This window comes from uncultured Albimonas sp., assembly GCF_963977235.1.
Taxonomy (GTDB): Bacteria; Pseudomonadota; Alphaproteobacteria; order Rhodobacterales; family Rhodobacteraceae; genus Albimonas.
Genome location: NZ_CAXBOD010000023.1, coordinates 1 through 55,475, shown reverse-complemented (window position 1 = coordinate 55,475; position 55,475 = coordinate 1). Strand labels below are relative to the sequence as shown.

Annotated in this window: 50 protein-coding genes and 1 riboswitch (1 of these 51 running past the window's edge); of the genes, 21 read left to right on the top strand and 29 right to left on the bottom strand. The window is 74.6% G+C overall.

The genetic code is table 11. From position 1 onward, the window contains the following. A protein-coding gene (locus tag AAC134_RS12625) for a hypothetical protein (RefSeq protein WP_339949448.1) crosses the window boundary here: on the bottom strand, positions 1–274 show its beginning. 539 nt of this gene lie to the left of the window's left edge; only the first 274 of its 813 coding nucleotides appear in the window; it begins with the start codon at positions 272–274; its stop codon lies off the left edge, out of view. A 121-nt stretch (positions 275–395) separates the two neighbouring features. Here AAC134_RS12625 and AAC134_RS12620 point away from each other — a divergent pair, with 121 nt between their 5' ends. After that, positions 396–1,712 carry a hypothetical protein gene (locus AAC134_RS12620; protein WP_339949447.1) on the top strand — a complete coding sequence of 439 codons (1,317 nt, stop codon included), beginning with the start codon at positions 396–398 and terminating at the stop codon, positions 1,710–1,712. A 7-nt stretch (positions 1,713–1,719) separates the two neighbouring features. On the opposite strand, the gene AAC134_RS12615 is transcribed toward AAC134_RS12620, so the two are convergent. The 5 genes from AAC134_RS12615 to AAC134_RS12595 all read right to left on the bottom strand — a co-directional run bounded on the left by AAC134_RS12615 (position 1,720) and on the right by AAC134_RS12595 (position 7,188). Beyond that, on the bottom strand, positions 1,720–3,078 hold the full coding sequence (locus AAC134_RS12615) for a hypothetical protein (RefSeq protein ID WP_339949446.1): 1,359 nt from the start codon (positions 3,076–3,078) through the stop codon (positions 1,720–1,722). A 151-nt stretch (positions 3,079–3,229) separates the two neighbouring features. Then, the gene (locus AAC134_RS12610; protein ID WP_339949445.1) at positions 3,230–3,436 is read right to left on the bottom strand and encodes a hypothetical protein; all 207 of its coding nucleotides are present in this window, start codon (positions 3,434–3,436) and stop codon (positions 3,230–3,232) included. Positions 3,437–3,612: 176 nt separating this feature from the next. Next, positions 3,613–4,680, bottom strand: a complete 1,068-nt coding sequence (gene gmd / locus AAC134_RS12605) for a GDP-mannose 4,6-dehydratase (protein WP_339949444.1) — start codon at positions 4,678–4,680, stop codon at positions 3,613–3,615. A gap of 122 nt (positions 4,681–4,802) precedes the next feature. Continuing rightward, positions 4,803–6,254: a WcaI family glycosyltransferase gene (locus AAC134_RS12600; RefSeq protein WP_339949443.1), complete on the bottom strand. Its 1,452-nt coding sequence runs from the start codon at positions 6,252–6,254 to the stop codon at positions 4,803–4,805. 88 nt (positions 6,255–6,342) lie between these two features. Then, positions 6,343–7,188: a sugar transferase gene (locus AAC134_RS12595; RefSeq protein ID WP_339949442.1), complete on the bottom strand. Its 846-nt coding sequence runs from the start codon at positions 7,186–7,188 to the stop codon at positions 6,343–6,345. A gap of 448 nt (positions 7,189–7,636) precedes the next feature. Between AAC134_RS12595 and AAC134_RS12590 the strand changes: the two genes are divergently transcribed. The 5 genes from AAC134_RS12590 to AAC134_RS12570 all read left to right on the top strand — a co-directional run bounded on the left by AAC134_RS12590 (position 7,637) and on the right by AAC134_RS12570 (position 14,556). Continuing rightward, entirely contained in the window at positions 7,637–9,919 is a 2,283-nt protein-coding gene (locus AAC134_RS12590) for a polysaccharide biosynthesis tyrosine autokinase (RefSeq protein WP_339949441.1), read from the top strand. A gap of 190 nt (positions 9,920–10,109) precedes the next feature. Next, positions 10,110–11,252, top strand: coding sequence for a glycosyltransferase (locus AAC134_RS12585; RefSeq protein ID WP_339949440.1), 1,143 nt, complete (start codon positions 10,110–10,112; stop codon positions 11,250–11,252). After that, positions 11,249–12,265 (top strand): GDP-L-fucose synthase, encoded by a 1,017-nt coding sequence (locus AAC134_RS12580; RefSeq protein WP_339949439.1) that lies wholly within the window; start codon positions 11,249–11,251, stop codon positions 12,263–12,265. Before AAC134_RS12585 ends, AAC134_RS12580 begins: the two co-directional genes overlap by 4 nt. A 237-nt stretch (positions 12,266–12,502) precedes the next feature. After that, positions 12,503–13,486, top strand: coding sequence for a CoA ester lyase (locus tag AAC134_RS12575; protein WP_339949438.1), 984 nt, complete (start codon positions 12,503–12,505; stop codon positions 13,484–13,486). Positions 13,487–13,581: 95 nt separating this feature from the next. Then, complete coding sequence (locus AAC134_RS12570) at positions 13,582–14,556, top strand: phosphoribosylaminoimidazolesuccinocarboxamide synthase (protein WP_339949437.1); 975 nt, start codon at positions 13,582–13,584, stop codon at positions 14,554–14,556. Positions 14,557–14,591: 35 nt separating this feature from the next. Here AAC134_RS12570 and AAC134_RS12565 read toward each other — a convergent pair whose 3' ends face one another. From AAC134_RS12565 to cobA, 3 genes are all read right to left on the bottom strand, one after another. Further along, entirely contained in the window at positions 14,592–15,575 is a 984-nt protein-coding gene (locus tag AAC134_RS12565; protein ID WP_339949436.1) for a calcium-binding protein, read from the bottom strand. Between the two features lie 126 nt (positions 15,576–15,701). Next, positions 15,702–16,202, bottom strand: a complete 501-nt coding sequence (locus tag AAC134_RS12560; RefSeq protein WP_339949435.1) for a 6,7-dimethyl-8-ribityllumazine synthase — start codon at positions 16,200–16,202, stop codon at positions 15,702–15,704. An 88-nt stretch (positions 16,203–16,290) separates the two neighbouring features. Continuing rightward, positions 16,291–16,442: riboswitch (FMN riboswitch) on the bottom strand. A gap of 71 nt (positions 16,443–16,513) precedes the next feature. Next, entirely contained in the window at positions 16,514–17,377 is an 864-nt protein-coding gene (gene cobA / locus AAC134_RS12555; RefSeq protein ID WP_339949434.1) for a uroporphyrinogen-III C-methyltransferase, read from the bottom strand. Positions 17,378–17,493: 116 nt separating this feature from the next. Here cobA and AAC134_RS12550 point away from each other — a divergent pair, with 116 nt between their 5' ends. Continuing rightward, entirely contained in the window at positions 17,494–18,285 is a 792-nt protein-coding gene (locus tag AAC134_RS12550; RefSeq protein WP_339949433.1) for a hypothetical protein, read from the top strand. A 104-nt stretch (positions 18,286–18,389) separates the two neighbouring features. Here AAC134_RS12550 and AAC134_RS12545 read toward each other — a convergent pair whose 3' ends face one another. Genes AAC134_RS12545 through AAC134_RS12530 form a run of 4 tightly spaced genes read right to left on the bottom strand, consistent with a single transcriptional unit; the run spans position 18,390 to position 23,383 of the window. Beyond that, a complete protein-coding gene (locus AAC134_RS12545) occupies positions 18,390–18,890 on the bottom strand; it encodes a hypothetical protein (RefSeq protein ID WP_339949432.1) in 501 nt (166 codons plus the stop codon). Further along, the gene (locus AAC134_RS12540; RefSeq protein ID WP_339949431.1) at positions 18,883–21,831 is read right to left on the bottom strand and encodes a 2Fe-2S iron-sulfur cluster-binding protein; all 2,949 of its coding nucleotides are present in this window, start codon (positions 21,829–21,831) and stop codon (positions 18,883–18,885) included. Before AAC134_RS12540 ends, AAC134_RS12545 begins: the two co-directional genes overlap by 8 nt. Next, a complete protein-coding gene (locus AAC134_RS12535; RefSeq protein ID WP_339949430.1) occupies positions 21,828–22,121 on the bottom strand; it encodes a sarcosine oxidase subunit delta in 294 nt (97 codons plus the stop codon). The genes AAC134_RS12540 and AAC134_RS12535 overlap by 4 nt, the downstream gene beginning before the upstream one ends. Beyond that, on the bottom strand, positions 22,121–23,383 hold the full coding sequence (locus AAC134_RS12530) for a sarcosine oxidase subunit beta family protein (protein WP_339949429.1): 1,263 nt from the start codon (positions 23,381–23,383) through the stop codon (positions 22,121–22,123). The genes AAC134_RS12535 and AAC134_RS12530 overlap by 1 nt, the downstream gene beginning before the upstream one ends. A gap of 165 nt (positions 23,384–23,548) precedes the next feature. On the opposite strand from AAC134_RS12530, the gene AAC134_RS12525 reads away from it, so the two are divergent. Continuing rightward, positions 23,549–24,328 carry an alpha/beta fold hydrolase gene (locus AAC134_RS12525; protein ID WP_339949428.1) on the top strand — a complete coding sequence of 260 codons (780 nt, stop codon included), beginning with the start codon at positions 23,549–23,551 and terminating at the stop codon, positions 24,326–24,328. Between the two features lie 316 nt (positions 24,329–24,644). Here the strand turns inward: AAC134_RS12525 and AAC134_RS12520 are convergent, their stop codons facing one another. Beyond that, complete coding sequence (locus tag AAC134_RS12520; RefSeq protein WP_339949427.1) at positions 24,645–25,289, bottom strand: VOC family protein; 645 nt, start codon at positions 25,287–25,289, stop codon at positions 24,645–24,647. A gap of 93 nt (positions 25,290–25,382) precedes the next feature. On the opposite strand from AAC134_RS12520, the gene AAC134_RS12515 reads away from it, so the two are divergent. Continuing rightward, positions 25,383–25,922 (top strand): GNAT family N-acetyltransferase, encoded by a 540-nt coding sequence (locus tag AAC134_RS12515; RefSeq protein ID WP_339949426.1) that lies wholly within the window; start codon positions 25,383–25,385, stop codon positions 25,920–25,922. Here the strand turns inward: AAC134_RS12515 and AAC134_RS12510 are convergent. Both AAC134_RS12510 and AAC134_RS12505 read right to left on the bottom strand, forming a co-directional pair. After that, positions 25,898–26,749 (bottom strand): MBL fold metallo-hydrolase, encoded by an 852-nt coding sequence (locus AAC134_RS12510; RefSeq protein WP_339949425.1) that lies wholly within the window; start codon positions 26,747–26,749, stop codon positions 25,898–25,900. The two genes, AAC134_RS12515 and AAC134_RS12510, sit on opposite strands and share 25 nt — an antisense overlap. 237 nt (positions 26,750–26,986) lie before the next feature. Beyond that, a complete protein-coding gene (locus AAC134_RS12505) occupies positions 26,987–28,474 on the bottom strand; it encodes an adenylate/guanylate cyclase domain-containing protein (protein ID WP_339949424.1) in 1,488 nt (495 codons plus the stop codon). Positions 28,475–28,820: 346 nt separating this feature from the next. On the opposite strand from AAC134_RS12505, the gene AAC134_RS12500 reads away from it, so the two are divergent. The 3 genes from AAC134_RS12500 (at position 28,821) to AAC134_RS12490 (ending at position 32,155) form a co-directional block, all read left to right on the top strand. Continuing rightward, complete coding sequence (locus AAC134_RS12500; RefSeq protein WP_339949423.1) at positions 28,821–29,600, top strand: enoyl-CoA hydratase-related protein; 780 nt, start codon at positions 28,821–28,823, stop codon at positions 29,598–29,600. 227 nt (positions 29,601–29,827) lie between these two features. Continuing rightward, positions 29,828–31,021 (top strand): FAD-dependent monooxygenase, encoded by a 1,194-nt coding sequence (locus AAC134_RS12495; RefSeq protein WP_339949422.1) that lies wholly within the window; start codon positions 29,828–29,830, stop codon positions 31,019–31,021. 252 nt (positions 31,022–31,273) lie between these two features. Further along, the gene (locus tag AAC134_RS12490) at positions 31,274–32,155 is read left to right on the top strand and encodes an N-formylglutamate amidohydrolase (protein ID WP_339949421.1); all 882 of its coding nucleotides are present in this window, start codon (positions 31,274–31,276) and stop codon (positions 32,153–32,155) included. Between the two features lie 744 nt (positions 32,156–32,899). Here AAC134_RS12490 and AAC134_RS12485 read toward each other — a convergent pair. After that, a complete protein-coding gene (locus AAC134_RS12485; RefSeq protein WP_339949454.1) occupies positions 32,900–34,165 on the bottom strand; it encodes a DNA polymerase IV in 1,266 nt (421 codons plus the stop codon). A 153-nt stretch (positions 34,166–34,318) separates the two neighbouring features. Then, positions 34,319–34,960, bottom strand: a complete 642-nt coding sequence (locus AAC134_RS12480) for a zinc-ribbon domain-containing protein (protein WP_339949420.1) — start codon at positions 34,958–34,960, stop codon at positions 34,319–34,321. 287 nt (positions 34,961–35,247) lie between these two features. On the opposite strand from AAC134_RS12480, the gene AAC134_RS12475 reads away from it, so the two are divergent. The 3 genes from AAC134_RS12475 (at position 35,248) to AAC134_RS12465 (ending at position 37,941) form a co-directional block, all read left to right on the top strand. Continuing rightward, entirely contained in the window at positions 35,248–35,928 is a 681-nt protein-coding gene (locus AAC134_RS12475; protein WP_339949419.1) for an ATP-binding cassette domain-containing protein, read from the top strand. A 97-nt stretch (positions 35,929–36,025) separates the two neighbouring features. Further along, positions 36,026–37,138 carry a hypothetical protein gene (locus AAC134_RS12470; RefSeq protein WP_339949418.1) on the top strand — a complete coding sequence of 371 codons (1,113 nt, stop codon included), beginning with the start codon at positions 36,026–36,028 and terminating at the stop codon, positions 37,136–37,138. 29 nt (positions 37,139–37,167) lie between these two features. Beyond that, positions 37,168–37,941, top strand: a complete 774-nt coding sequence (locus tag AAC134_RS12465) for a 1-acyl-sn-glycerol-3-phosphate acyltransferase (protein WP_339949417.1) — start codon at positions 37,168–37,170, stop codon at positions 37,939–37,941. 146 nt (positions 37,942–38,087) lie between these two features. Here AAC134_RS12465 and xseA read toward each other — a convergent pair whose 3' ends face one another. Further along, positions 38,088–39,695, bottom strand: coding sequence for an exodeoxyribonuclease VII large subunit (gene xseA, locus AAC134_RS12460; RefSeq protein WP_339949416.1), 1,608 nt, complete (start codon positions 39,693–39,695; stop codon positions 38,088–38,090). Between the two features lie 157 nt (positions 39,696–39,852). On the opposite strand from xseA, the gene AAC134_RS12455 reads away from it, so the two are divergent. The 5 genes from AAC134_RS12455 (at position 39,853) to AAC134_RS12435 (ending at position 45,154) form a co-directional block, all read left to right on the top strand. Then, a complete protein-coding gene (locus AAC134_RS12455) occupies positions 39,853–40,353 on the top strand; it encodes a hypothetical protein (RefSeq protein WP_339949415.1) in 501 nt (166 codons plus the stop codon). Positions 40,354–40,530: 177 nt separating this feature from the next. Then, a complete protein-coding gene (locus tag AAC134_RS12450) occupies positions 40,531–41,019 on the top strand; it encodes a hypothetical protein (protein ID WP_339949414.1) in 489 nt (162 codons plus the stop codon). A gap of 317 nt (positions 41,020–41,336) precedes the next feature. Then, positions 41,337–42,359 carry an aspartate-semialdehyde dehydrogenase gene (locus AAC134_RS12445; RefSeq protein ID WP_339949413.1) on the top strand — a complete coding sequence of 341 codons (1,023 nt, stop codon included), beginning with the start codon at positions 41,337–41,339 and terminating at the stop codon, positions 42,357–42,359. A gap of 287 nt (positions 42,360–42,646) precedes the next feature. Then, positions 42,647–44,020 (top strand): hypothetical protein, encoded by a 1,374-nt coding sequence (locus AAC134_RS12440; RefSeq protein WP_339949412.1) that lies wholly within the window; start codon positions 42,647–42,649, stop codon positions 44,018–44,020. Positions 44,021–44,179: 159 nt separating this feature from the next. Continuing rightward, entirely contained in the window at positions 44,180–45,154 is a 975-nt protein-coding gene (locus tag AAC134_RS12435) for a hypothetical protein (protein WP_339949411.1), read from the top strand. Positions 45,155–45,635: 481 nt separating this feature from the next. On the opposite strand, the gene AAC134_RS12430 is transcribed toward AAC134_RS12435, so the two are convergent. The 9 genes from AAC134_RS12430 to AAC134_RS12390 all read right to left on the bottom strand — a co-directional run bounded on the left by AAC134_RS12430 (position 45,636) and on the right by AAC134_RS12390 (position 52,914). Further along, positions 45,636–46,046 (bottom strand): hypothetical protein, encoded by a 411-nt coding sequence (locus AAC134_RS12430; protein WP_339949410.1) that lies wholly within the window; start codon positions 46,044–46,046, stop codon positions 45,636–45,638. A 4-nt stretch (positions 46,047–46,050) separates the two neighbouring features. Continuing rightward, positions 46,051–47,145 (bottom strand): flagellar type III secretion system protein FlhB, encoded by a 1,095-nt coding sequence (locus tag AAC134_RS12425; protein WP_339949409.1) that lies wholly within the window; start codon positions 47,143–47,145, stop codon positions 46,051–46,053. Position 47,146: 1 nt separating this feature from the next. Continuing rightward, positions 47,147–47,980, bottom strand: a complete 834-nt coding sequence (locus tag AAC134_RS12420; RefSeq protein WP_339949408.1) for a flagellar biosynthetic protein FliR — start codon at positions 47,978–47,980, stop codon at positions 47,147–47,149. Positions 47,981–47,998: 18 nt separating this feature from the next. After that, positions 47,999–50,083: a flagellar biosynthesis protein FlhA gene (gene flhA, locus AAC134_RS12415; RefSeq protein ID WP_339949407.1), complete on the bottom strand. Its 2,085-nt coding sequence runs from the start codon at positions 50,081–50,083 to the stop codon at positions 47,999–48,001. Further along, on the bottom strand, positions 50,083–51,117 hold the full coding sequence (locus AAC134_RS12410; RefSeq protein WP_339949406.1) for a hypothetical protein: 1,035 nt from the start codon (positions 51,115–51,117) through the stop codon (positions 50,083–50,085). The genes flhA and AAC134_RS12410 overlap by 1 nt, the downstream gene beginning before the upstream one ends. A gap of 10 nt (positions 51,118–51,127) precedes the next feature. After that, entirely contained in the window at positions 51,128–51,397 is a 270-nt protein-coding gene (locus tag AAC134_RS12405; protein ID WP_339949405.1) for a flagellar biosynthetic protein FliQ, read from the bottom strand. 258 nt (positions 51,398–51,655) lie between these two features. Then, on the bottom strand, positions 51,656–51,949 hold the full coding sequence (locus AAC134_RS12400; RefSeq protein ID WP_339949404.1) for a flagellar hook-basal body complex protein FliE: 294 nt from the start codon (positions 51,947–51,949) through the stop codon (positions 51,656–51,658). A gap of 113 nt (positions 51,950–52,062) precedes the next feature. Continuing rightward, positions 52,063–52,455, bottom strand: coding sequence for a flagellar basal body rod protein FlgC (gene flgC / locus AAC134_RS12395; protein WP_339949403.1), 393 nt, complete (start codon positions 52,453–52,455; stop codon positions 52,063–52,065). Positions 52,456–52,500: 45 nt separating this feature from the next. After that, on the bottom strand, positions 52,501–52,914 hold the full coding sequence (locus AAC134_RS12390; RefSeq protein WP_339949402.1) for a FlgB family protein: 414 nt from the start codon (positions 52,912–52,914) through the stop codon (positions 52,501–52,503). 131 nt (positions 52,915–53,045) lie between these two features. On the opposite strand from AAC134_RS12390, the gene AAC134_RS12385 reads away from it, so the two are divergent. Beyond that, a complete protein-coding gene (locus AAC134_RS12385; protein WP_339949401.1) occupies positions 53,046–54,596 on the top strand; it encodes a FliI/YscN family ATPase in 1,551 nt (516 codons plus the stop codon). 170 nt (positions 54,597–54,766) lie between these two features. Here the strand turns inward: AAC134_RS12385 and AAC134_RS12380 are convergent, their stop codons facing one another. Continuing rightward, positions 54,767–55,255: a peroxiredoxin gene (locus AAC134_RS12380; RefSeq protein WP_339949400.1), complete on the bottom strand. Its 489-nt coding sequence runs from the start codon at positions 55,253–55,255 to the stop codon at positions 54,767–54,769. Positions 55,256–55,475: the final 220 nt, after the last annotated feature.

Below are 55,475 nucleotides of genomic sequence, written 5' to 3'. Positions count from 1 at the left end.
GCGAGGCGGCGGCGTGCAGGTGCTGGGCGACGCGCAGACCGGGCCAGGCCTCGCGCACGCAGCCCTCGATCCAGGAGTTGGCGGACCGGGGAAAACCCTCGACCACCAGCTGCGTGTCCGGCCCTACCGCATGCGCCGGCCGCGCCAGACGGGCGAGCGGCAGATACAGCCGGTCGGCCTCGGCGAGCTGGTTGCGCAGGCGGCGGCGCAGGCGTGGCCAGGCGCGGAGCGCGCGCGGCGGCGCAGGGCGGTCGAGGGCGGAGCACGAAGGCATGGGCGCCTCCCGGACGGGGCCGCGGAGCGGCGGGCGAAAAGGGTTACAGAACGTTTTGTTTACCAGTCTCGTTAAGATTGAGTTTCGCCGGGCACGATTCCCGCAAGAGGGAGCCTAACGCATGCGCCAGACCGCGACCGAGACCCTGCGCGGCCGCCTGCGCGCGCGCCTTCGGGGCCGGTTCCTGCGCGCGCTGGGCGGCGCGGCGCTGGCGACGCTCGCCGCGCGCGGGGCGCAGTTCGGCATGGCGCTGGCGCTGGGGACGCAGCTGGGCCCGGCGGGCTTCGGCCAGGTGGCCTTCGCGCTGGGAACCGGGACGCTGGCCGGCCAGCTCGGCGCCGGGGGCTGGCCCGCGCTCGCGGTCCGGCGGACCGAGGGGCTGGCCGCGCGGCCCCAGCGCCTGCGCCGGCTGATGGCGATGTCGTCGCGCGCGGCGCTGCGCGGGGGGGGGCTGGCCGCGCTGCTGCTGGGGCTCGCTGCGCTGATCTGCCTGCGGGCGGGGCCCGAGGGGCTGGCCGAGGGGCTGGCCCTCGCCGCGCTGGTCGCGCCGGGGGCGGCGTTGCGGCGGCTGGGGCGCCAGCAGCTCTCGGCGCTGTTCCGGCCGGCGACGGGCGTGGTTCTCGAGGATCTGGCGGCCCCCGCGGCGACGCTCGCCGTCGCGCTTGCGGCGATCCCGCTGGGCGGGCTCGGGGGCGCCGGAGTCGCGACGGGGGTCTTTGCGGCGGTCGGGGGCGCGGCCGGGTGGGCGGCGCTCGCGCTGGCGCGGCGCGGCCTGCCCGAGACCGCCGCGCACGACCCGGCCGAGGCCGGGGAGCCCGCGCTCTGGACCGCCGAGGCGCGCGCGTTGCTGCCCTCGCTGGCCCCGCGAATGCTGCTGGCGCGCGCGGACATGCTGCTGATCGCCCCGATCCTGGGGTTCGAGGCCGCCGGCCTCTATGCGGCGGCCCAGCGTCTGGCCTTCCTGGTCAGCGCGCCGCCGCTGTTGCTGGCGCAGGTGCTGCAACCCTGGGTCAGCCGCGCGCTGCATGCCGGCGACCGGCGGCGGCTGCTGCAGGTGCTGGGCGGCGGCACGGGCGCGGTGCTCGCCTGGGCGGCGCCGGCGGTGGCGCTGGTCCTGGTCTTCCCCGAGGCGCCCGTGGCGCTGTTCGGCGAGGCCTTCGCCGCCGCCGGCCGGGCGCTGGCGCCGCTGGCGCTGGCCGAAATGGCGGCCTCGATCGCGGCGCCGCTGATGGCGGTGGCGATCTCGGGGCCCTGGATGCGGGCGCTGGGGCGCGCGGGACTGGCGCTCGCGGCCGGCCAGGCGCTGGTCATCGCGATGGTCGCGCCGACGGCCGGCGTCACGGGGGCGGCGTGGACGGTCTGCGCCACCTCGGGCGCGCTGGCCACGGTCACCGCGCTCGCCGCGCTGGGCGCCCTGCCGCGACGGGCCGGCCGCTGAGGCGGGGTCAGGCGAGGGCGACCTGCCGCTCGCGCGCCGCCGATCGCTTGCGCCACTGCACGCTCAACCACGAGATCACCGTGATCGCCACCACGATCCGCAACGAGGCGCGGATCGGGTAGGTCTGCAGCTTCAGCAGGCAGACCAGATACATCGGAAACAGCGCCGCGCTCAGCGCGTCCCCGTCGCGGAAGAAGGCGAGGGTCAGCTGCCGGGTCGCCGCAAGGCAGGCCGCGAACAGCATCGGCGCCGCCAGCGGGTGGAAATGCACCGCCTCGCCGAAGGCCGAAAAGGGGACGTAGATGTTGATCCGCTGCTCCATGTCGTTCACGTCGAACCCGTCGAGGAACGAGGGCAGCGGGCTGAAGCTGAGCGCCTGATAGCCCGGATCGTAGACCGGCGCGTGGCGCAGCGCGTTGGCGAAGCTCATGCCCGCATCGAAGGAGGTGACGCCGAGCTTCGCGGCCAGCCAGCCCAGATGGCCGACGTCGAGCGCCTCGAGCACCGGCAGCACCGAGCCGAGCCCCTGGGTCACGTGCCCGCGCCCGGCCAGCGCCAGCACGAAGCAGGCGAGGATCAGCAGCGTGTAGAGCGCGAAGGCGACCATGGCGCCGGGCCCTCCGCGCCGCAGCGAGAACACGCGCCCCATGAAGAACACGAAGACATAGACCATGAGGTAGCGCGAATAGACCGCCAGGCTGAAGGCGAAGGCGTAGGCGCAGATCAGGAACAGAAGCGTGGTCTGCAGGTCGGTTCCCCGCCGCCGGGGCGCGCCCTCGCGGTCGCAGGCCGCGCCGCGGATCGCCAGCAGCAGGAAGGCGGGCAGCGCCAGCGGCCGGAGGATGTTGTTGACGAAGGCGCCCACGCCCAGCCCGACGCCGTTGCGGGTGGGGTCGGCCAGCGAGAGATACTCGCTGTTGAGGTAGAAGGCGCCGCGGTCGATCATGCTCAGGTGCAGCGCGCAGACGGCGACGGCGAGCAGCGTGTAGATCCGCGCGGCCCCGCTGGCGCGCGCCCTGGTCAGCGCCTCATGCAGGGCGCGACCGGCGCCGCTGGCTGCGGCCGTCTCCGGCGTGGGGCGCCAGCCCAGCACCGACAGCGGCCCGATCAGCGCCTGGACCGAGAAGAACAGGGCGGTGGGCGCGAACTGCTCCCCCAGCCGGATGGTGGGCATCGGCGAGAGGCCGAGCGCGGGCAGGTGCACGCCAAGCGCGATCACCGCCCACAGGGCGAGGATCCCGGCGAAGCAGAACCCGCTCCACATCACTGCGGGCGCGTACCAGGCGGTGCGGCGCCAGCAGACAAAAACGCATAGTCCGGTAAAGCCCGCGGCGGCGAGGCCGACAGGCAGCAGGTCGGGCGGCATGGTCAGCTCCCGGCGCCATTCTGGTCCGGGACAGGGTGACGCGAGGAGGTAAAGGCTGCGTTAACCCTGGACGGACGGATCAGGCCGAGGGCCGCCGGACCGAGAGGCGGGCCACCCCCCGCTCGTCACAGAAGCGGCGCTTCGCCCGGCGTCATCCGGTCTCGGCGCCCGCGGTCTGCTCGGCGGAGGCGCCCTGCCAGGCGACGACCGCCTGGGCGCGCACCACGGCGAAGACCAGCGTCATCGCGATCCCCCCCGCCGACTGCGCGAGGAACGCCGATGCGATGGAGAGCTCCATCAGCAATGCCGCCAGGAAGAACACGCCGCTCGAGGCCATGCCCAGAACCAGGGACCCCATACGCACCTCTTCACCGTCAAGCGCCCGTCGGTTCGCCACACGGGCCATCACGCAAGCCGCGAACGCTCCAACACCTAGACCTGACGATATGAACCGGGCGTGAGAGACCCTCTGCGGCCGGTGTTCCAGGCCGCCTTCGCCGGCCCTGGCCTGACGCGGACCGCTCCCCTGCCGGGTCAGGCCATGCGCTCGGCCCGCGGCAGGCCCTCGCGTCCCAGGAGTTCGAGGTCGGCGGCCACCATCTCGCTGACCAGCGAGTCGATGCCCCGGCTGTGGCTCCAGCCCAGGCGTTCGCGGGCCTTCGCGGGGTCGCCCATCAGCAGGTCGACCTCGGCCGGACGGAAATAGCGCGGATCGATCTCGACCCGGATCTCGCCCGAGGCGGCGTCGACGCCTTTCTCGGCCAGCCCCTCGCCCTTCCAGTCCAGCGCGATCCCCGCCGCGGCGAAGGCGCGGGAGGCGAAGCCGCGCACCGAATGCGTCTCGCCGGTGGCCAGCACGTAGTCGTCGGGGGTCTCCTGCTGCAGGATCCGCCACATCCCCTCGACATAGTCCTGCGCGTGCCCCCAGTCGCGCCGCGCATCGAGGTTGCCCAGATACAGCCGGTCCTGCAGCCCCAGCGCGATGGCCGCGACCGCGCGGGTGATCTTGCGGGTCACGAAGGTCTCGCCGCGCAGCGGGCTCTCGTGGTTGAACAGGATCCCGTTGGAGGCGTGGACGCCCCATGCCTCCCGGTAGTTCACCGTGATCCAGTAGGCGTAGAGTTTGGCGCAGGCGTAGGGGCTGCGGGGGCGGAAGGGGGTCGTCTCGCGCTGAGGCGTCTCGGCGACCTGGCCGTAGAGCTCTGAGGTCGAGGCCTGGTAGAAGCGCGAATGCCCCTCCAGCCCCAGGATGCGGATCGCCTCCAGCAGGCGCAGGGTCCCGATGCCGTCGGCGTTGGCGGTGTATTCGGGCGTCTCGAAACTGACCTGCACATGCGACTGGGCGGCGAGGTTGTAGACCTCGTGCGGGCGCACCTCCTGCATGATCCGGATCAGGTTCGAGCCGTCGGTCATGTCGCCGTGGTGCAGGCGGAAGTTGACGTTGCCCTCGTGCGGGTCGCGGTAGAGGTGGTCGACGCGGCCGGTGTTGAACGACGAGGCGCGGCGCTTCAGGCCGTGCACCTCGTAGCCTTTCTCAAGCAGCAGCTCGGCGAGATAGGCGCCGTCCTGGCCAGTGACGCCGGTGATCAGGGCGCGTTTCATGGGGCGGCTCCGTACGCGGTTGGGGTCGGGAACGCCCTGGGGAAGGGCGCGGATCGGGCGAGGCCGCCCGCGGGCGGCCGACGGCGAGGGGCGGCCTCGGCCCGGCGGCGAATCGCGCGGGGTCATCCGCGCCTCGCGACGCGATGGCTGACCGCGGCGTGGATCGTCGGCAGGGCCTCCTCCTCCCGGGCGGGGGAGCGGAGGGGCGCGGGCGCGGGCTCGCCGCGCCCGGCGGCGGCCATGGCGCGCAGTTCGATCTCGGCCGAGGCGATGGCCGAGGCGCGGTCCCATCGGGCCCGCGACCGGGCGCGCGCGGCCTCGCCCAGCGCGAGGCGCATCCGGGGGGCGGCGGCGAGCGCGGCGATCGATTCGGCGAAGGCCTCGGCGTCGCCCGGCGGGCTGACGAGGCCGCAGCCCGAGACCTCGGCCGCCAGTTGCGTGCCCTCGGCCGCGGTGGCCACCACCGGGCGGCCGGAGGCGAGCATGTTGGCGAGCTTGGAGGGCAGCACCAGGTCCGCGGCGCCGGCGACCTGCGGCAGCAGGTGCAGGTCCGCCAGGCCCAGCAGCTCCCCCAGACGCGCCATCGGCTGCAACGGGCGCAGCACCAGATTGGGCAAGTCGGCGCCCTCCGTTCGCAGGCGGGTCATCGCCGGCCCCTCGCCGCAGATCACGAAGACCAGATCCTCGAGCCCCGGACGCCCGGCGAGGCGGCGAGCCGCCTCCACCACCAGGCCAAGCCCCTGTTTGGCCCCGAGATTGCCCGAGTAGAGCGCCACGCGCCGCCCCTCGAGCCCCCACTCGCGCCGGTAGGGCGAGGGGGCCTCGAGCGGGCGGATCGAATCCTCGGCCCAGTTGCGAAGCTCGCGGATGCGGCCGGGGGCGACGCCTTTCTCGGCGAGCTTCGCGCGCATCGCGGGCGAAATCGCCGAGACCCGGTCGAAGCGGCGCAGCAGCCCGGCCTCGAAGCCCAGGGCGCTGCGGGCGGCGAGGCGCCCGAAGCGCCCCCGCGAATCGAGCAGGCCGGCGCCGAACACCGCCTCGGCCTCGAAGTCCTGGACATGCAGCCAGGCCGGAACGCCGGCGAGGCGCGCGGTCGCCAGAGCCACCGGCGCCGCGAGCGCGGCCGGCGCCACCGCCAGCACCGCGTCGATGCCGCGCAGGCTGCGGGCCAGCATCGCCGGGGCCGCCGAGGCCGCCCAGCTCGCCTGCTGCAGGATGCGCCGGGCGGCGGTGGGGCGCGCCGGGATCGGGTGCGGACAACGGATCACGCGCACCCCGTTCTCGCGCCGCTCGGACCAGCCGCGGCCATGGCCGGCCATCGGCGCCCAGGCGGGATACCAGGGCGTGGCCGAGATCACCGAGACCTCGTGCCCGCAGGCGACCAGCCCCTCGGCGAGGCCGGTGGTGTAGATCGCCACGCCCACCGGCTCGGGGGCGTAGTTCATGCCCAGGATCAGCAGGCGCAGCCCCTCGGACCGGGCGCGGACGTCGGGATCGGGCGGCGAAGCCGCCTCTGGCCGCGGCGGGGCGCTGAGCAGGGGCGTCGGGTCCGGGAATGTCGGTCGTCGGGTCATGGCTTCGCCTGAAATGCGGGAGGGGACGAAGGAATCGGAGATCGCGCCGGCGGGGGGGCGGCCGGCTCGCGGGAGGGGAGGGGCGGGCTCACCGGCCGTCTCCCTTCAGGACGATCGCTGCGGTGCGCAGGATCACCTTCAGGTCGACCGCCAGCGACAGCTCGCGCCAGTAGCGGGCGTCCTCGACCGCGCGCAGGGCGAAATCCCCGCCCTCTCCGCGCGGACCGATCTGCCAGTAGCCGGTGAGGCCGGGGCGCAGGCTTTCGTAGAGCTCGGGCAGCGCGTGCATCCGGCGTTGCGAGGGGGTGAAGGGGCGTGGACCGACGAGGCTCATGTCCCCCGCCAGGATGTTCCAGAGCTGGGGCAGCTCATCGAGCGAGGAGCGTCGCAGCAGGCGCCCGGCGGGGATCACCCGCGGGTCGCGCTCGAGCTTCTGGCGACGCTCCCACTCCGCCGCCGAGGCGGGATCGGAGGCCAACAGGCGGTCCAGCTCCGCTTCGGCGTCCGGGGCCATGGTGCGGATCTTCCAGCAGGTGAAGCGCCGTCCGCCGCGGCCCACGCGCGGCTGCCCGTAGAAGGCCGGCGCACGACCCGAGCGGGGGTCGAGCCGCACCCAGGCCGCCAGCAGCGCCACCAGCGGCGCCGCGATCGGGGCCGCCAGCAGCACCAGCGCCAGGTCCAGCCAGCGCTTGGCGTAGACGGCGTAGAAGCCGCGCGGCGGCGCGAACACCGGCGGTCGCCGACGGCAGGGGTCGCTGGATGTCTCCCCCTCGTGGCGCCGCGCGGCGTCGGCCACCAGCCGAAGGTTCGGCCAGGAGGGAGTCGCGCGGAAATCCAGGGCGCGCCGTCGGCGCAGGGAGGCGCGGTCCTCCGCGGCCAGGGAGGCGTCGTCTGGCGCGCCGGCGGCGGCGCGCTCGGCGTGCGGGGTCGACATCGGCCGCGCCGGCGTGTCGGCCCTGGCCTCGAAAGACGTCGGGACCGGCGTTGCGTGCGTCCGCGATGCGGCGCGAGGCGGCGTGATCGCCATTCGGCTCTCCGTCCGTCAACCCGTCGGGCGGGCCGTCGGCGCCGGGGTGTCCCCCCGATTCCGTGCGGTCGCCTGTCAGGTCCCCCATCGCTCCCTTCCTCGAGCAGGAGATTTCCCCGAATTGGTTAACTCGCCCTTAAGTTTGGCGGCGAAAGGTGAACGGGCCGGCGGAACAGCCGGTCGGCGCCGCGCCGCGGCGTCGCCTGCGTCCTGACGAAGGGACCTGATCCGAGATGTGGCGCGACCGAACCCTCTTTCGGCCGAGGCTCGTTTCAGCCCTGCGGGCCGCCCCCGCCGGCGGGAAGAATTCCGCCGGCCGGCCGCCCTGCCTTTTCCCCGATTCCGGAGCCGCTCGATGAACGACCAGACTCCGCTCCCGCAGACGCGCGATTCGCGACCCGCCGTCGCCTCGCCGCGGGCGCTGCCTCACCGTCGCCTGCCGGCGCCCGCCCCCGACCTGTTCGAGCCCAAGGCCCTGCTGCGCCTGCTGCGGCGGGAGGCCTGGCGCATTGCGCTGGTCCTCGCGCTGGCCCTGGCGCTGGCGGCCTGGCGGCTGCTGGCCGCGACCCCGATGTGGCAGGCCGAGGCGACCGTGGTCCTCGACACGCGCGAGGCGCAGGTGGTGGACATCGAATCGGTGATGTCGGGCCTCTCGGCCGACAGTTCGGTGGTGAACACCGAGGTCGAGGTCCTGCGCTCGCGCAACCTGTTGGACCGCGTGGTCGCCCGGCTGGACCTCGAGGCGGACCCCGAGTTCAACCCCGATCTCGCCGCGCCGGGCCTCGGCGAGCGCGCCCTTGCGGGCCTCCGCCGGACCGTGGAGAGCACGCTGGGCGAGACGCTGGGTCCCGCATTCGATCTGCTCGGCGCGGGCGAGACGCCCGCCGTCGAGGATCCCGCCTTCCGCCGCCGCCAGACTGCGATCGATCGGCTGCTCGAGCGGCTGCGGGTGCAGAACGTGCCGCTCTCCTACGTCTTCGTGATCCGGGTCGAGAGCCAGAGCGCCAACAAGTCCGCCCTCATCGCCAATACGATAGCGGACCTCTACATCCTCGATCAGCTCGAAGCGAAATTCGAGGCGACCCGCCGCGCCACCTCCTGGCTGAGCGAGCGCGTGGCCGATCTCCAGATCGACCTCGAGACCGCCGAGGAGCAGGTGAAGAACTATTCCGCCTCCACCTCGCTGATCTCGGAGGCGTCCCTCGAAGCCTCGAACCGGCAGATGAAGGAGCTGCGCGAGCGTCGGGCCGAACTGGACGCGCGCGCGGGAGAGGCCGGCCTGCTGATCGAGCGGATCGCCGCCCTTGCCGCCCGCGTCGCCGCCGCAGCCCCCGAGGCGCCCGAGGCCGACGCCGCCCGGGCCGAGGCCGCCGCGCTGCTGGGCGACCGCCGGCTGGAGGCGCTGGCCGTGGACCTCGCCCGACCCGGCGGCGCCGGGCGCGAGGCGGCGCTGGCCCCGCGCTTCGACGCGATGCTCGCCGTCGCACTCGAGCGGCTGGAGCGCGAGCGCACGCGCCACATCGCCCAGGCCCAGGGAATCGAGACCTCGATCGGCGAGCTGGAGGGGCGGATCTCCGAACAATCCGAGGATCTTGTCCGTCTCCGCCAGCTCCAGCGCGAGGCCGAGGCGAGCCGCCTGCTCTACGAATACTTCCTCGGCCGCATGAAGGAGACCTCGGTCCAGCAGGGCATCCAGGAGGCCGACAGCCGGATCCTGTCGCCGGGCGTGGCGCCGCTGGACCCCGCCTCGCCGCGCAAGGGACTGACGCTTGCGGTGGCCGTGGCGCTGGGCCTGGCGGTCGGCGTCGGCTGGGCGCTGGCGCGCGAGACGCTCGACGACCGGGTGCGCGGGCCCGAGCCGCTGGAGGCCGCAACCGGTCTGAAGGTGATGGGGGTGATCCCCGACGCGCCCTCGCGACGGCGGGGGGCGGCGCTGAAGCTGCTGGTCGAGAAACCCTCCTCGGCGCTGGCCGAGGCGGTGCGCAACCTGCGGACCTCGGTGCTGCTGTCGAACGTCGACCGGCGCCCGCAGGTGGTGATGGTCACCTCCTCGGTGCCGGGCGAGGGCAAGACGACGACCACGCTGATGCTCGCCCAGAACGCCGCGGCGCTGGGCAAGCGGGTGCTGGTGATGGAGTGCGACCTTCGCCGGCGGGTGTTCCAGGCCTATTTCGGCCTGGACGAGAGCACCGGCCTGCTCTCGGTCCTTTCGGGCCAGGCGACGGCCGATCAGGCGATCCGCCACGATCCGACCACCGGGCTCGACGTGCTCACCGGCCAGCGCAGCCGCGCCAACGCGGCCGACGTGTTCAGCTCCGATCGGTTCGAGGAACTCATGGAGGAGCTGCGCGAGCGCTACGACTTCATCTTCATCGACACGCCCCCGGTGCTGGCGGTCCCCGACGCGCGGGTGATCGCGGGGCGGGCGGATGCGGTGCTCTACGCCGTGCGCTGGAACGCGACGGGCAAGGAGATGGTGAAGGCCGGTCTCGACCTGTTCGACCAGATCGGGCTGCGGGTGACCGGGCTGACCCTGACCCAGGCCGACCCCAAGGGCCTCGCCCGCTACGGCTATGCCGGCTACGGCTACGGCTATGGCTACGGGGCGGCGGCGGCCAAGCGGTACTACACGACATGAGCGGCGAGGCAGCCCGTCAGCCCCGGCGGAGGCTCCGGGGGCGCTCCGTCCGGCCCGGCGGCGTCTCGGCGGCGCTCCGCGGCGCGCCCGCCGAGGCGGAGGCGCGCGGTATCCGGCCGACCGACCGCCCGGCGCCGCGGGGCCGCGCGATCGGGAGCCGCGGGGGGCCGCGCTCCCCGGAGACGCCGGGATGAAGCCCGCGGCATATCTGCCCGCCTCCCCTGCCGCCCTGCCGGAGACGCGGCGCGTCGCGCCGCTGCCGGTGATCGGCAACCTGCCGCCGCCGGTGACCGGGCAGGCGACGATCACGCTCGCCGCCGCCGGCTGGCTGGCGACGACGGGCCCGGCGCCTTGCCGCTCGCTCTCGCCGGGGGCCGCGCGGGGCGCGCTGCGCCATCCGGTGCGCCTGGCGCGGACCCTGCGCGCGGCCGCCTCGCTGGCGCGCGCGCGGCTGCTGGGCGGCCGCCGCGCCTACCTCGCCTGCGACGGCGGCTGGGGGCGGCTGCACCAGCTGGCCCTGATCGCGCTGGCCCGCGCGCTGGGGATGCGGCTGCGGCTGCACCACCACTCCTTCGCCTATCTCGACCGGCCCGACGGGCGGATGCGCCTGATGCTGGCGGCCGGCGGGCCGGCGCTCGACCACGTGTTCCTGTCCGAGGGCATGCGCGCGCGGTTTCGCGAGGCCTATGGCGGGCAAGGCGCCCGCGACCTCGTGATCCCCAACGCCGCCTTCCTGCGGCCCGACCCGTGGCGCCTGCCCCCCCGCGGCCCCCGCTCCCCGGGTCCGCTGCGCGTCGGGCTGCTCGCCAACCTGACCTCGGAGAAGGGCCTGCACGAGATGATCGCGCTCGCCGAGGCGGCCGAGGCCCGGGCCCTGCCGCTCGAGGTGCGTCTTGCCGGTCCGGTCGAGGCCGCGGCGGACCGCGAGGCGCTGCTCGCCGCCCTCCTGCGGCTGCCCGAGCGGCTCTCCTGGACGGGCGGCGCCGTGTCGGGAGAGGCCAAGGCCGCCTTTTACGCCGGGATCGACGTCTTCGCGCTGCCCACGACCCACACCGACGAGGCGGAGCCCGCGGTGATCTGGGAGGCCGCCTTCGCCGGCGTGCCGAGCCTCGCCTGGGGCCGCGGCGCGATCCCCGAGCAGACGCCGCCCGGCTTCCACCTCGACCCTGCGCGCCCCTTCGGCCCCTGGGCGCTCGACCGACTCGTCGCCCTGCAGGCCGACCCCGAGGCCCTGGCCGAGGCCGGCCGCGCCGCCCGCGCCCGGGCGGATGCGGCGGCAGAGGCCGGGGCCCGGGCGCTGGCCGTCCTCGTCACCGAGAGATCCCTGCCATGACCCCACCTGCCTCCGCCGCCGCGCTTGCCGCGCCCAGCTCCCGGCGCGCGCCCGCGATCTACCCTCTCGCCGGCCGCCGGGTCTTCGTGGCGGGACACGCCGGCATGGTCGGCGCCGCCCTCGTCCGGCGCCTGGCGCAGGCGGAGTGCGAGGTGATCACCGCCTCGCGCGCCGAGCTCGACCTCGCCGACCCCGCCGCCGTCGCCGCCCGTTTCGCCGCCACCCGGCCGCAGGCGGTGTTCCTCGCCGCCGCCCGCGTCGGGGGCATCGAGGCCAACCGCACCCGACCCGCGGACTTCCTGCGCGACAACCTCGCCATCCAGCTCGCCGTGATCCATGAGGCCTGGCGGGCGGGCGTCGAGAAGCTGATGGTTCTGGGCTCCTCGTGCATCTACCCCCGCGACGCCCCCCAGCCGATCCCCGAGGAGGCGCTGCTCACCGGCCCGCTCGAGGCCACCAACGAGGCCTATGCGGTCGCCAAGATCGCCGGTCTGAAGATGGCCCAGGCCTATCGCCGCCAGCACGGCGCCGACTTCATCGCCGCCCAGCCCACGAACCTTTACGGGCCGGGCGACAATTACGACCCCACCGGCTCCCACGTCCTGCCGGCCCTGATCCGCCGCGCCGCCGAGGCCGCGGACGCCGGCCGCCCCCTGCATGTCTGGGGCAGCGGCGCGCCGCTGCGCGAGTTCCTGCACGCCGACGACCTCGCCGACGCGCTGGTCTTCCTGATGGAGCGGTATTCCGACGACCTCCCGATCAACGTCGGCTCGGGGGAGGAGGTCTCGATCCGCCGCCTCGCCGGCCTCTGCGCGCAAGCCGCCGCCCTTCCCGACAGGCCCGCCCCGCCGCTGGTCTTCGATCCCTCGAAACCCGACGGCACGCCGCGAAAGCTGGTCGACCGCTCGCGCCTGCTGGCGCTGGGCTGGGACGGGGCCCGTCCGCTGGCCGAGGGCGTCGCCCAGGCGATGGCGGACTGGCGGGCCGGCCGGGAGAGCCGCCGCGGCGGCTAGCCCCCGCCCTCGTCCGACAGGAGACCCCCGCCACCGGCGCCGCGCCCGACCCGCCGCGGCGGGCGTGCGCGCGCCACGGGCGGGACCGTCGCGCCGCGGCTTCCCCGGCCGCCGCCGGCGCCGGCGGCGACTCTTTGCGCCGCCCCCTCGGGCCGCCGCGTCGCGTTGACGAGGGGCGCGACATAATCTAGCCCTCCCGCGACCCTCCAGGACTTTTTCTGTCGCGAAGGAACCGCCATGAGCTTCAAGGTCCAGCCCACGCCCCCGGCGCGCCCCAACCGCTGCCAGCTCTTCGGCCCGGGCTCGAACACCAAGCTGTTTCCCAAGATGGCCGCCTCGGCCGCCGATGTGATCAACCTGGACCTCGAGGACGCCGTCGCCCCCGCCGACAAGCCCCAGGCCCGCAAGAACATCATCGAGGCGATCAACACCATCGACTGGGGCAAGAAGACCGTCTGCGTGCGGATCAACGGCCTCGACACCCCGTTCTGGTATCGCGACGTGGTCGAGGTGCTCGAGGAGACCAACGGCCGCCTCGACATGTTCATGATCCCCAAGGTGGGCTGCGCGGCCGACGTCTACGCCGTCGACGCCCTGGTCAGCGCCATCGAGGCCGCCAAGGGCGCCGAGAAGCGCGTCGCCCTCGAGGTGATCATCGAGACCGCCGCCGGCCTCGCCCATGTCGAGGAGATCGCCGCCTCCTCCCCCCGCCTGCAGGCGATGAGCCTGGGCGCGGCCGACTTCGCCGCCTCGATGGGCATGTCGACCACCGGCATCGGCGGGACGCAGAAGAATTACTACATGCTGGCCGACGCCTCCGGGACCGGCGAGGGCGAGCGCGCGATCTCCTACCCCGACCCCTGGCACCATGTGACCTCGTCCATCGTCTCGGCCTGCCGGACCCACGGGATCCTGCCGGTCGACGGGCCCTACGGCGACTTCTCCGACCCCGAGGGCTACCGCGCCCAGGCCCGCCGCTCGGCGACCATGGGCATGGTGGGCAAGTGGGCGATCCACCCCAACCAGATCGCGCTCGCCAACGAGGTCTTCACCCCCTCCGAGGAAGCCGTGACCGAGGCGCGAGAGATCCTTGCGGCGATGGAGGAGGCGACCCGCTCGGGCGCCGGCGCCGTCACCTACAAGGGCCGGCTGGTGGACCTCGCCTCGGTGCGCCAGGCGCAGGTGATCGTGAAGCAGGCCGACATGATCGCCGCGGGCTGAGCCGCGCCCGCCCTTGCCAGGTCCGTGCGCCGGCCGTCTCCTGACGGCCGGCGCATGCCTTTCTCGCCCCCGTCCCCAGACCCGAGCCCCTGCCCATGTCCCCGTCCGAGCGCATCCTGGCCGAAGCCCGCATCCCCGAGCTTCCCGATCCCTATTTCGGCAAGGTGCGGGACTGCTACGACCTGCCCGCCGACGCGGAGCATGGGGCGCGGAGGATCCTGATCGCCTCGGACCGGATCTCGGCCTTCGACCGGATCCTGGCCTGCATCCCCTTCAAGGGCCAGGCGCTGACCCAGATCGCGCGCCACTGGTTCGAGCGCACCGCCGACATCTGCCCCAACCATGTGCTGGCCTACCCCGACCCCAACGTGGTGATCGGCAAGCGGCTGACGATCCTGCCGGTCGAGGTGGTGGTGCGCGGCTATCTGGCGGGCTCGACCTCGACCTCGATCCTCACCCGCTACCGCAAGGGCCAGCGCGAGATGTACGGCCACCGCTTCCCCGACGGCCTGCGCGCCAACCAGGCCCTGCCCGAGGCGATCATAACCCCCACCTCGAAAGCCTTCGACGGCGGCCATGACGAGCCGCTGACCGGGGCCGAGATCCTCTCGCAGGGGCTGCTGACCGCGGCGCAGTGGGACAAGGTGCAGGACTATGCGCTGGCGCTGTTCGCCCGCGGCCAGGCCGAGGCGGCCGAGCGCGGCCTGATCCTGGTCGACACCAAGTACGAGTTCGGCGTGGACGAGACCGGCGCGATCCTGCTGGCCGACGAGATCCACACCCCCGACAGCTCCCGCTACTGGATCGCGCGGGGCTATGCGGCGGCGCTCGAGACCGGGGGCCGCCCGCCCTCCTTCGACAAGGACGTGATCCGCTCGTGGGTCGAGGCGCGCTGCGACCCCTACTCGGACCCGTTGCCCGAGATCCCCGCCGACCTGATCGCCACGACCGCCAAGGTCTACGCCGACGCCTTCCAGGCGATCACCGGCGCGCCCTTCGCGCCCGACCTGTCGGGCGAGACGCCGCTCGCCCGGGTGCGCGCCAACCTCGCGCCCTTCTTCGCCGTCTGAGGCGGGACCGCGCGGGCCCCGCCCCGACGCGCGCCTCAGAGCAGGAAGTCGCCCTTGTCGAGGTCCTGCGCCTCGACGTCGACCAGCACGATCGCGTCGTCGCCGACGCCGATCTTCACGCCGGCCTTCACATCGGCGAAGTCCTTCTTCAGGGCGCGGAAGCCGCCGGCCTCGTCGTGGCCGCGCAGGTCGATGCGGTCGCGGCCGGCGAAGTCCATGACCTTGTCGCGGCCGTCGCCGCTCTCGAACACGAAGCGGTCGGCCTTGGCGCCGCCCCACAGCTTGTCGTTGCCGGCGCCGCCGTCGATCTCGTCCTTGCCGCCGCCGCCCCAGAGCTTGTCGCGCCCCCCGTCGCCCGAGAGCGCGTCGCGCCCCTTGCCGCCCGAGAGCTTGTCCTTGCCGGCGCCGCCGTCGACATGGTCGTCGCCGCCGCGCCCGTCGAAGACGTCGTCGCCGCCCTGCAGGTCCACGACGTCGTCCGCGCCGCTGCCCTCGAGGTCGTTGTCCTCGCTCAGGTCGACGCCCGATCCCTCGCCGACCACGCGCACGTTGACCACGTCGAAGCCCGGCGAGCCGCCGTTGGCGTCCAGCCCGACGATCTTCACCGCGGTCACGATGCCCTTGAAGCCGATGTCGGCGAGATCGAACGAGGCCGTCGTCCCGCCTCCCGCCTCGCCCAGCAGCACGAAGTCGACGCCGTTGGAGGAGACGAAGACCTCCGCCGCCTCGGAGTTGTTGGCGACCTCGGTCACGAAGATGTCGTCGCCCGCCCCGTCGATCACCACCTCGTCGAGGAAGCCGACCGTGATGTGGGAGCCGGTGGGCAGCGAGACGAAATCGACCACGGGGCCCGGGTCGGCGCCCAGCGCTGCGGTCAGCTCGATCGGGACCGGGTAGGTTCCCGAAAAGCCGTCGTAGTCGCCGCCGTAGGGCTCGTCGTCGATCGGCCCCGCGCCTGAGTTGTGGAAATCGAGCACCGTGTCGGCGTAGCCGAAGATCGGCGCAATGCTGGCGAGCATGACCGCTCCCCCCTGTTCAGGAAATCCCCCAGGGGTCTTTCTGCCGTCGGGGCGACGCCGCGTCAATTCTTCAGGGCGGCAACGGTCGGGCCGGGGGCGCGGCGCACGCCCCCGGTCGCTTGGCGATCAGGCGGCCTGCGCCCGGGCGTGGGCGTCGAGCGTGCCGACCACGGCGCGGGCCGCCTCCTCGCCCTTGCCCACGAAATGCTCGCGGAAGAAGCCGGTGTGGGCGTCCGTCTCCTGATAGGCCTGCGGGGTCAGCGAGACCGACAGCACCGGCACCCCGGTCTCGAGCCCCACCTGCATGAAGGCCGAGACCACGGCCTGGGCCACGAACTCGTGCCGGTAGATGCCGCCGTCGACCACGAAGGCCGCGCCGACCACCGCGTCGAAGCGGCCGGACTGGGCCAGCTTCTTGGCCAGCAGCGGGATCTCGAAGGCGCCGGGGACGTCGAAGGTCTCGACGGCGCCCGCGCCGTTGGTCAGGCGCGCCAGTTCCAGCAGGAAGCCTTCGCGCGCCTGGTCGACCACGTCCGCGTGCCAGCGGGCGCGGACGAAGGCGACGCGCGGGCCCTGTCCGGGGGCGCGGGTTGCGATTTCGGTTTCGGTAGTCTGGGTCCGATCCATGGGGTCCTCCTTGCGAACCGTATGAACCGGGACGACGGAGCCGACGCCCCCCGGCCCGCGCGCAGCCGCACGGGCGCCCGTGGCGCCGTCCCGTTCTCTTCCATCCGGACTGTGACCGTCGGCGCCGGGATCCCACCGGGCTCTGCTGACCCTTTCCCCTGACAGAGAAAGGCGCTCGCGGGCTCATGCCTTTCGGCCATCACCGCCGGTGGGGACTTTCACCCCGCCCCGAGAACTCGCCCCGCCGCATGGCGAGGCGCGAAACAACTAGCCGTTCGGCAGGGAAACGTAAAGATCGTTTGGAGGGGGCCTCAGGGCTCCTCGGCCGGGCGTCCGCGGCCCAGGGGGTCGAGGTCGGTCGGGCTCTCGTCCTGCCACCAGGCCAGGGCCCGGCGCATCAGGGCGGCGCGGCCGATGCAGACCATGGCGGGGGGGACCAGCCCGGCGGCGGCCACGTCGTCCGCAGCGCGGATCAGCGTCGTCTCGAGCACCCGCTGCCCGGGCAGGGTGGCGTCCTGGACGATCGCCACCGGCTCGTCGGGGGAGCGGCCGGCGTTGATGAACTGGCGCGCCAGCTCCCCCAGCGTGCGCAGGCCCATGTAGACCACGACCACCTGGCTGCCCTTGGCGATCGAGTGCCAGTCGATCGCGGCGGGCGCCTCGCCGCGCGCATCGTGGCCGGTCAGGAAGGTCACCGACTGGTTGACGTCGCGATGGGTGACGGGGATGCCGGCGTAGGCGAGTCCGCCGATGGCCGCGGTGATGCCGGGAATGATGCGGATCGGCACGCCGTGCTGGACCAGGGTCTGCGCCTCCTCCCCGCCGCGGCCGAAGACGAACGGGTCGCCGCCCTTGAGCCGCAGCACCCGCTTGCCGGCGCGCGCCAGCTCCACCAGCCGCAGCGAGATGTCGCGCTGCTTGGCCGAGGGCTTGCCCCCGCGCTTGCCCGCGAAGATCAGCTCGGCGTCCTTGCGGGCGAAGTCCAGCACCCGGTTGTCGACCAGCGCGTCGTAGACCACCACCTCGGCCTGGCGCAGGCCGTTGAGCGCGTGCAGCGTCAAAAGGCCCGGGTCGCCCGGACCGGCGCCGGCCAGCCAGACCCAGCCGGGCAGCATCTCGGGCCAGTCGTGGCCCGGGGGCGGGAAGCTCTCGGCGGGGGCGTCGGCGGTGCTCATGGCCCCAATTACGACGCGGGGACGGGGCCGGCCAGCCCCGCGGGTGGGATCGGGAGTCGCAGGCGCCTTGACGCGGCCGCATTCCCTGCGCGCCATGCCGCGCAGGGAGGGCGCGCATGGACGGCGTTCTGGACGACGACGACGCGACCGCGGCCCTGGGCGCGGCGGTCGCGATGAACAACACCTGGGGCCGCGAGGCGCTGGTCGCCGGGCGCGACTACACGCAACGGGTCCTGCATGGCGGCGACCTGTCGGACGGCGTGCGGTTCGAATGGGCCTGGCCCGAGGGCGACGGCCGCGTGCTGGGCTTCCCCGAGCTGATCGTGGGCGCCAAGCCCTGGGGCGGCCCGGCGGGCGGCGACCTCCTGCCGCTGCCGATCTCCGGGGTCGAGGGGCTGACCGCGCGCTGGAACGTCGACTGGGGCGGCGAGACCGGCCGCTTCAACCTCGCCTTCGACCTGTGGATCTCGTCCGCGCCCCAGGGCGGCCCGCAGGCGATCCGCCAGGAGGTGATGGTCTGGGTGAAGCGGGGGGAGTTCCCCTCCTCGGGCGAGGTCGCGGACCAGGTCTCGCAGGGGGGGCTTGCGGGTCCGCTCCACCACGATCCCGACCATGGCAACGCGCCGGGCGAGAGCTGGGGCTATTTCGCCTGGCTGCCCGAGACCGGCGAGGGCCTGCGCCGCGGCGAGCTGGACCTGGGCGCCCTGCTGACCCGCCTCGCGGCCGAGGGACGGGTCGATGCCGACGGCTGGCTGACCAGCGTCGAATTCGGCCCCGAGATCACCGGCGGCGAGGGCTGGCTGGCGATCACCGAGTTCTCGGTGACCCGGGAGGGGGGCCTAGAGATCGGCGCAGGCCACGGGACCGAGATCGCGATTCCGCCCCCGCCCCCGCCCGGGGACTTCTGAACACGGCGCAGGCCGGCCCCCGTCGCTCGCAGGCCCCGCCGCGGCGCCCCGGCCGCGGGCATTGCGCAGGAGGCCCCGGGTCAAGCCCGGGGCGCCCGCCGCTGTCAGCCGGCGGCCAGCATCCCGGCGATCCGCTCCAGCCGCGCGGCGAAATCCGCGCCCAGGCTGCGCGGGACCAGCAGGTCGAAGCCCCCCTCGCGCCGGAACAGCGTCACGCCCGCGTGGCGGTGGACCGTGGCGGCGACCGCGCCCGGCGGGAAGGCGGCCGCGCGCAGGTCGAGCGGCACGGCGCGGGCGGCCAGATCGCCAGCCAGGGGACCGCGCAGCGACAGGATCGAGAGGCCGGGGCCCAGGTCCGTGAGCGCCGCGCCGGGGAGCGCAAGGGCCGCGGGCGCCGGCGCGCCGTGGCCCTCGCCCAGCAGCCGCCAGGCGCGGGGGGCGGCGCGCCACAGCAGGCCCTCGGGCGTCGAGAGCGTGGCGCCGGGCGCGGGCGGCGGGGCGCCCAGCGCCTCGGCCAGCAGGCGCGGCGCCGTGGCGGCGAGGGCTGCGGGGACGCTCGCCTGCCAGCAGGCGGGGCAGGGGCGCAGGGCGACGGGCTCAGCCATGCAGGCGCTCCCCCTCCGGATCGAGGAAACAGGGCGGGCCGGCGCGCAGCTTCACGTCGCGGCCCGAGATCGGGTCCTTGGCCATCAGCAACCTGCCGTCCCAGCGCGCCAGCCCGCCGGCCGCGAAGCCCAGCGCCACCCGCATCCCCAGCGCCGGCGAGTCCGCGACCGACGAGACATGCCCGATCCCGCGCCCCGTCTCCTCGCCCAGGGGATGCAGCAGGGCGCCGGCGGCGACCTTCGCCTCCGCCTCCACCGGCCGCAGGCCGATCAGCGCGGGGCGCGCGGGGTCGACCAGCCCCTCGCGCTCCATCAGCGCCCGGCCGACGAAGTCCTTGGCGCGCGAGGCCATGCCCGGCATCCCGAGGTCGCCCAGCGTCGCCCGGCCGTCGATCTCGCGCCCCGTCACGTGGCCCTTCTCGACCCGCAGGATATCCAGCGCCTCAAGGCCGTAGGGCCCGCCGCCCTCGGCGCGGGCGGCGCTCAGCGCGGCGTCCCACAGGGCGGGGGCGGCCTCGGGGGGGACCATGACCTCGAAGGCCCGCTCGCCCGAGAAGGACAGGCGCGCGACCCGGGTCGGGGCGCCCGCGACCGTCATCTCCCGCACGCCCAGGTGAGGGAGGGCGGCGTCGGAGACGTCCGCCCCGGTCAGCGCCGCCAGCACGACGCGGGAGCGGGGACCGGCGAGCGCGAGGCCGCACCAGGCCTCGGTCACCTCGTCCACGCTGACCTCCAGGTCGGGCAGGCGGAAGCGCCAGCGGGCGAAATGCGCCTCGACCGCGGCGGCCTGCGCGGTGGTGCAGGTGACGAGGAACCGCTCCTCGCCCAGCCGCCAGGCCGTGCCGTCGTCGAGCACGACCCCGTCCTCGCGCAGCAGGAAGCCGTAGCGGGCCCGGCCGACCGCCAGCGCGCCCATGCGGTTGGAGAACAGCGCATCGAGGAAGGCGGCCGCATCCGGCCCCTGCACCTCGAACTTCCCCAGCGTCGAGACGTCGGCGACCCCGACCGAGGCGCGCACCCTCGCCGCCTCGCGCATCGCGGCGGCGGTCAGGTCCTCGCCCGCCCGCGGAAAATACCAGGCGCGCTTCCACAGGCCGGCGTCGACGAACACGGCGCCCTCGGCCTCGGCCTGCGCGTGAAAGGGCGTGCGGCGAACGGGCGCCCAGCCGGCGCCGCGGTCGAGGCCCGCGAAAACCCCCATGGACACAGGCGCATAGGGCGGCCGGAAAGTGGTGGGCGAGAGGGCCGAGGTCGCCTCCCCTCGCGCGGCCGCCAGCACCGCCAGCCCCAGCACCCCGCCCGCCTTGCCCTGGTCGGGCGCCATGCCCAGCGTGGTGTAGCGCTTCATGTGCTCGGGCGCCGCGAACCCCTCCTGGTGGGCCAGGCGCACATCCTCGGCGGTCACGTCGTGCAGCGGGTCGACATAGGCCTTGCCGGGCGCGTGGAAGCGGCGGCCGGCGGGGCGGACCTCCCACAGTTCCGCGGGCGGGGCCGCGTCGCCGCCGGGCTCCGCGCCCTTCAGGGGCCGGCGGCGGGTGGCGCGCAGGGCGATGGCGGCCAGCCGGCCGGCGGCGCGGCCCGAGGTCTCGGCGCCCTCCCGGCTCCAGACGCCGGCCGCGGCGCCGCAGGACAGGACCTCGCCCTCGCCGGGCAGGAAACAGGCCAGCTCGGGCGACCACACCGGCTTCTGGCGGGCCTGCGTGGTCAGGTGGATCGCGGGGGACCAGCCGCCCGAGACCGCCAGAACCTCGGCCGAGATCCGCATTTCGGCCCGCGCCCGCCCGCCGCCGAGGTGACGCCCGACGCTCAGTCCCCGCAGCTCTCCGCTCAGGGGATGGCCCTGCGTGCGCACCGGGACCCAGCCCGGCCGCAGGTCGACGCCCGCGGCGCGGGCCTGCTCGGCGAGCGCCCCGGGCGCCGCCTCGCGCGCCTCGAGGTGGATGACGTCGAGCCCCGCCTGCGCCAGCGCCACCGAGGCCGCATAGGCCGAATCCTCGGCGCCCGCGACCACCACCTCGCGCGCCGGGGCGACGCCGAAGCGGCGCAGATAGGTGCGCGCCGCGGCCGCCGACATCACCCCGGGCCGGTCGTTGTCGCCGAACACGAAGCCGCGCTGGATCGCGCCGGTGGCCGCGATCACCTTCCCGGCGCGCAGGACGTGCAGCCGCTCGCGGAAGGCGTGGCCGGCGGGCAGCCGCTCGATCAGGCCCGCGAGGCCGTGGTCGTAGAGGCCGAAGACCATCGTGCGCGGCATCAGCCGGACGTTGGGCAGGGCGGCGAGGTCGCAGAGCGCCCGGGCCAGCCCCTCGGGGCCCTCGTCCGACAGCAGGTCCCCGCCCAGCGCGAAATCCGCCTCGGCCAGCACCACGTCGAGGCCGGCCTCGGCCGCCTCCCGCGCCGCGGCGAGCCCCGCGGGGCCCGAGCCCGCCACCAGCACGTCGCAATGCCCGTTGACCTGGTCGTAGGCGTCGGGGTCGGGCAGGGGCGAGGCCGCGCCCATCCCGGCCGCGCGGCGGATCAGCCGCTCGCAGGCCATCCACAGGCGGGTGTCGGGGACCGGGCCCATGAAGGTCTTGTAGTAGAACCCCGCCGCGAAGATCGGCGAGAGCCAGTCGTTGACCTGCCCAAGATCGAAGCCGAGCGAGGGCCAGCAGTTCTGGGCGCGCGCGACCAGCCCCGCCTCGAGCTCCACGACCGAGGGTTTCAGGTTGGGCGTGGTCCGGGCGCCCTCGCCCAGCGTGACCAGCGCGCCGGCCTCCTCCTCGCCCGCCGACATGATTCCTCGGGGGCGGTGGTGCTTGAAGCTGCGCCCCACCGTGCGCACCCCGTTGGCCAGCAGCGCAGCGGCGAGCGTGTCGCCCTGCGCGCCCCGCATCGCGCGCCCCTGCCAGGAGAACGCGACCGGCGCCGCGTCGTGGCCGCGAAGACGAAAGCCGCTCATGGTTTCGCTTTCATCGCGCGCGCGTCGGCGGGGTCGGCGAAGGCCACCGACAGGACCTCATGGCTGAGGGTGTCGCGCAGGACGTCGAGGAAACAGCCGCAGCCGTGGACGTGGCGCCACAGCTCGCGGGTCGGGCCCCTGGGCTGGTCGCGCAGGAACACCGCCTCCACCCAGGCGGCGGGACCGGCCGCGAGGGGCGGCCGCTCGGCTGCGGGGTCGCCGCAGAAGGGGCCCTCATAGGCGAATTCGGCCGCGTCGCGCGGGCCGCAGAAGGGGCAGGCGAGTCTCATCAGTGCAGTCCCGGGGTGGGGCCGGTCGCCTCCTCGTCCAGCTCGCGCCCGCGGGCGAAGCGGTCGAGGGAGAAGGCGGCGTTCAGCTCGTGCGGGGCGTCGCGGGCGATGGTGTGGGCGTAGCACCAGCCCGAGGCCGGCGTCGCCTTGAACCCCCCGTAGTTCCAGCCGGCGTTGAAATAGAGGCCCGGGATCGCGGTGGCGGTGATGAAGGGCGAGCCGTCCATCGACATGTCCATCACCCCCGCCCACTGCCGCAGCACCCGCACCCGGGCGAGGAACGGGGCCAGCGCCACCGCCTTGGACATCACCTCGGAGTACATCGCGAGCCCGCCGCGCTGGGCGTAGGAGGGATGACCGTCGATCTCGCCGCCAAACACCACGCCGCCCTTGTCGGACTGGCTCATGTAGAACAGGCCCTGCCGGGCCGACGAGATCACCTGGTGGACGATGGGCTTCAGCGGCTCGGTCACGAAGGCCTGCAGCTTGTGGGTCTCGAGCGGCAGCTTGCCCAACCCCGCCGCCTGCGCCAGCGGGCCGGTGGAGCCGGCGACGGCGAGCGCCACCTTTTCGGCGCGGATCTCCCCGCGGGAGGTCTCGACCCCCACGATCGCGCCGGCCTCGCGCACAAAGCCGGTGACCTCGCAGTTCTGGACGATGTGCACGCCGCGGGCGTCGGCGGCCCGCGCGAAGCCCCACACCAGGGCGTCATGGCGGGCGGTCCCGGCGCGTTGCTGGAGGAACCCGCCCTCGATCGGGAAGCGGGCGGTCCCGGACCAGTCGAGCCAGGGGGCGCGGGCCCGCACCTCGGACCGGCTCAGCCAGGCGCCGTCGGATCCGGTCATGCGCATCGTGTTGTAGCGGCGCGCGAAGGCGTCGCGGAAGCCGGGATCGAAGCTCAGCGCCAGGTGGCCGCGCTGGGAGAACATCAGGTTGTAGTTGAGATCCTGGCTCAACCCCTCCCACAGCTTTAGGGTGTGCTCATAGAACTCGCGGTTGCCCGGCAGCATGTAGTTCGAGCGCACGATGGTGGTGTTGCGCCCGGCGTTGCCCTGGCCGATCAGCCCGCGTTCCAGCACCGCGACCCGGCGGACGCCGTGGTTCTTGGCGAGGTAGTGGGCGGTGGCGAGCCCGTGGCCGCCGCCGCCCACGATGACGACGTCATAGGCGCGCCGGGGCTCGCGGTCGCGCCAGGCGCGGGCCCAGCCGCGCTGGCCGGTCAGGCCGTTCCACAGGACGTCGAGGGCGGAATAGGGTCTCACGCGGGTCTCATCGAAGCTCTCGGGCGGGCGGCGCCGGCGCGGAGGTTAGGCCGGGGCCGGCGCGCGCGCAAAGGGGGCAGGCGGCCGCGGGGCTTTTCCTCGGCGCGCGGAGGGGGCATGTGAAGACCCCAGCGCCCGCGCCCCAGGCAACCGGAGGACCGACCCATGCGGCTGAACGCCATCGTCCATGCCCCCGAGGGCGCCGAGCAAAAGCCTCCCCTGGTGATCGCGCACGGGCTGTTCGGCTCGGCGCGCAACTGGGGCGGCGTGGCCAAGCGGCTGGCCTACGGGCGCCGGGTGATCGCGCTCGACATGCGCAACCACGGCGACAGTCCGTGGAGCGACGACCAGTCCTACGACGGCATGGCCGAGGATCTGGACGAGGCGCTGGCGCTGCATGGCGGGGGGGAAGCGGACCTGCTGGGCCACTCGATGGGCGGGAAGGCCGCGATGATCGCGGCGCTGACGCGGCGCCCGGCGGGGCTGCGGCGGCTGGTGATCGCGGACATCGCGCCGGTGGGCTACGCGCATTCCAACCTCGCCTATGTCGAGGCGATGATGGCGGTGGATCTCGGCGCGCTGACCCGGCGCAGCGAGGTCGAGCCGCAGATCGCGGAGGCCGTCCCCGAACGTTCGCTGCGGGCGTTCCTGCTGCACTCGCTGGCCTCGGGGCCCGACGGCCTGCGCTGGAAGCTGAATCTGCCGGCGCTGCGGGATTTCATGAGCGGGATGGTCGGCTTCCCGGAGGTGGACGGAACCTGGCCGGGGGAGACGCTGTTCCTGCGCGGCGGCGTCTCGGACTATGCCGACGACGCGGGGCTGGCGGCGGCCAGGCCCCTGTTTCCGGCGATGGAGGTCGAGACGCTGGCGGGCGCCGGTCACTGGCTGCACGCCGAACAGCCCGAGGCTTTCGCCGCCGCCGTGGCCGCTTTCCTCGACCGCTGAGGGCGTCGCGCCTGTTGCGGGCCCGGGCCGCGCCTGCGGGCAAGCCCGCAGGGCCGCGCGAAGACGCGCGGCGGCCTCCGCAGGGCGGAGGCGCGCGGCCCTCGCGCCCCCCCGCCGGCGGGGCGCCGCGGGGCGGGCCGGGGGCGGCGCCGCGAGGGGGGCGAGGGACGGGCGGGCGGTTGACCTGGCTCGGGGCGGGCCGGGCGACCCGGGCGCATCCCTGCCTTCGGGAATCCGAATGCGCGCAGGCGCCCCCGATGGACCGGTCCGAATTCCGTGCCGACACCGGCCGCCAGCGCGCGCCCTTCCGTGCGGCTCAGTCGAAGACCAGCGTTCCGCCCGGCCCCTCGATCGTGGCGCGCATCGGGGCGCCGCCCGTCTCGCCCTCGGGCAGCACGGCGGCGAGGCCCAGCGCCGCCAGCGCCTCGGTCGCGACGGGATCGGGGCGGCGGGCGAAGCCGGTCAGGCGCAGCCCGCGCGAGGGCATCGCCGAGGCCGGCGAGACGCCGTCCGGCCACTCGATCAGCGAGGGAACCACGCCCCCGCAGGCCGCCACCCCGTCGGGCGGGACGCTCAGCCGCCAGTGCAGCTCGCCCCGCCGCATGGGCAGCAGGCGGCCCATGTCCTGGGGGCAGGCGGCGATCAGGGGCTCGGCCGCCTTGCAGCGCGCGACCCAGGCGAGCAGGCGCGGGCCGTCCGCCAGGCGCGCGCGCACGTCCTCGCGGTGCAGGCCGAAGGGCATCGGGCCTTTCGCGGGCGGGCTCTGGTCGGGATCGGGGGCGATCAGTTCGAGGTAGCAGGCCCCCAGCGGCCCGCCGTCGAGCGCCCACAGCGCGTTGTGGGTGCCGCGCCCGACATGCACGCCCCCCTGGTCGGTGGCCCCCAGCGCGGCCTCGAGCGTCGGGCGCGCCTGCGCCAGCGACAGGCAGGCGACGACGAGGTGATCGAGTTCGGCGGCCATGGCGTGCTCCCTTGCCCGGGCTGGGCTCGGTCGGCATAGGATCGCGGGCGGCGGCCGGGATCAAGGGCCGCCGCGCCCGACCGGAGCTCGCCGATGCCCCCCGCCCCCGACGCCATCGCCGCCCTGCGCATCGCCCCCGCCGAGGCCGGTTTCGACGACTGGCAGGGGCTGCTGGCGCTGGTGCAGGCGGCGTTCGGCTACATGGAGGGGCGGATCGACCCGCCCTCCTCCCTCTCGCGCATGGACGCCGCGGCGCTGCGGGCGAAGGCGCGCGACGAGAGCTTGCTGCTGGCCCGCGCCCAGGACGGCCCGCAGGCTCGCCTGATCGGCTGCCTGTTCGCGGCCGAGCGGCCCGGCGCGCTCTATGTCAGCAAGCTGGCGGTGCGCCCGGACCTGCAGGGCGCGGGCGTCGGCGCGGCGCTGATGGCGGCGGCCGAGGCGCTGGCGCTGGCCCGCGGCCTGCCGGCGCTGGAGCTGCAGACGCGGGTCGAACTGACCGGCAACCACGCCGCCTTCGCGCGCATGGGCTTCGCACAGGTCGGCGCCACGGCGCATCCAGGCTACGACCGTCCCACCAGCCTGACCTTCCGCAAGCGGCTCCGGGCCCCTCAGCCGCCCTGCGGCAGGATGTAGACGGTGGGCTCTGCGGGCAGGGTGCGCGGGGTCAGGGTCAGCTCGCCCACGGCCTCGGCGTTCACGATGCGGAACTGGTCCGACATCCCCGCAACGAACCGGTCCAGCGAGGAATACCCCCAGTAGTGCATCGGCAGCACCACCGAGGCCCGCACCCGCTTCAGCAGCGCGATCATGTCGGGCAGGTTCAGGGTCGAGCCGCCGTCCACCGCCGCCATCACGATGTCGAGCCGCCCGATGGCGGCGTAGTGATCGGGGCCGAGCGTGTGGTGCAGGTGGCCCAGGTGGCCGATGCACAGCTGGCCGACCTCATAGATGAAGATCGAGTTGCCGTTGGGCTCCCGCCCTCCGCCCCAGCCGCGGATGTCGGTGGGCACGTTGCGCACCAGCACGTCGCCGACCTCCTCCCAGATCTCGGCCTTCTCCTGCCCGGGGTCGGGCCAGCCGCGGAACACGTGGGGGATGCGCGGATCGGGATTGGCGGTCCAGTGCGTCTCGTGGGCGTGGTTCATGGTGACCACCGTGGGGACCTCGACCGGGCCGGCCCAGCCGTTGAAGTCGGTGGCGATCGAGACGCCGCCGCCGGTCTCGATCAGGTAGGTCGAGTGGCCGACAAAGCGGATGGTGACCTCGCCCGCCTCCTCGGGCGCGACCTGGGCGAGGCGCACGTAGCGGGCCTCGGGCAGGATCCCGGCCACCGACTGGCAGACCGAGGCCCCCGCCGGCGAGGCCGCGGCGGCCAGCGCCAGCCCCAGCCCCAGCGCGGCGGAACGAGGGCTCGGCGGGCGCAGCGCCCGGCAAAGGGCGTCGAGAACGGACAGGGCCATGCGATCTCCTTGCGCGAAAGCCAAGGGCGGTTGCGGCAAGCCTAGCAAGGCCGGGGGACTCGCGAAGTCGCGATGCCGTGAGCGAGACGGGAGCGGGACGGGAGCGGGCGGCGGCGCGGACGCCGTCCCGCGCCGGGCCCACAGGTCGCGTCGGTCCGCAATCGCTCCGGTATCGGGTTCGACGATACCCAGGGGGACTGCCAGGCGCCGGGAGTCGCCGGGTCTGATGGCCGGCGGTCAGCCCGCCCCCGACGGCTCGACGCTCGGAAGGCTTCGGGCCCAGATCGGCATGGCCTCGCGGCGGCCGGGCAGGATGTGGGCGCCGGCGAAGCGCCAGCCGGGCGGGGGCGCGTCGCCGGGCAGCGCCTCGATCACCGCGCCCGAGGCGCAGGCCGCGCACCCCAGGACGCGGGTCAACGCCTCGATCCGGCTGGCCACGTTCACCGCGTCGCCGACGGTGGCAAGCTCCATCCGCCCCTCCGCGCCCACGTCGCCCACCACCACCGGGCCGAGGTGCAGCCCGACCGACAGGCGCACCGGGTCCTGGCCCGCGGCGGCGCGGCGGCGGTTCAGGCCCTCGACAGCCGAGAGGATCGCCTCGGCGCAGCCCAGCGCCCGGGCGGCGAGGTCGGCGGGGTCGGGCGCGGCCGGATCCTGGGGGGCGAGGCCGAAGCTCGCCATCGCGCCGTCGCCGATGAACTTGTCCAGCACGCCGCCGGCGCGGAACACCTGGTCGGCGACGGCGCCGTGCACCTCGCGCAGCAGGCCCGCGACCTCGGCCGGGTCGCGCCCCTCGGCCCAGCCGGTGAAGCCCACCACGTCGGTGAACAGGATCGCGGCCACCGCCCGGCGGTCGCCGCCGAAGGGGGCGTCGGCCTCGGCCATCCGCTCGGCGAGCGCGGCGGGGAGATAGCGCGCGAGGTTGGCGCCCCGCCGCTCGAGCGTCGCCTGCCGCCTCGCGGTGCGCCGCGACAGGCGCACGGCCTGGGCCAGCATCCCGGCCACCACCAGGAAGACCACGACCTCCTGGATCCAGACGCCGGGGTCGACGTGGAAGATCGACAGGGAATCCTCGAGCGCGGCCTCGAAATCCTTGTGCATCGCGCGGCTCGCGGCGTCGCCGCCGGTCGAGGACAGGCTGACCCCCGGCTGGGCCAGCATCCACAGCCGCGCCAGCGAGGCGCACAGCGCCGCGCACACCCCGCCCCACATCACCAGTCCCGGCGAGAAGCTGAAGGCCAGCGCCGCCAGCATTATGAAATAGTAGCCCGCGTTCCCGAAATGCAGCATCGCCGCCGGCGGCAGTTGCGGATCCGAGAACGGGTTGGGGAAATAGAGCGTGAAGGTCAGCAGCGCGTAGTTGAAGGCGATGATCGCGTAGTGCCGCCAGGTCGCGGGCCCCCAGCGCCGCCCCGCCCAGGCCTGCATCCACACCGAGCCTGCAAACAGCGGCATCAGCGCCAGGTGATACAGCCCGTCGGGCCAGCCCGCGACCAGGATCACCAGCGGCGCCAGCACCACCAGCGCGATCGACACGACCCGCGCCGTGATCACCGCGCGGGCGGCGGATTCCTGGGCCATGATCCGGTCGATGCGGGCCTCTGCGGTCTCGCGAAGACCGGGACCGCGCCCGGCCTCGTCGCGCGCATCTGCGCCGCGCCTTGCCCCGTCGCGCGCCTCGGCGCCGCGTCCAGCATCGTTGCGCGCTTGGGCGCTCGTGGCCATGTCCGCTTCCCCCGACGCCGCCCTGTCGCGCGGCTGTTATGACCGCGCCCTCCTGTCGGGCGCAAGCGCGGCGGCCCCCGGCGGGCGAGTCGCGGCGCCTGGGCGCCGAAGCCGGGGAATGCGGCGCGGGACCGGGCCGGGACCCTGGCGCGGGGCGGGCCGTCCTCCGGCTGACGCAGCGTCGCGGGATTGCGCCCGCGCGCGGGATTGTTCATCCGGCCGGCCGGCTTGTATCCTCGCGTGACTCGCGCGCGCCGCGGCCGCGCCGCTCGGCGGCCGGCGCGCCCTCCCCCAACGCCCCCCAGCGAGCCCGGGCCCGCACCCGGGCCGGATCAAGGAAACGCCCATGTCCGATTTCTCCACCGTCCTTCTCGAGCGCTCCGGCCCCGTGTCGCTGGTGGCGCTGAACCGGCCCGACGCGCTGAACGCCTTTGACGAGCACCTGCGCCGCGATCTCGCCGCCGCGCTCAAGCAGGCCCATGCCGACCCCGAGACGCGGGTGATCGTGCTGGCCGCCGAGGGCCGCGCCTTCTGCGCGGGCGCCGACCTGAAGGCCGCCAAGCCCGGTCGCGACACCCAGGCCAGCCTGATGAACGAGTACAAGCCCGTGATGGACGCCATCACCAAGGGGCCCAAGCCGGTGATCGTGGCCGCCCAGGGCGCCTGCGCGGGCATCGGCGCCAGCCTGGTGATGGCCTCCGACCTCGCGGTGATGGAGGAGGACAGCTACCTCTACCTCGCCTTCGCCGCGATCGGGCTGATCCCCGACGGCGGCGCCCACTGGATGCTGCTGCGCGCCATCGGCAAGAAGCGCGCCTACGAGATGATCGTCTCGGCCGGACGTCTGAAGGCGGCCGAGGCGCTGGAGGCGGGGCTGGCCAACAAGGTCGTGGCCAAGGGCGAGGCCCGCGCCGCGGCGATGGAGTGGGCCGCGACGCTCGCCCAGGGCGCCCCGCGGACCCTGCGCTACGCCAAGTCGGTGCTGGCGGCGGCCGACGATCACAGCTTTGACGACAGCTACGCCTACGAGGCCGCGCTGCAGGGCATCTGCGCCAACAGCCAGGACAACGCCGACGCGGTGAAGGCGTTCCTGAAGAAGGAAAAGCCCGTCTTCACCGGCGCCTGAGCCGCGCGACAGGCCGACACGGCCGGGGCCCGCCGAGGGGCGGCGGACCCGGGCCATGCATCGAGGACCGGCGCGCCCCTCGGGACCGCGGCCGGATCGGGGGAGCGGGGCTCGCAGCGCCTCTCGCCGCGATCCGGTCGCGGGGGGCGCGCCGGGGACAGGCAGGCCGTCCGCCGGGCGGCCGAAGGGATGACGCCCGCAGCACGCGGGCAGGGGGAGCGCGGCGCATGGTGCGCAGGCTGGATATCGTCGTGGTCGGCGCAGGGGTCGCCGGCCTCGCCTGCGCGGCCGCGCTAGGCCGGGCGGGGCACTCGGTGACCGTGGTCGAGCAGGCCCCCGCGCTGACCGAGGTCGGGGCCGGGCTGCAGCTCTCGCCCAACGCGGTGCGCGCGCTCGACTGGATCGGGGCGGGCGAGGCCGTCCGCGCCCTCGCCGCGCGCCCCGAGGCGGTGGAGTTGCGCCTGCATCGCAGCGCCTCGGTCGTCTATCGCATGGCGCTGGGCCGCGCGGCCGAGACCCGCTGGGGCGCCCCCTACCTGCATCTGCACCGGGCCGACCTGCTCTGTGCGCTCGAGGGGGCGGCGCGGGCGCAGGGGGCGCAGATCCGTCTCGGGCTCCGGGCCGAGCGGGCGGGGGACCGCCGCGGGGGCGCCTCGCTCTACACCGATGCCGGCACGCTGGACGCGGACCTGGTGATCGGGGCGGACGGGGTGCGCTCGGCCCTGCGGGGGGACCTGGCGAACCCCGGCAAGCCGCTGTTCTCGGGCCACGTCGCCTGGCGCGGGCTGGTCCCGGCCGAGCGTCTGCCCGCGGGCCTGCTCAGCCCCCGGACCACCGTCTGGATGGGCCCGCGCCGGCATCTCGTGACCTACCCGCTGCGCGAGGGCCGCCTGATGAACATCGTTGCGGTCGAGGAGCAGGAGAGCTGGACCGCCGAGGGCTGGTCCGCGCCCGGCGACCCCGACGCCCTGCGCGCCAGCTTCGCGGGCTGGCATCCGGAGGTCGAGACCCTGTTCGCCGCCCTGACCGAGACCTACCGCTGGGGCCTGTTCGGCCACCGCCCCCTGCGCCGCTGGTCGCGGGGCCGGGTGGCGATCCTGGGCGACGCCGCCCACCCCACGCTGCCGTTCCTGGCCCAGGGCGCGGGCATGGCGCTGGAGGACGCGGTGGTGCTCGCCCGGGCGCTGACCGCCTACGAGCCGACCCAGGCGCTCGAGGCGTGGGAGCGCGCCCGCAAGCCTCGCGCGACCCGCCTGCAGCAGGCCGCCGCGCGCAACGGCCGCCGCTTCCACGCGCGCGTCGCGCCAGAGCAATGGATCAAGGCCGCGGCCCTGGGCGCCTTCGCCCGCCTGGCGCCCGAGACCGCGCAGGGCCTCAACGACTGGGTCTATCGCTACGACCCGACGACCGCGCCGGTCTGACGACCCGGCCGGGGGGGCTGCGTTCGGGGGGGTGGGTCCCTGCGGGCGTCCGACTGTTTCAACAAGCGGACTACAGGCGCCCTGCGGGCGGGCTTGGCTGCGTCCCGCCAGGGGCGAACGAGGGGGGCTTCGCCCGCGCCCTGCGTCCGTGGGGGCGGCGGGGGGCGTCTCCCGCCCACCCGTCGGGATGCGTCTCCGACACGTGACGCGAAGCTGACTGTTCAGGCTCGCGGCCTACGCTATACTCGGGGCATGACGGCGCAGATCCATTCCATCTCCGACAGCTTCCGGGTCGAAAGCCCCCGGGGCGGAACGGACGCGGCCGTGGTGTTCTCCTCGCCCCATTCCGGGCGGCTCTACCCCGAGGACCTGCTGCGGGCCTCGCGCCTTGGCGCCCACGACCTGCGCCGGTCCGAGGACGCCCATGTCGAGCAGTTGTTCCACACCGCCCCCGACCATGGCGCCCCGCTGATCCACGCGCTGGTCCCGCGCGCCTATGTCGACCTGAACCGCGGCCCGGAGGAGCTGGACCCCGCCCTGATCCAGGGCGTGCGTCCCGCCGGCCTGAACCCGCGCCTCGCCGCGGGCCTCGGCGTGATCCCGCGCGTGGTGGCCGAGGGCGTGGCGATCTACACCGGCAAGCTCACCCAGGCCGAGGCGCAGGACCGCCTGCGCCGCTGCTGGCGCCCCTACCACGCCGCCCTGCAGGACCTGTGCGAGAGCGCCCGCGCCCGCCATGGCCACGCGATCCTGGTCGACTGCCACTCGATGCCCTCGGACGCCCTGCGCGCCTCGCCGCGGGTCAAGGGGCGACGGCCGGAGGTGATCCTGGGCGACCGCTTCGGCGTCTCCTGCGCCCCCTGGGTGACCGAACAGGTCGAGGCCGCCTTCCGCGAGGCCGGCTTCGCGGTGGCGCGCAACTCGCCCTTTGCGGGCGGCTACATCACCCAGCGCTACGGCCGCCCCGGCCGCGGCGTGCACGCGGTGCAGATCGAGATCGACCGCGGCCTCTATCTCGACGAGGCCCGCGTCGCCCCCGGCCCCGGTTTCGAGGCCGTTCGCACCGCCCTGCGCCCGGTCATCGCCGCGCTGGGCGCGCTCGAGCCCCCCGCCTCGGCCCTCGCGGCGGAGTGAGGCGCCAGAGCTGCGCCGTGTAGGGGGGCGCCTCGCGGCCCCCTTGCAGGATGTCTGCGAAGCGCCGACGCCAAGGCTTGGCAATATCTCGCAAGTGCAGGCTCTGGCTTGTCGCTGAACGGGCGCCGTAAAGGGAATCCCTCTCCTTAATGTCGACAGGACGAGGGTTTCGCCTCGAAGAAAATCGATCCTCGCCGTGGATGTTCCGGCCTTCGCCGCCGACGTCGACTGCGACGGGTTCAGCCACACCGGGACGGTCGATGTCATCGGCTCGCTGGCGGATGCCCCCGGGGGCAACCCCTGCTCCGCCGCCTGTCCCGACGCGGAGGGCTCCGCCGCGCCAACTGCTCGGCCGTCGCGTCCCCTGTCCCGGCTTGCGCGGTCCGGCGTCAGGCGGCGTCGTGACGACTGATTCGCGAGGTCCCGAGGGGGTTTGGCGCCGCCATCGACCCCTGACGTAAGCGTAAGGATCTGATCTGGCGAAAAAAAAGGGCCGCGCAGAACGCGGCCCAAGTCTAGGGAGGAAACGCCCAGAAGGGCGGTGACGTCAGACGCCACGGATCTGAAGCTATATGTGCGCTGCAGCAATTTCAACGATGACCTTTGGGCAAGCGGCGCCGCGCCCCTCAAAACCCTGATTCCATGGTTAAATTGCTTGTACAAAACATTAATCTGGCGGCGGGCGAGGCGCCTTTCGGGCGCTGGGCGCCGCATCTGCTAAGCTGCTGGGAGAGTGACGCTGCGTTACCTAAGCGACCGACCCTTCAGAATCGCATCGATCCCGAAGCGTTCGCGGATCGAATCCGCCGCTTTTTCCGCCGCGCTCCGGCGACCTGCATCCGGATCCAGCAGGTCGCCCGACCGCTCTGCCTCCGATTCGGGCACGAGATCCGAGATTCCGACCCCCAGCAGACGAAACGGCCCCGCGTTCATCTCGCGCTGCAACATGGGCCGGGCGATGCGGTAGAGCCGGTCGGCGAGCTGCACCGGCTCGGGCGGGGTGGCGCGGCGGGTCAGCAGGCGGAAGTCGGCGCGCTTGAGCTTCAGCGTCACCGTGCGCCCGGCGAACCCCCTCGCCTTGGCGCGGCCGGCGGCCTTCTCGGCCATCCGCCACAGGTGCCCGTCCAGCAGCTCGGGGTCCGAGACGTCCACGTCGAACGTGGTCTCGTTGGAGATCGACTTGATCGCGGCGTCCGGCGCCACCCGCCGCGCATCCTCGCCGCGCGCCAGTTTCAACAGCCGCGCGCCCATCGAGCCGTGGCGCGCCACGATCCGCTCGGGGTCGGCGCGCAGCACGTCGCGCAGGGTGCGCAGCCCGTCGGCCTCCAGCTTCTCGGCCGAGGCGCCGCCGATCCCCCAGACGATGCGGATCGGCTTGTCGATCAGGAAGGCCTCGGTCTCGGCCCGCCCGATCACCGAGAACCCCCGCGGCTTGTCGAGATCCGAGGCGATCTTGGCCAGGAACTTGTTGTGGCTCAGCCCGACCGAGGCCGAGACGCCCACCTCCGCCTCGATCCGGCGGATCAGACGGGCCATGGCGGCGGCCGGCGACATGCCGTGCAGGCGCTGGGTGCCGGAGAGGTCGAGGAACGCCTCGTCCAGCGACAGCGGCTCGATCATCGGGGTCAGCTCGTCCATCAGGGCGCGGATCTGGCGGCTGACGGCGACGTAGTGGTCCATCCGGGGCTTCAGCACCACCGCCTCGGGGCAGAGCTTCAGCGCCTTGAACATCGGCATGGCCGAGCGGACCCCGCGCGTGCGGGCGATGTAGCAGGCGGTCGAGACCACGCCCCGCCGCCCCCCGCCGATGATCAGCGGCCGGTCGCGCAGCGCCGGGTCGTCGCGCTTCTCGACGCTGGCGTAGAAGGCGTCGCAGTCGAGATGGGCGATCGCGAGGTCGTGCAGTTCGGCATGGGCCAGCGCGCGGGGGCTGCGGCAGGCCGGACAGCGCGCGCGGGCGCCGGCGGCGACCGGGTAGGTCGCGCCGCAGTCGCGGCAGAGCGCGGGCAGGAGAGCTGACGGAGGGATCGCGGACATGGGGCGCAGTCTAGCGCGGCGCGAAATCGGGCGCGCGCGGATTCGGGAGGGGCCGGGCCGGGCCGGACTCCGGCTCCGCGCGCCGAATGCGGCGCGCGAGACCGGAGCCCTGCGCGTCGCGCAGGGTCAGCCGGTCAGCTCGCCGATCTTGCGGATGGCGAGCTCGGCGACCGCCTCGATCCGCAGGCGGGCGGTGTCGACGGTGTCGGACCAGGCGTCGAGATAGGGCGCGGCCTCGGGCGCCATGGCGGCCACCTGCGCCTTCTCGACATAGGCGAAGGTCAGCGCGCCGCAGATGATCAGCGCCAGCACGAAGCCCGCCGCATAGCCCATGCCGGCGCCCGAGCCGCGCTCGTCCTCCGCCTCGGCCGCGCGCAGTTCGGCCGACAGACGCTCGGCGTCGATGGTTGCGGGGCGGCGCGCGCCGGGGGCGCGGGTCTCGCCGGGGCGCGGGGCGCCGGGCCGGGCCGGGCGAGGCGGCTCGCCAGTGCGCAGGCGCGAGGGGGCGGGCGCGGGCTCGGGCTCGGGCGCGTAGACCGCGGCGGGGGCCTGGGCAGGCTCTGCGGGGGCCGAGAGGTCCGAGAGGTCGCGCGCGGCCGCCGACATCCCCGGCAGGGTCGAGGCGCCGCTCTCCATCTCCTCCAGCTCGGGGCCGGGCTGGAACCACTGGTGCTGGCAGGCGCTGCACTGCACCCGGCGGCCGCCCACGCCCAGCGCGGAATCGGGCGCCTCGTAGACGGCGGAGCAGTTGGGGCAGGTCAGGCGCATGGCTGGGTCGCTCCGGGACGAAACGGGCGGCCCGGCGAGGGCCGCGGAAGGGTCTTGCGGCCAAGTCTTAGCGCGGGCGCCGACGTCGGCCAAGCGCCGCGCGCGAAGGCGCCGCGACGGCGACTTGCGGGCGCCCGCGCCGCAGGCCCCGCGGGCCGGCGGCCGCATTGCGCCCGGGCGGCGCATTTGCGAATGTCGCGCGGCCTGCCCGGAGGGTCGGCGCGCTCCTCCGGCGCGCCCCTCCGGCGGAGCGGGATCGCAGGCGCGGACCGGGGACGCGGAGACGGATGGCGGCGCTGGAGATCGGCGGAATTCGCATGGCGCGCGGCGGCCGGGCGGTGCTGGACGGCGCCGACTGGACGCTTGCGCCCGGAGAGCTGCACGTGATCACCGGCGCCACCGGCGCCGGCAAGTCGACGCTGCTGGCGCTCGCCGCCCTGTCGCTGGCCCCGCAGGGGGGCGAGCTGCGCCTGTTCGGCGCCCCCGCCCCCGCCCCCGACGCGCCCGAGGCCGCCGCCCTGCGCCGGCGCATCGGCGTGGCCGAGCAGCGCCCGGGCTTCCTCGACCATCTGACCCTCGAGGAGAATGTGGCCCTGCCGCTGCGCCTTGCCGGCCGCGATCCTGCCGACCGCAGCACCCAGGCGCGCGAGCTGCTGGACTGGCTGGGCCTGGCCGACCGCGCCGGCGACCCGCCCGCCGCCCTCTCGGAGGGGGAGCGCCGCCGCGCCGCCCTCGCCCGCGCCGTGATCGCGGGGCCCGAGCTGATCCTGGCCGACGAACCCTCGCAGGCCCAGGACCGCGCCGGCGTCGCCCGGGCGCTGGAGATGCTGGCCGCCCTTGCCGAGCACGGCGCCGCCGTGGCGCTCGCCACCCGCGACACCGAGCTGGTGCGTCTCGCCCGTCATCACGTCGAGGCCCGCCTGTGGCGGCTGGAGGAGGGGCGGCTGTCCCCCGGGGTGGCCGCATGACGCGCCCATCCTCCGCGACGGCCCCGGCCTCTCCCCGCGCGGCCGCGCGATCCTCTCCCCGCGAGGCCGCGCGATCTTCTCCCCGCGAGGCCGCGCGATGACCGCCCCCGCCCAGGACGCGCCCCCCGCCAAGCGCCGCCGCCGTCGCGGCGCCGACGAGACGGCCGAGGAGACGCCCCCCAAAGCCCGCCGCGCCCGCCGCTCCAAGGCCAAGGCCGCGCCGGAGGACAGCGTGCCCGACGCGGCCTCGCCCGCCCCGGAGGAGGCCGAGGCCCCCGCCGCGCCCGGAGGCCCCGGCCGGCTGTCGCGCGGCGGCGCCGCGTTCGCCCGCGGTCTGCGCCGCGCCTGGGTCGAGCGGCGCACCCCGCCGCTGGCCCCCCGCTCCGGCGGGCTGGGCACGGCCGGCCTGCTCTGCGCGCTGGTCGCGGCGCTGGCGCTTGCCGCCGGCGTGGCGGGCGAGCGCCTGGCCCGCGCCTGGACGGCCGAGTTCGGCGACGCCGCCACCCTCGTCGCCCTCGGCCCGCCCGAGGCGGCGGCCCGCGATTTCCAGACCGCGCTCGAGGTGCTCGAGACGACCCCCGGGGTCGCGGACCTGCGCGTGCTCGAGGCGCCCGAGCGTCGGGCCCTGCTCGCCCCCTGGCTGGGGCCGGGCCAGGCCGCGCCGGCCGAGCCGCCGCCGATGGCCGACATGCGCCTCGTCGACGGCGGCCCGGACCCCGAGATGCTGGCCCTGCGCCTGGCCGAGGAGGCGCCGGGCGCGGTCTTTGACGATCACTCCGGCTGGCGCGGGCCGCTGCGCTCTGCCGCCGACGACGCCCGCCGGATCGGCTGGGGGGCGGCGGCGCTGACGGGGGTGCTCGGCGCCGCGCTCTGCGCACGGATCGCCGCGGGCTGGACCGCGCGCGGGCGCCCGGCCCAGCGGCTCCTGCGCCGCATGGGGGCGGGTCGGGCGCAGTTGCGCCGGGCCTGGGCCGGGCGCGCCGCCTGGCGCGCCTTCTGGGCCTCGGGCGTGGGCGCGGGGCTCGCGGCCGCGGCGCTGGCCGCGCCGCCGCTCGTCTGGGGCTCCGCGGCGCGGGTTCCGATCGCGCCTGCGGGCTGGGACTGGCTGGCGCTGGCCGCGCCGGCGCCGATCTTCGCGCTCGCCGCCTGGGCGGGCGCGCGGCTGGCCCTGCGCGCCGCCCTGCGCGGCGACGCCGAGGCCGACCGATGACCGAGGCCCGCAACGAGGGGAGGCCGCAGGTGACCCGTCAAGAGCCGACGAGGCCGCCCCGCGGCGGCGGCGCGCCCTGGCTGCGCGGCCTGGCGCTGGTGGTCTTCATGTATGCGCTGATGGCGGTCATGGGCCTGCTCTGCGCCCCCGCCGTGCTGATCGCCCCGCGCCGCGCCGCGATCTGGTCCTGCCGGACCTATTGCCGGATCGTGCTGCCCGCCGCCCGCCTGATCTGCGGCCTGCGCTGGGAGGTCCGCGGCCCGATCCCGAAAGGCGAGGCGCTGATCGCCTGCAAGCACCAGAGCTTCCTCGACATCATCATCCTGGTCCGGGTCCTGCCCGCGCCCCGTTTCGTGATGAAGCGCTCGCTGCTCTGGGCGCCGGTGCTGGGCTGGTATGCGCGCAAGCTGGGCTGCGTGGCCGTCGACCGGGGCGCGGGCGGCGCGGCGGTGCGCCGGATGCTGGCCGAGACCTCGGCCGACGGGACCCCGGGCCAGCTGATCATCTACCCCCAGGGCACCCGCGTGCCCCCCGGCGCCAAGGCCCCCTACAAGGTCGGCGTCGCCGCGCTCTGCGACACGCTGGGCACGCCGATCACGCTTGCGGCCACCAATGCCGGCGTGTTCTGGGGCCGCTCCGAGATCGCGCGGCGCCCCGGTCTGGCCGTGGTCGAGTTCCTCGACGAGGTGCCCGCCGGCCGGACCCGCGCCGAGGCGATGGCCAGGGTCGAGGGCGAGATCGAGGCCGCCTCCGACCGCCTGCTGGCCGAGGCGATGGGCCGGGCCGTGGACCGCCCGATCTGACGCGCCCACCCCGGGAGCAGGCCCCTCGCCCGCCCCCGGCGCCCCGCAGCCAGGCCCGCCCGCAGGACGCCTGCGGAAAGCTCTTCGGGCCCCGGCCGAGATCGCACCGCTTGCCGACCCGGGCGCCGCGCCGGCCCCGGCTGCGCTCAGCCGAACAGGTCGCCCTGGCCGGGAGGCGTCTTGCCGGGCGTCTTCTGGGTGGGCGTCTTGGGGGCGGACTTGCGCGGCGGCGCGGCTCCGGGGTCGGGGGAGGGCGCCTCGGGGCGGCCCGCGTCGCCGCCGCCGGCGGCCCCGTCAGGGTCCAGCGCCGCGGCGCGGCGGCCGTCGGCGAGCTCGATCTCGACTCGCGCGCCTTCGGGCAGCGCGGACGAGCGGCCGGCCGGCGCGCCGTCCAGGCGCACCACCGCATAACCGCGGGCCAGCGTCTGCTTGTAGCTCAGCGTTTCCAGCAGGCGCCCGGCGCGGCCATGGCGCTCGCGCTCGCGATCCACGGCGCTCCGCGCCGAGCGGTCCAGCCGGCCCGACAGGGCCGCCAGACGCTCCCGCCGCCGCTCGATCTCGGCGCGCAGGGGGGCCGGGCGCAGGCGCAGGCCCGCCAGCCGGTCGGTCTTGCGCGCCACCAGCGTGCGCAGCAGCGCCGGCGAGAACCGCCCGCCCGATCCGGTCGCCAGCCCCGCCCGGCGCGCCTGGACGCTGGCGACCAGCGCGCGGGGCAGCCGCTCGGCGGCCAGATCCAGACGCTGGGCGCGCTCGGCCAGCAACGCTTCGGGGCGCGGCAGCACCCGGGCGAGCGCCCGCAGCCGCTCGCGCCGGTCGGCAAGGCCGCGGGCGGCGGCGCGGACCCGGCGCTCCTCCAGTCCGGCCAGCGACGCCAGCAGCTCGGCGCGCACCGGCACCGCCAGCTCGGCCGCCGCGGTGGGGGTCGGCGCCCGGCGATCGGCGGCGAAGTCGATCAGCGTGGTGTCGGTCTCGTGCCCCACCGCCGAGATCAGCGGGATCTCCGAGGCGGCCGCCGCGCGCACCACGATTTCCTCGTTGAACCCCCACAGGTCCTCGACCGAGCCGCCCCCGCGCGCCACGATCAGCACGTCGGGCCGGGGCACGCGCCCGCCCGGGGTCAGCGCGTTGAAGCCGCGGATGGCGTGGGCGACCTCGCCCGCGCTGGTCTGGCCCTGCACCGCCACCGGCCAGATCAGCACCTTGCGCGGAAACCGGTCGGCCAGCCGGTGCAGGATGTCGCGGATCACCGCGCCAGAGGGGCTGGTGATCACCCCGATCACCTCGGGCAGATAGGGCAGGGGCTTCTTGCGCTCGGCCGCGAACAGCCCCTCGGCGGCGAGCTCGGCCTTCAGCCGCTCGAGCTTGGCGAGCAGCGCGCCCATGCCCGCGAGGCTCATCTCCTCGATCACCAGCTGATAGCGCGACTGGCCGGGGAAGGTGGTCAGGCGGCCGGTGGCGACCACCTCGTCGCCTTCGGTCGGCTGCACCGCAAGCCGGCTGACCTGACCCTTCCAGATCACCGAGGCGAGCACCGCCCGGTCGTCCTTCAGATCCAGGTACATGTGCCCCGAGCGGGGCCGCGACACGCGCCCGACCTCTCCGCGCACGCGCACGCGCCCGAACTCCCCCTCGACCACGCGCTTCACGGCGCCCGACAGCTCGGAAACCGAGAGCTCGGGCAGGTTGCCGGGACCCTCGGGCGAGGGCTCGCCGGGGCCGGAGGGCGGGTCGGGGGCGTCGAACAGGCTGCTCATGCCCCCATCCTAGCCTGCAAGAAAGCGGCGCGAAATGGCCCAGAAACCCGCCGCATGCTGACGCGATGACGCCATGTTCGTCTGCGACTTGTTGAATGTCGGCAGGCGAGGCCGCGCTGGTTCGCGCCCCGCCGCCAGAAGGAACAGGAGGAACCACATGACCCGCCCCAACCGTTTCGCCATGGGTGTTGTCGCCGCCCTGACCGCGGGCGCCGTCGCCGGTCCCGCCCTCGCAGGCGTCGGCCTGCCTGACGCCAGCAAGGACCACTGGACGTCCCACACGATCACCGAGGGCCGCCTCGCGCAGATCAACGCCAAGGGCGAGGGCCGTTTCGCGGTCTACTGCACGCCCGGTGACAAAAAGGGCGCGATCTTCTACCGCGAGCCCGCCGCCGCGCGGGACGAGGTCCGCGCCGACGGCGACAAGATCGACGTGGTGTTCACCTTCGACGGCAATCACCAGATCGAACGCACCATGACCTGGAACGAGGCCGGCGACTACTGGACCGATCCGTTCGGCCCGAACTCGACGCTGGCCGAGAACATGAAGCGCTACTACGACGTGCGCATCAACGTGAAGGGCCACCAGGGCGTCGACAGCGACTTCACGCTGAAAGACTCCTGGCGCTCGATCGAGACGATGTTCTCGGGCTGCTGATCGCCTTCAGGCCGCAGACGGACAACAGGGCCGCGCACGACATCGTGCGCGGCCCTTTTCGACGGCGCGCCCCGGGGCGCGCGTGTGACGGGGACGGGGGCCGGCCTCAGGCGCTTGGTTTCGGGCGCAGGCCATGTATGGTCCCCTTGGGTCATCTTGATGAGGGAAACAGCTCATATGGCGAAGCGTCTGGCCGCGGCGATGATCGCGGGAGTGGTGGCGATATCGGCGGTTGCGCCTGCCTGGGCGGTGACCCTGCCCGACGCGCGGCGCGACGTCTGGACGGCGCACAAGATCAACCGCGGGGCGATCGCGCAGGTCAACTCGGCCGGCGAGGGCCGCTTCGCCGTGGTCTGCAACAAGGCCGACCGCAAGGGCTTCCTGGTCTACCTGCTGCCCGCCGAGGACCGCGGCCGCCTGAAGGGCGGCTCGATCGACGTGGTGTTCAACTTCGACAAGGGCCGCAACAAGATCAGCCGCACGCTGACCTGGGACGCCGAGGGCTACTTCACCGACCCGTTCGGGCCCCGGTCCGACCTGGCCGAGTGGATGAAGCGCGCCTATGACGTGAAGATCAACGTCAAGGGCCAGAAGGGCGTCGCCTCCGACTTCAGCCTCAAGAACAGCTGGGCCTCGATCACCCGCATGTTCGAGATCTGCGGCTGAGGCCGCGCCCCCCGCCCGGCTCCCGGTCGGGCAGGGGCCCTCCCGCGCCGCGCCAGCCGTGGGCGGCGTCGCGCCCGGATCCTCGCCGCGCCGACCCCCGGCGGGATCGTCGCGCCCGACGACGCGCGGGGGGGCGCTCCGCCGCAGGGGAACGGACCGCCTTCCGCGCGATCGACGACGCGCCTGCGGAACGCGACGATCGAACATCGCCCCTATCACGCATCTGAATGCGCGATTCCGTCGCGAAACCTTCCCTTCCCCTCCGGTCCGCGCTACATGCGCGCCTCTATCAACGGAAGCCGGAAGGGCTGGATCTTATGGGCTACCGAGTCGCCGTCGTCGGCGCCACGGGCAATGTGGGCCGGGAAATGCTGAACATCCTCGCCGAGCGGGAGTTCCCCGTCGACGAGATCGTGGCTCTCGCCTCGCGGAGATCGCTGGGGACCGAGTGCTCGTTCGGCGACAAGACTCTCAAGACCAAGGACCTGGACACTTTCGACTTCACCGGCTGGGACATGGCGCTGTTCGCCATCGGCTCGGACGCGACCAAGATCTACGCCCCCAAGGCGGCGGCCGCAGGCTGCGTGGTGATCGACAACTCGTCGCTCTACCGCTACGACATGGACGTGCCGCTGATCGTTCCGGAAGTGAACCCCGACGCGATCGAGGGCTATTCCAAGAAGAACATCATCGCCAACCCCAACTGCTCGACCGCGCAGATGGTGGTGGCGCTCAAGCCGCTGCATGACCGCGCCAAGATCAAGCGGGTGGTGGTCTCGACCTACCAGTCCGTCTCCGGCTCCGGGAAGGAGGCGATGGACGAGCTGTGGAACCAGACCAAGGGCATGTACGTGCCCGGTCAGGAGGTCGCGCCCTCGGTCTATCCCAAGCAGATCGCCTTCAACGTCATTCCTCACATCGACGTCTTCATGGACGACGGCTCGACGAAAGAGGAATGGAAGATGGTCGCCGAGACCAAGAAGATCGTCGATCCCAAGATCAAGGTCACCGCGACCTGCGTCCGGGTGCCGGTCTTCGTCGGCCACGCCGAGTCGATCAACATCGAGACCGAGGAGTTCCTCGACGAGGACGAGGCCCGCGAGATCCTGCGCGAGGCCCCCGGGATCATGGTCGTCGACAAGCGCGAGCCCGGCGGCTACGTCACCCCCATCGAGTGCGTGGGCGAGTACGCCACCTACATCTCGCGCATTCGCCAGGACGGCACCATCGAGAACGGCCTGAACCTGTGGTGCGTCTCGGACAACCTGCGCAAGGGCGCGGCGCTCAACGCGGTGCAGATCGCCGAGCTGCTGGGCCGCCGGGTGCTGAAGAAGGCCTGAGGGCCGGTCGGACCCCCCGACCTGACGCTCCGTTTCGAACGCCGCGGGCCCCTCGCCCGCGGCGTTTCGCGTTCGGGCCTCTGCCTCGGAGGCTTTGTTTCCAGTTGATGAATGAATTCCGATCACTGGAAGCGACTCCCGAAATCCAGTCTTTGCAATAACATGCGGCAGGCCGCCGCGGGTCGCTGATTTCAAACGTGTTCAAAACAAGGCGCGATTGCGGCGGACGCCCCGACAGTCCATGATTCCGGCGGGGAGCGCGGATTCCGAGAACGGACGACGCCGACATGAAACAGTTCATCAAGGGCCTCGCGCCGCTGGGCGCGCTGATCGCGCTGGTCGCCGTCGCGACCGCAGCGCCTCAGCGTGCGCCAGTCCCGCCTCCGCGCCCCGCCGCGGCGATGGCGGCGCAGGAGGCCTGGGTCGACGGGCTCGCCGCCCTCTCGCGTCGGCCGATGGGCGTGCAGGGCTGGCGCGCGGCGCCTGACGGGTCGCTGGTGGTTTCGGCCCGGGCGGCGCCCGCCTCCGCCTCCGCCTCCGCCCCCCGGCCGCCCGCCGGCGTCGCCTGGGGAGAGGGCTTCCGCAACGGCCGCGCCGCGATGAACGCCCACCGCTGGGCCGAGGCCGCCGCCACCTTCCGCGCGCTCGCCGAGCGTCGCCCCGACCTGCCCCGCCCGCGCCTGGCGCTGGCCCGCGCCGCGGCCATGGCCGGCGACTGCGCCGCCGCCCGCTCCGAACTGACCCGGATCGAGCCGCAGCGCTCCCGCCTCGCCCCCGGCCTGTTCGAGGCGGCCGAGGCCGACGTCGGCGCCCGCTGCGGCCCGCGCCGCGAATGGTCGATGGCCTTTGGCGTCGACATGGGCCTGCCCGGCGAGGATCGCCGCCCCGACATCGCCGACCGCCCCGCCCCCGCCCTCTTCGACCGCCACGGCGAACGGCTCGCCGCCCGGATGACCGCCGCCGCCTCCGACCAGGCCTGGAGCGTCGCGCGCCTGCAGCTGACCGAGCGGCTGCGCGGCGACCGAGCCTCGAGCTACGCCCGCTTCGCCCGCTTCGAGCTGCAGAACTGGGAAGACGCGCCCGCCCGCGCCGTCGCCGCCCTGGGGGGCGAGGCCGCGGCCGAGGCGATGCGCGCCTCGGGCGAGCTTGCCGCCGACCTCGGCGCCGACTGGCAGGCGTTGCGCAGTTCGCTGACCCACCGCGTCATGCTGGGACCGGGCCGCAACGCCCCGGCGGTGGAGTTCGGGGCCGGGGCCGAGGCGCGCGTGGCCGACACCGGCGACCGCGCCGCCTGGGCCGAGCTGCGCCTGGCCGCCGAGGCGACGCTGGCCCGCGGCGCCCGCCTGCGCGCCGAGGCGGCGCATGTCCTCTCGCGCGCCTCGGGAACCTGGGGCGCGTCCGACGACCGCTCGGCCCGCGCGGCGCTGACGCTGGCCCGCCCGGCCCCCTCGGCCGGGTCCGCGGCCGAGGCCGAGCTGTTCGCCGGCGCCACGCTGAGCGACAGTCGCGAGGGGGCATGGGAGGCCGCCGCCTGGCGCGCCGGGGCCCGCCTGCGCGGTCTCGGCCCGGACGCGGCCGCGGCGGCCGAGCTTGGCGTCGGCCGCTTCGCGCCCGAGGAGGCCGGACCCTCGGTCTGGCTGATCCTGTCGCGTGTCTACTGAAAATCCCTCCGCCAACCGCCCGCCTTTGCCGGGCGGCGGGCGTCCGCGTCGCGCTCGGGGGCGCGAAGTGAGGCGCGGATGCGACGCCTCGGGCCCGCCTCGCGGCGAGCGATTCGCACCCCGTTGCACCGGCGCGAATCCTGCCCATAGCGTCCGCCCATGCGCGCGCCCCTGATTCTCTCCCTGCTGCTCGCCGGCCTCGTCTCGCCGGCCCTGGCCGATTGCGTCGAGACCGGCCGCGGGGCGGGCGAGATCCTCGCCGAGATGACCCGCGCCGAGCTGACCCGCGACGAACGCCTGCTGGTCGAGGAGCGTTTCGGTCCCGATTTCGCCGAGGCCGCGCGTCTGGGCATCGCCGCCGACGCCCTGTTCCGCTTCGCCCGCTGCGAGCTGAACGCCACCGACCCCGTGGAGCTGGTGGCCGTCGGCCGCTCGCCGGCCCATTGCGCCGGCGCCGCGGCCTTCGGCGATCGCGGCCGGGCCCCGGTCTGCGGGATCTGGGCGCTGTCCGAAACGCCCGACGGCTGGGTCCAGGTGCTCGAGACCGCGGGCGCCGCCCGGCTCGGGCCCTCGACCACCAACGGCTGGCGCGACGTGGTGATCGAGCGGGGCGGCGCCCCCTCGGTCTGGAAATACGGCGGCGCCGTCTATCAGGAGGACCTGGGCGACGCCGACCCGCAGGCCTATGCGCTGGAGGATTACGGCGGGTACGGCCAGGGCCCGGCGGCGATCGACTGGTTCGCCTTCGACGATCCGATGCCCGAAGCGATCGACGCCGCCTTCCTGTGGTTCTACGGGGCCGAGATCCGTGGCGCCGAGGGTCGCGTGGGCGTGCTGCCCGACGCCTTCCGCGTCGGCGCCGTGGACCTCGACGAGGACGGCGCCGAAGAGGCCGTGATCCAGGGCCTGTCCCCCGACTTCTGCGGTCCGGAGGGCTGCCAGCACTGGGTTCTGGCCGGCCTCGGCCGCCAGACGGCGCCCTGGGTTGCGGGCCGGCTGCTGGGCTTCGACCTGCAGGCGGCGGCGACCGGCGGGCGCGGAGGGCGAGACCTGATCGCCTCCTCCGCGCTGGGCCTGATCGTCTACCGCAACGACGGCGACGGCTGGGCGCTGCCGGCGGGCGACGGCAACTGACCGCCCCCCGCGGGCGAGCGCCGGCCCCGGGGACGGCGCACGCCTGCGGGGCCATGACTTTGCGTCACCAGCGCAGAAAGCTTTCGCCGAAACCGGCCGACCTGCATTAACGTCCGTTCATAAACCTTTACACGCCTCCGAGGGCCCGCCCCTTCACGCCACCGGTCCCGCCGCCTCGCCTCCGTCGGGTCCGTCATCGAGAGTCCTGGCGCACGCTTCCTGACGCGGTCGACGCCGCTGCGGGAGGGTCCAGGCGCTTCCCCGGATCGATCGGGGCCCCAGCGGGGCGTCGATCTCCCCGGGCCTGCGGGCCGGCGAGCCCGGGCCAATGCGGGACGCGGCAGGCGCCGCCGCTCCCGCGCCGCCCGTCGCCGGCGCGTCCGGCCGCCCCCGTCGGCGCGCGGACACGGTTCGCCGTCGTCTCCGCGCCTGGCGGACCCGCCCCGGCGCGCCGTGCAGGGCGCTCCGGGGCGGGCGCGGCTCAGCCGGGCTGACCGTCCTGTTCGCGGCGGCGCTGGGCGGCGCGGTCGCGCTCTCCCTGGGCGCGCTTGACCAGGTCCTCCAGCGCGCGGCGGCGGGCCAGACCCTCGGCCGCGTGGTCGCGCGCGACCGAGGCGGCCGCCTCGGCCTCGTCGGCGACCCGCACCGCCTCGCGGATGCGGGCGCGCTCGGCCTCGCGCCAGCGGGCGGCGGCGGCGAGCTCGGGCGGGGCGGCCGAGGCGGCGGCGGCCAGCCGCGCCTCCTCGGCCGCGGCGCGGGCCTTGCGGATGGCGGCGGCCTCGGCCGCGCGGTCCCGGGCGCGGGCCTCCTCCGACAGGCGGGCGAGGCGGGCAAGCTCGGCGATCCGCGCCAGCTCCGCGAGCCGCGCATAGGCCTTCACACGACGGCTCATCGGGTCACCCCCATCCTTTCTCGCGGGCCAGCGCCCGCATCTTCTCGGCGTATCGGATCGCGGCGGCGACGGCCTTGTAGTGCTCGGGCGCGATCTCCTGTCCGATCTCGACCGTCGCGTGCAGGGCGCGGGCCGTGGGCGGGTCGTGGTGGATCGGCACGCCGGCCTCCTGCGCCTTCTCGCGGATCGCGAGCGCCACCTCGTCCTCGCCCTTGGCCACGCATTCGGGCGCCGTGCCGGGCCGGCGCGTCCATTTCAGCGCCACCGCGACGTGGGTCGGGTTCACGACCACCACGTCGGCGTTGGGCACCTCGGCCATCATCCGGTTGGTGGCGATCTTCTGGGCCCGCCGCCGGCGCTCGGCCTTCTGGTAGGGGTCGCCCTCGGACTCCTTCATCTCCTCCTTGATCTCCTGGAAGGACATCCGGTTCTTGCGGGCGTGGTCGAAGCGCTGCCACATCAGGTCCGCGGCCGCGATCACCACCGCCACCGCGGTGATCGTGGAGAGCAGCGCGACGCCGACCCGCACCATCTCGGGCCCGATCGCCAGCGGGTCGGCGCGCACCAGCGCGGTGATCCGGTCGACCTCGGCGAGCATGAACAGCACCAGGATCACGCCGATGGCGATCAGCTTGGTCGCGGACTTGGCGAACTCGGCCAGCCCGGTCGGCCCGAACTTGTTGCCCGCGTTGGAGACCGGGTCGATGCGCGAGATCTTGGGCGCGAGCTTGGTCGGCGCGAAGACGATGGCCATCTGCGCGGCATAGGCCAGCACCGCGGCCGCGAAGGGCGCCAGCAGGAACGGCAGCGTCGGGACCACCGCCTGGAACACCAGCTGGGCCGACAGCGCCGTCCCCCCCGGGCCCAGGATCCGCCCCTGAAGCTGATCGGGATTGGCGAGGAAGCCCATCAGCGCCTCGCCCGAGTTCAGCGCCGCCTGGCCGCCAAAGGCCCCCACGGCGGCCAGCATGGCGATGTAGATCGCGGCGACGCCGACGTCGGTGGACTTGGCGACATCGCCCTTGCGCCGCGCATCCTCGAGCTTGCGCGGCGTCGGCTCGTGGGTCTTCTCGGCGCTCTCGTCGCCTCCGCCGGCCATCTCACGGGCTCCCGAACGGCTGGGCGAGGGTGTCGTCGAGACGCTCGGACCAGTGGGCGAGCATCTCGGGCGCCCCGATCCACAGGATCAGCAGCGCCCCCATGGTGATCGCGGGGGCGCCGACGAAGGCCACCATCAGCTGGGGCATCGCCCGGTTCAGCGCCCCCAGCGCCAGGTTGTAGGCGAACGAGGCCACCACGAAGGGCGCGGCCAGCGAGAAGGCCAGCGCAAACGCCGCCCCCGCCCGGTCCACGCCCCATTGCGCGACGTCGCCGGGCAGCGGCAGGGCCGCAAGCGGGATCACCTCGTAGGAGCGCAGGATCAGAACCGCCGCCTTCACCGGCAGGCCCAGCGTCATCGCCAGCGCGATCCCGCCCACCGTCAGCAGCGCGCCGATCGCCGGCATCGGGTCGGGCGTCACCTGCGCGCCGGCGATCTGGGCGATCGAGGTCGACTGCCCCGCGATGGTCCCCGCGAGCTGCAGCGACATCACCATCAGCCGCGCCGACATGCCGAGCGCGAGCCCGATCAGCGCCTCGGACCCCAGCGCGCGCAACAGCGCAAACGGCTGGCCCGCCGCCAGCCCCGGATCCGCCTCGGCCGCCGCCTGCGCCAGCGGCGACAGCGCCGGCCACAGCAGCAGCGCATAGCCCAGCGCCACCGCCAGCTTGATGCGCGAGGGCAGCGTCCGCTCCCCGAAGCCCGGCAGCAGCGAGACCACCGCCCCCACCCGCACGAACACCGCCATCAGCGCATGTACCGGCGCATCGTCGAGCCGCGCCAGCCGCTCGAGATCCGGCCACAGCCGGGCAAGGATCGCGAGCGTCTCATCCATGGGCGGCGGGCGCGGCCATCAGGCCTGGCCCAGCAGGGTGGGTCGCCCGTTGGCGCCGATCTCCTCGAAGCTGAGCACCGGGTTGCGCACCCCCTTGGCCGCCAGCACGGTGCGCAGGAACCGCCGCCGGCGGGTGGAGGTGACGATGGCCGGATAGCGCCCCTCGGAGCCTGCGCGCGCCACCCGGTCGGCGACAGCGGTGGCGAGGCGATTGAACTCCGAGGGCGGCAGGGCCACGTCGCCGGCGCCCGCGCCGTCCTTCAGCTCGTGGGCGGCGAAGGTCTCCTCCCACTCGGGGCTCAGCTGGATCAGGGGCAGGGCGCCGTCCTCCTCCAGCAGTTCGGCCACGATCTGGAAGCCCAGGCGCTGGCGCACATGCTCGGCGATCGCCTCGGGGGCGCCCATCGCGGGCTTGGCCTCGGCGATCGCCTCCAGGATCAGCGGCAGGTTGCGGATCGAGACCCGCTCCTCGAGCAGCAGCCGCAGGATGGTCTGCAGCAGGTCCACGGGCACCTTGTCGGGGATGAACTCATCGAGGATCCGCCGGTTCGACTCGGCCCGCTGGGGGTCCGAGACCTTGGTGAAACTGTCGAGCAGCTTGCGCAGGCCGCGGCGCGAGAACAGGCGGGCGAAGTTCTCCTTCACCGTCTCGAGCAGGTGGGTCGCCACCACCTCGGTGGCCGAGACCACCGGCAGGCCGAGAATCGCGGCCTCCTCCTGCTGGGCGGGGTCGATCCAGCGGGCCGGGGCGCCGTAGACCGGCTCCTTCACGTCGCGACCGGGGGGGGCGGCCTCGGCGCTGTCGCCCAGCAGCACCAGCGCCATCCGCGGCTCGAGCGTGGCGCGCGCGATCTCCACCCCCTGGATGCGGATCGCGTAGGTTCCCCCCGGCAGGGCGTCCTCGTCGGTCAGGCGGATCTCGGGGATCACCACGCCGTAGACCTGCGCCACGTGACTGCGCATGTTGGCGATGCGCGCGCCCAGGCCCGTGGCGTCGTCCATCACGATCGGCACCAGGTCGGGCGCGAACTCGACATGAATCTCGTCGAGGTCCAGCACGTCGCCCAGCGGACGCTCGGCGGGGGCGGTTTCGGTCCTGGCCGCGGGCGAGGCCTCCTCGGCCCGGGTCGCGGCGGCGGCGCGGGCGGCGAACCAGGCCGCGGCGGCCAGCAGCAGCGCGCCGCCCAGGAACGGCACGAACGGCAGCCCCGGCGCCAGCGCGAAGCCCGCCATCAGCGCGGCCACGGTGCCGAGCGCGGCGGGAAAGCCCCCCAGCTGCCCGATCAGCGCCCGGTCGACGGTGCCCATCATCCCGCCCTTGGCCAGCAGCAGCGCGGTGGCGATCGAGATGATCACCGCCGGGATCTGCGTCACCAGCCCGTCGCCCACGGTCAGGATCGCATAGGTCTCGAACGCCTGGCCCAGCGGCATGTCATGGGCCAGCACCCCGACCGCGAGCCCCACCAGCAGGTTCAGAAGCGTGATCAGGAGGCCCGCCACCGCGTCCCCCTTCACGAACTTCGAGGCGCCGTCGAGCGAGCCGAAGAACGTCGTCTCCTCCTGCTCGATCTTGCGCCGGTTGCGGGCCTCCTCGTGAGAGATCGCGCCCGCGGCCATGTCCGAGTCGATCGCGAGCTGCTTGCCCGGCATCCCGTCGAGCGCGAAGCGCGCGCCGACCTCGGCCATGCGTCCGGCGCCCTTGGTGATGACGATGAAGTTCACGATCAGCAGCACGCCGAAGACCACGAGCCCGAGATAGAGCGAGCCGCCCATCACGAACATCGCGAAGCCCTCGATCACCTCGCCCGCCGCGCCGGTGCCGCTGTGCCCCTGGCCGATGATCAGCTTGGTGGAGCTGACGTTCAGGCTCAGCCGCAGCATCAGCGAGGCCAGCAGGATCGTGGGGAAGGACGAGAAATCCAGCGGCCGCTCGATGAACAGCGTGTTGGTGAAGATCAGGATCGCCAGCCCGAAGCTCGCCGCCAGGCCCACGTCCAGCACCCAGGCCGGCATCGGCAGGATCATCATCACGATCACGGCCATCAGCGCCAGCGCCATCAGGACGGTGGGGTGATAGAGGTTGCGGATCGACCAGTTCTCCATCACGGCGACCCGAACAGGGGCGAGCCGCGGCGCAGGAGGCCCCCGCGCCCGCTCGGCGCGGCCATCGGCGAGGCCGCCCCCGCCCCCGGCGTCTCGCTCTCGTCGGGCGCGGGCGCCGTGGCCAGCCAGGCGTGGGCGAGGCTGGCCGCGCGGGCGTCCGCGCGGGCGTCGGCCGCAGGGTCCTCGGCGGGGTCCCCGGCCGGCGGCGCGCTCAGGAGCGGGCTGCGCTCGAGCGGCGAGAGCGAGGCGAACCACCAGGTCGGGCGCTCGCCTTCGCGCTTCGGCTCGGGACCAGCGATCGGGCGCGCGTCCGGCCCCGGGCCGAACGGCTCGGGCAGGTCGGCCGCGATCGACAGCACGCGGGAGCGGTAGCGATGCGCCAGGTCCGGGGTGCGGGAGTGATAGTGCCCCGCCGCGATCTCCCAGCTGCCGGTCTCGTCGCGCAGCGCGCGCAGGAAGCGGGCGGCGTAGCGGGCGTTCGATTCGGGATCCAGCATGTCCTCGAGCCCCTCGAACGCGGCGCCGTGCCAGAGGTGGTTGACCTGGAAGCAGCCGAGATCGAAGGACCGCGCGCCCTTCGCCTGGCGGCCGCGGACCCAGGTCAGCAGCTCCTCGGGGTTGGAGAACCAGCGGCCCTCGCCTTCCATGTTGACGGTCCAGGGCCAGGGCGCGAGGCGACCGTCGAGCGGTCGCCCGCTCTCGGCCAGCGAGATCGCGCGCATCAGGTGCAGGGGCACGCCCTCGGCCCGCGCCGCCCGCTCGGCGGCCGCTTCGCAGAGCCCCGCGAGGCCCGGCGCCGCGGCCTCGCGCGCGGCGTCGGCCGCGCGCGGGACCAGCAGCGCCAGGGCTAGGATCGCAAGCGCCGCCGCGGCGCGCGCGAGGCGAGCGGCGGCGCGGCGTCCCCGGTGCGGCGCGAGGCGGATGCCAGTCCCGGGCGGCTCGGTCGCGCCAGGGCCGCCGTTCGGCCCGCGTCGAGGGACGGCGGCGTCCGGGCGAGGGCGCGTCGGGGCGGGGCGAGGGGACGGCTCGGGCATGGCGCTCCCCTCAGCCTCCCTGCGCGATCAGGGGCACGATGACGTCGCGCCAGAGGTCGAGGAAGGCGGCGCCCATGAACTCCATGGAAATCCAGAAGGTTCCGGCGATCGCCGCCAGCTTGGGCACGAAGGTGAGCGTCAGTTCCTGGATCGAGGTCAGCGCCTGGACCAGGCCGATCGCGAGCCCGGTCGCCAGCGCCACCGACAGGATCGGCAGCGAGGCGATGATCGCCGCCCACAGCCCCTGGCGCATCATGTCGTAAAGGGTCGCATCGTCCATGGCGCTCTCCGCGCAGGGCGCCTGCCGGGCGCCGGGCGTCGCGCCTGAGGTCGGGCCCGTGGCAAGGGGGGGCGGCGCAGGGACGCGCCGGTCGCGGCGGGCCCCTCTGTCGGTTGGCGTGCGGTGCGCACCGGCCCGGCGATGGCTCGGGGGCCGTCGACGCTGCGTCGCAACGCGGGACGACGACCCCCGGTCCCTCGTCCTCCGCCCGTCGCGACCGCGCGTCCTGCGTCGGCCCCGCGGGCGGTTCTCGTGATCTCAGACAGGCATCCGCAGGATCTCCTGGTAGGCCTCGACGACCTTGTCGCGCACGGTCACCGCGGTCTGCACCGCGATCTCGGCCGAGCTGAGCGCGGTGACCACCGACTGCATGTCGGCCTGACCCGCGAGGCCCTTGACGGCGGTCGTCTCGCCCGCGCGCAGGGCTTCGGCAAAGCCGCCGGCGGTCGAGGCGATCGCCTCCCCCGCGCTGCGCTGCTGCTGGGGCGGCGCGCCGATGGCGGGCGCGAGGCCCTGATACATGCGGGCGGCAAGGCTGTCGGCGGCGGGCATGGGCGGTCTCCGGCGTCAGGGGCGCATGGGGGCGCCTGGGGCAGGTCGGCGCGTCAGGCGCCGGTCTTGGGGGTCGCGCCCGGCCGTCCTCGGCCGCGCGCGGGGCGGCGCGCTCAGCGGCGCAGCAGGTCGATCAGCCCGCGGGTCATCTGGCGGGCCTGGTCGAGCAGGCGCAGGTTCGCCTCGTAGCTGCGCTGCGCCTCGCGCGAGTCGGCGATCTCGATCATCAGGTCGACGTTCGACCCCTCGTAGTTGCCCTGCGCGTCGGCGAGCGGGTGATCGGGATCGTGGATCTCGGGCAGGTCCTTCTGGCTCAGCCGCACCCGGCCGGCGGCGACGGCCGGGCCGCCCTCCCCCCCGGGCTGAAGCGCATGAAACTCCACGAACTTCCGGCGGTATCCGGGGGTGTCGACGTTGGCCAGGTTCTCCGCCGACAGGCGCAGGCGCGCGGATTGCGCGCTCATGCCCGAGGCGGAGGCGGCCATGGAGTGGATCAGGTCGGTCACGGGAAGCTCCCGGCGGAAGGTTCAGGACAGGGCGGAGGGGGAGGATCAGCGCGGCCGTTCGAGCGCGGCCCGGATGATGTCGAGCGATTTTCGCCAGACGCCCAGCGCCAGCTCATGCTGCAGCTTGGCCTCCGAGGCGCGGACCATCTGATCCTCGAGCGCGACGGTGTTGCCGTTGGGCGAGGCCGCGCCGGGCAGGTAGGCCGCCTGCGACTCCGCCCCCGAGGCGGCGTCGCCGGTTCCGGTGAGGTGGCCCGCCCGCGAGGCGGCGGGGCGGAAGGCCCCGGCGTCCTCGACCGCCGAGCGTGCGGCGTAGCTGTCGGAAAAGGCGGTGAGGTCCGCAGCCCGGTATCCCGGCGTGTCGGCGTGGGCGATGTTTCGCGCGATCAATGCCTGGCGTCCCGCGGCGTGGTCGGCCAGCGCCTCGGACAGGGACAGGATCGTTAGGCCTTCGCTCATGACGGGGATTCTCCTCCGGCGGCGTTCGCAAACCCGGGATTAACCCCTGATCGTTGACAAGAAGTAAGCGCGAGGCCGGAAGGCGGGGCTTTCCTGCCCCCGATCGCCCGCAGCGGCAGGGAGAGCGGACCATGGATATCGAGCATCTGGGCGCCGACCTGCGCTCCGTCGCCGCCATCCGGCGCATCGGCCGGGTGGTGCGCGCGGACGGCGGCGTGCTGACCGCCGCGGGCCTCGCCCCGCGCGCGCGCCTGGGCGACCGGGTCGAGGTCACCCTGCGCGACTCGCCCCCGCTGGAGGGGGAGATCGTCTCGCTGGGCGACGGCGTGGCGCGCGTGATGACCTATGGCCCGGCCGAGGGCGTGGGCCTGGGCGACGCCGTGGCGCTGACGCCCGACCCCGGCCTGCGGCCCTGCGAATCGTGGATCGGGCGGGTGGTCGACGCCTTCGGCGCGCCGCTCGACGGGCGTCCGCTGCGCCAGGGCGCCGTCGCGGTCCCGCTGCGCCCGCCCGCGCCCGACCCGATGCGCCGCGCCCGCCTGGGACCGCGGCTGGCGACCGGCCTCTCGGTCTTCGACACGCTGCTGCCGCTGGTGCAGGGGCAGCGCGTGGGCCTCTTCGCGGGCTCGGGCGTGGGCAAGTCGAGCCTGCTCGCCTCGCTCGCGCGCGCGGTGCAGGCCGACGCCGTGGTCTTCGCCCTGATCGGCGAGCGGGGGCGCGAGCTGCGCGAGTTCACCGAGGGCGTGCTGGGCCCCGAGGGGATGTCGCGCTCGATCATCGTCTGCGCCACCTCCGACCAGTCGCCCCTGGTCAAGCGGCGGGCCGCCTGGACCGCCATGGCCGCCGCCGAGACCCTGCGCGACGGCGGCCGCCACGTGCTGCTGCTGGTCGATTCGCTGACCCGCTTCGCCGAGGCCCACCGCGAGGTCGCGCTGACCGCCGGCGAGCCGCCGTCCCTGCGCGCCTACCCCCCCTCGACCGCCGCCATGCTGGCCGAGCTGGTCGAGCGCGCCGGCCCCGGCCCCGAGCGCACCGACGGCAAACGCGGCGACATCACCGGCATCTTCAGCGTGCTGGTCGCGGGCTCGGACATGGAGGAGCCGGTGGCCGACATGACCCGCGGCCTGCTCGACGGCCACGTGGTGCTCGAGCGCGCCATCGCCGAGCGCGGGCGGTTTCCGGCGGTGGACGTGGGGCGCTCGGTCTCCCGCTCGCTGCCCGGCTGCGCCTCGGAGGAGGAGAATCGCCTGATCGCCGGGGCGCGCCGCGTCTTCGGCCTGCACGAGAAGGCCGAGCCGATGTTGCAGGCCGGCCTCTGGCGCGAAGGGGCGGACCCCGAGGCGGACCGCGCCGTGCGCCTGCATCCGGGCCTCGACGCCTTCTGCGCCTCGCCCGCGCCGGAGGGCAACGCCGAGAGCTTTGCGAGGCTCGCCGAGGCGCTGGAGGCGCCGGCCCCGACCCGCGCCGCCGAGGCCCCGCCCGCCGCGCCGCCCGCCGAGGATCCCGCGGCCGAGGCCGGCGCCGGCCGGGCCCGGGCGGGCTACGGCCGCGCCGCGAACGCGAAGGCCAGGCCCGCCGCCTCGGAGAAAGTCGGGGCCGAGACGCCCGATGCCCCCGCGCCGGAGACGCCCGCGCCCGCCTCGTCGGCGCGAAGCGCGAAACCCAGGCGCGCAAAGTCCTGACCCGGAGTCCTGACCCGGGCGCCGGGGCGATCGCGCGGGGCCTCGGGCGTGACGGGGGCCGGGAGATCTCCGGCCAGAGCCCGCGCGTTCGGGCACAGGCCCCGCAAGCCGAGCCCGGCGCGTTTGTGCAGGGGGAGCGGCGACCGCTCCCCCTCTCGATTATTCCGCGCTCAGAGCGCGGCGAGCATCGCGTCGCCCGAGGAGACCTCGGCCTTGCCGGGCGTCTCCTCGAGGTTGAAGGCGGTGACCACCTTGTCCTCGACGACCATCGAGTAGCGCTTGGAGCGGTTGATCAGCCCCGCCGGCGGCGCGGTGAAGTCGAGGCCCAGCGCTTTGGTGAACTCGGCCTGCGGATCGGCGAGCATGTGCAGGCCGGCGGCGGTGGCGCCCGAGGACTCGCCCCAGGCCTTCATCACGAACGGGTCGTTGACCGAGACGCAGACGATGGCCTCGATCCCCTTGGCGGCCAGCGCCTCGGCGTTGGTCACGAAGCTGGGCAGGTGGTTGAGCGAGCAGGTGGGCGTGAAGGCGCCCGGCACGGCGAACAGCGCCACCTTGCGGCCGGCGAAGATGTCGGAGGTGGACTTGGGCTCGGGGCCGTTGGTCCCGATGGAGACGAAGGTGGCGTCGGGCAGGGTGTCGCCCACGGCGATGGTCATGGTCGGATCCTCAGCGTTGCGAATGGGCCCCGTCCGGCGGATCGGGGGCGCCCGGCGGGGGGCGGGTCCGGCGAAAGGGGTAGCGCGCTTCGCGCCCGCAACCAACTCCCGATCGCATCGGGTCGGCGCCGGAAGACGGCGGCCCGCAGAGGCGCCCGGCCGGCGACGTCGCCCCGGCCGTCGTCCGCGCGCCGCCCCCGGACGCGCCTCCCGCCCGCCC

Bases quoted from the DNA above. Each gene is read 5' to 3' on its own strand.
- AAC134_RS12620 (WP_339949447.1), top strand. From the start codon at position 396: ATGCGCCAGACCGCGACCGAGACCCTGCGCGGCCGCCTGCGCGCGCGC.
- AAC134_RS12615 (WP_339949446.1), bottom strand. From the start codon at position 3,078: ATGCCGCCCGACCTGCTGCCTGTCGGCCTCGCCGCCGCGGGCTTTACC.
- AAC134_RS12610 (WP_339949445.1), bottom strand. From the start codon at position 3,436: ATGGGGTCCCTGGTTCTGGGCATGGCCTCGAGCGGCGTGTTCTTCCTG.
- gmd (WP_339949444.1), bottom strand. From the start codon at position 4,680: ATGAAACGCGCCCTGATCACCGGCGTCACTGGCCAGGACGGCGCCTAT.
- AAC134_RS12600 (WP_339949443.1), bottom strand. From the start codon at position 6,254: ATGACCCGACGACCGACATTCCCGGACCCGACGCCCCTGCTCAGCGCC.
- AAC134_RS12595 (WP_339949442.1), bottom strand. From the start codon at position 7,188: ATGTCGACCCCGCACGCCGAGCGCGCCGCCGCCGGCGCGCCAGACGAC.
- AAC134_RS12590 (WP_339949441.1), top strand. From the start codon at position 7,637: ATGAACGACCAGACTCCGCTCCCGCAGACGCGCGATTCGCGACCCGCC.
- AAC134_RS12585 (WP_339949440.1), top strand. From the start codon at position 10,110: ATGAAGCCCGCGGCATATCTGCCCGCCTCCCCTGCCGCCCTGCCGGAG.
- AAC134_RS12580 (WP_339949439.1), top strand. From the start codon at position 11,249: ATGACCCCACCTGCCTCCGCCGCCGCGCTTGCCGCGCCCAGCTCCCGG.
- AAC134_RS12575 (WP_339949438.1), top strand. From the start codon at position 12,503: ATGAGCTTCAAGGTCCAGCCCACGCCCCCGGCGCGCCCCAACCGCTGC.
- AAC134_RS12570 (WP_339949437.1), top strand. From the start codon at position 13,582: ATGTCCCCGTCCGAGCGCATCCTGGCCGAAGCCCGCATCCCCGAGCTT.
- AAC134_RS12565 (WP_339949436.1), bottom strand. From the start codon at position 15,575: ATGCTCGCCAGCATTGCGCCGATCTTCGGCTACGCCGACACGGTGCTC.
- AAC134_RS12560 (WP_339949435.1), bottom strand. From the start codon at position 16,202: ATGGATCGGACCCAGACTACCGAAACCGAAATCGCAACCCGCGCCCCC.
- cobA (WP_339949434.1), bottom strand. From the start codon at position 17,377: ATGAGCACCGCCGACGCCCCCGCCGAGAGCTTCCCGCCCCCGGGCCAC.
- AAC134_RS12550 (WP_339949433.1), top strand. From the start codon at position 17,494: ATGGACGGCGTTCTGGACGACGACGACGCGACCGCGGCCCTGGGCGCG.
- AAC134_RS12545 (WP_339949432.1), bottom strand. From the start codon at position 18,890: ATGGCTGAGCCCGTCGCCCTGCGCCCCTGCCCCGCCTGCTGGCAGGCG.
- AAC134_RS12540 (WP_339949431.1), bottom strand. From the start codon at position 21,831: ATGAGCGGCTTTCGTCTTCGCGGCCACGACGCGGCGCCGGTCGCGTTC.
- AAC134_RS12535 (WP_339949430.1), bottom strand. From the start codon at position 22,121: ATGAGACTCGCCTGCCCCTTCTGCGGCCCGCGCGACGCGGCCGAATTC.
- AAC134_RS12525 (WP_339949428.1), top strand. From the start codon at position 23,549: ATGCGGCTGAACGCCATCGTCCATGCCCCCGAGGGCGCCGAGCAAAAG.
- AAC134_RS12520 (WP_339949427.1), bottom strand. From the start codon at position 25,289: ATGGCCGCCGAACTCGATCACCTCGTCGTCGCCTGCCTGTCGCTGGCG.
- AAC134_RS12515 (WP_339949426.1), top strand. From the start codon at position 25,383: ATGCCCCCCGCCCCCGACGCCATCGCCGCCCTGCGCATCGCCCCCGCC.
- AAC134_RS12510 (WP_339949425.1), bottom strand. From the start codon at position 26,749: ATGGCCCTGTCCGTTCTCGACGCCCTTTGCCGGGCGCTGCGCCCGCCG.
- AAC134_RS12505 (WP_339949424.1), bottom strand. From the start codon at position 28,474: ATGGCCACGAGCGCCCAAGCGCGCAACGATGCTGGACGCGGCGCCGAG.
- AAC134_RS12500 (WP_339949423.1), top strand. From the start codon at position 28,821: ATGTCCGATTTCTCCACCGTCCTTCTCGAGCGCTCCGGCCCCGTGTCG.
- AAC134_RS12495 (WP_339949422.1), top strand. From the start codon at position 29,828: ATGGTGCGCAGGCTGGATATCGTCGTGGTCGGCGCAGGGGTCGCCGGC.
- AAC134_RS12490 (WP_339949421.1), top strand. From the start codon at position 31,274: ATGACGGCGCAGATCCATTCCATCTCCGACAGCTTCCGGGTCGAAAGC.
- AAC134_RS12480 (WP_339949420.1), bottom strand. From the start codon at position 34,960: ATGCGCCTGACCTGCCCCAACTGCTCCGCCGTCTACGAGGCGCCCGAT.
- AAC134_RS12475 (WP_339949419.1), top strand. From the start codon at position 35,248: ATGGCGGCGCTGGAGATCGGCGGAATTCGCATGGCGCGCGGCGGCCGG.
- AAC134_RS12470 (WP_339949418.1), top strand. From the start codon at position 36,026: ATGACCGCCCCCGCCCAGGACGCGCCCCCCGCCAAGCGCCGCCGCCGT.
- xseA (WP_339949416.1), bottom strand. From the start codon at position 39,695: ATGAGCAGCCTGTTCGACGCCCCCGACCCGCCCTCCGGCCCCGGCGAG.
- AAC134_RS12455 (WP_339949415.1), top strand. From the start codon at position 39,853: ATGACCCGCCCCAACCGTTTCGCCATGGGTGTTGTCGCCGCCCTGACC.
- AAC134_RS12450 (WP_339949414.1), top strand. From the start codon at position 40,531: ATGGCGAAGCGTCTGGCCGCGGCGATGATCGCGGGAGTGGTGGCGATA.
- AAC134_RS12445 (WP_339949413.1), top strand. From the start codon at position 41,337: ATGGGCTACCGAGTCGCCGTCGTCGGCGCCACGGGCAATGTGGGCCGG.
- AAC134_RS12440 (WP_339949412.1), top strand. From the start codon at position 42,647: ATGAAACAGTTCATCAAGGGCCTCGCGCCGCTGGGCGCGCTGATCGCG.
- AAC134_RS12435 (WP_339949411.1), top strand. From the start codon at position 44,180: ATGCGCGCGCCCCTGATTCTCTCCCTGCTGCTCGCCGGCCTCGTCTCG.
- AAC134_RS12430 (WP_339949410.1), bottom strand. From the start codon at position 46,046: ATGAGCCGTCGTGTGAAGGCCTATGCGCGGCTCGCGGAGCTGGCGCGG.
- AAC134_RS12425 (WP_339949409.1), bottom strand. From the start codon at position 47,145: ATGGCCGGCGGAGGCGACGAGAGCGCCGAGAAGACCCACGAGCCGACG.
- AAC134_RS12420 (WP_339949408.1), bottom strand. From the start codon at position 47,980: ATGGATGAGACGCTCGCGATCCTTGCCCGGCTGTGGCCGGATCTCGAG.
- flhA (WP_339949407.1), bottom strand. From the start codon at position 50,083: ATGGAGAACTGGTCGATCCGCAACCTCTATCACCCCACCGTCCTGATG.
- AAC134_RS12410 (WP_339949406.1), bottom strand. From the start codon at position 51,117: ATGCCCGAGCCGTCCCCTCGCCCCGCCCCGACGCGCCCTCGCCCGGAC.
- AAC134_RS12405 (WP_339949405.1), bottom strand. From the start codon at position 51,397: ATGGACGATGCGACCCTTTACGACATGATGCGCCAGGGGCTGTGGGCG.
- AAC134_RS12400 (WP_339949404.1), bottom strand. From the start codon at position 51,949: ATGCCCGCCGCCGACAGCCTTGCCGCCCGCATGTATCAGGGCCTCGCG.
- AAC134_RS12390 (WP_339949402.1), bottom strand. From the start codon at position 52,914: ATGAGCGAAGGCCTAACGATCCTGTCCCTGTCCGAGGCGCTGGCCGAC.
- AAC134_RS12385 (WP_339949401.1), top strand. From the start codon at position 53,046: ATGGATATCGAGCATCTGGGCGCCGACCTGCGCTCCGTCGCCGCCATC.
- AAC134_RS12380 (WP_339949400.1), bottom strand. From the start codon at position 55,255: ATGACCATCGCCGTGGGCGACACCCTGCCCGACGCCACCTTCGTCTCC.